The sequence below is a fragment of the Lamprobacter sp. genome, from assembly GCF_034860625.1.
Lineage (GTDB): Bacteria > Pseudomonadota > Gammaproteobacteria > Chromatiales > Chromatiaceae > Lamprobacter.
This window is the reverse complement of the sequence record NZ_JAYESN010000015.1, coordinates 1-57,671: the sequence shown is the minus strand read 5'-3', so window position 1 is coordinate 57,671 and position 57,671 is coordinate 1. Positions and strand designations below refer to the sequence as shown.

Sequence of the window (57,671 nt, the reverse complement as noted above, 5' to 3'; positions counted from 1 at the left end):
CCGGAGCCGACCAGATCAGGCTTGATGGCCTTGGTGAATTCCTCGAACTCGTAGCCAGTGACGTCGTCGTAGAGCAGGGTCGAGTCGCCCATCTCCTTGAGGGTGCGATCGTAGTCGTCGTTATGGGCGAACTCATAACCGGTGCCGACCACTTCCATGCCGAGGTCTTCATAGGCGCCGATGATGTGGCGCGGGCGCAGGCCGCCGACGTAGAGCATGACCTTCTTGCCTTCCAGGCGCGGACGATACTTGGCGATGATGGCGTCGTACTCGGCCTGGTACTTGGCGATGACCTTCTCGGCATTGGCTTGGATGGTCTCGTCGAAGAACTCGGCGATCTTGCGCAGCGATTCGGCGATCTTGGTCGGCCCGAACAGGTTGTATTCCATCCAGGGCACACCGTAACGCTCTTCCATGTGCCGGCTGATGTAGTTCATCGAGCGGTAGCAGTGGATGAGGTTCAGCTTGACCTTTGGGGTCAGCTCCATCTCGCTCAGGGTGCCGTCGCCGGACCATTGCGCGACCACCCGCAGGCCCATCTCTTCGAGCAGGATGCGTGAGGACCAGGCATCGCCGCCGATGTTGTAATCGCCGATGATGGCAACGTCGTAGGGCGTGGTCTCGAAGCTGTCGTCATTGTCGCGGTTATGCACCACATGATCGCGAATCGCGTCGTTGGCGATGTGATGGCCAAGCGATTGGGAGACACCACGGAAGCCTTCGCAGCGGACTGGGATGATCGGCTTGTTGTGCTCCTTGGTTTTCTGCTTCGACACCGATTCGATATCGTCGCCGATGAGGCCGATCGGGCATTCGGACTGCACCGAGACGCCTTTTGACAGCGGGAACAGCTGCTCGATCTCGTCGAGCATCTTCGCGAGCTTTTTATCGCCGCCGAAGACGATGTCCTTCTCCTGGAAGTCGGAGGTGAAGTTCATCGTGCCGAAGGTGTTCACGCCAGTCATGCCGGTGTAGTAATTCCGACGTCCAGCGCGCGAGTACTGACCGCAACCGACCGGGCCGTGGGAGATGTGGATCATGTCCTTGATCGGGCCCCAAACCACGCCCTTAGAGCCAGCATAGGCACAACCGCGAATGGTCATGACGCCAGGTTGGGACTTGCGGTTGGATGTGATGCACTTCTTCGACTGCTCAAGCGACGGGTTGTTGACGGCCAGATGCTTGGCGCGGTCTTTCTTGGCCTTCTCGGGGTAGACCTCGAGCACCTCTTGGATCAGGGCTTGGGTCTCGTCACGGGTCATTGTTGCCATGTCGGCGTTCCTCTCATCGGCGTCGCCGCTCATCTGCGGACCGACGCGCGTTGAAGCATCGATTCAGAGCCCTTCACCCCCGCTCCATACAAGAGCGGTGGGAGGGACCAGGGAGACGGGTAGGGTGCTCGGGCGCGGTTTAGGCCGCGGCGGCCTCTTCAGCCGCTTTCTTGCCGACGATGCTCTCGTCTTCTTCGTCCATCAGACCGAAGTCCATCAGCAGGTCTTCGAGGGCATCCATCGAGATTGGTGTCGGGATCACGAAGTTCTTATTATCGATGATCTTCTGCGCGAGCTGCCGATACTCATCAGCCTGCTTGGCGCTGGGGTCATATTCGATGACGGTCATGCGGCGGATCTCGGCGCGCTGCACAACGTTGTCACGCGGGACGAAGTGGATCATCTGGGTGCCGAGCTGGCGGGCGAGCTCGATGATCAGCTCGTCCTCGCGGGCCGTGTTGCGGCTATTGCAGATCAGGCCGGCGAGGCGCACACCGCCCGAGCTGGCGTATTTGACGATGCCTTTGGAGATGTTATTGGCCGCGTACATGGCCATCATCTCGCCGGAGACGACGATGTAGATCTCTTGCGCCTTGTTCTCGCGGATTGGCATCGCGAAGCCGCCACAGACGACGTCGCCGAGCACATCGTAGAAAACGAAATCCAGCTCTTCGTCGTAGGCGCCTTCTTCTTCAAGGAAGTTGATGGCAGTGATGACGCCGCGGCCCGCGCAGCCAACGCCGGGCTCCGGGCCACCGGACTCGACGCACTTGATGCCGGCATAGCCAGCGCGCAGGACGTCTTCGAGCTCTAGGTCTTCCACCGAGCCGGCTTCGGCGGCAAGGTGCATAATGGTGTCCTGCGCCTTGGCGTGCAGGATCAAACGGGTCGAGTCGGCCTTCGGGTCGCAGCCGACAATCATGACCTTTTTGCCGAGCTCAGCGAGACCGGCGACGAGGTTCTGAGTGGTGGTGGACTTGCCGATTCCGCCTTTGCCGTAGATGGCGCATTGACGCAGTGCCATGAGATTCTCCCGGTTGGATGCCCCTGTGGGGCGATGAACAGAGGGTTCGTTCACCGGGGTAAAAGCATAGTCTGTGCCAGGCTTCGGTAATTTCTTTAAACAATTGTAAAATAAGGAGAAAAAGGCTAAGACTAGGGTTTGAGATCTTGGTAGCATTGTTCACAAGGCCAGGGCCTTTGTGTCTCTACCGACAGCCCGACGTCTTAACCCCGACATGCTCCAGCATCAGCCTCAGGATCTACAGCCGAATCAAGCCAAGGCCGGCCCGAGCCCGCCGCCATCGTTGCCGACCAATGCACGCCTGCCAATTAATCGCTGTAATTTACCGGCGGTCATCCTTGGCGGACTGACGTATCAGTCGCATCCGGTCTCGCTCGAGATCGACGGTATCCGTGCCTTCCATCAAGACCTGTTCCAGCTGTTGGCGCCGATCGATAATGCGCGTGAGCGCGCCGAGCGCTTCGTCGACTATATGGCTGCGCACTTCTGCCTGGATGATCTCGAGGCCGCTGGCCTAGCCGCCGAACGCGTCAAGAAGTACCGGCGTAACGCCAACTACCTAAGGATGGTGCGTGGTTGGTCGTTCGACTCGGACGGTCGCGAGGGTGCTGTGCTCAAGCACTGGGTCGAGACCCGCTTCGGTCTGCTCGCTCGCTATCATGGTGGGCCGCTCGATGGTGCTGATCCCGATGCCTACCATCTCTACCTTGCCCAGGGCGCCAAGGGTCTCTATGCAACCAATGCCCTCGAGGCGCAGCTCGACCTGCTCTACACCTATTGCCAATACGAGCTGGTGCGCCAGCATCCGGAAGAGACCCATCTGACGCTGTACCGAGGCATCAACCGCATTGGCGAGCATGATGTCTTTGACGACCTAGAGCAGCGCGCCCCAGGCAAGTCAGCGGGGTTTAACGGTCAGCCGCGTCGGGTGCTGCTGAACAACCTGAATTCCTTCACCAGCAACCGCGAGCGCGCCTGCGAGTTCGGCGACTATATCCTCGAGACCCAGGTGCCGTTACCGAAGGTGTTCTTCTTCAATGGGTTGTTGCCGGGGATGCTCAAGGGTGAGGATGAGTGGGTGGTGATCGGTGGGGTGTATGAGGTGGGGATTAGCTGTTTGTGATCAGGGTCTCCGTGACGGGATAGGCAAGCGCTGGAGTCGACGCCTATCCGCATGGGTTCGCGGTGTGCTCCAGAGGCACACCGCGTTCAAGGCGCTGGCCAGCAGGTCGGTGCCACAGCCTGCTGCTCGATGTGCTTGCGCTAGCGCAGCATCTGGTCGATGCGGATCTGAACCGGCTCGGTCGTCGCTGTGCTGTTGATCGGCCCGGTCTCGCCTTGCAGATCACCGGGGCGCGGCATGGCTTGACCGGAGGGCGAGACGCGGGCGCCGACGATGATCTGCGGGAAGTTGGAGAGCTGCATGGTTGGCATCATGGCCATGCTGTCATCAAGCCGCACCTGCACCGGAAGGTCGCCGAGGGTCGCCCGTTGAACCGCGAGCGGCATGGGCGGGCCGGCAGCGGCCTTGGCGTAGATGAACACCGGTGTGTTGGGCGGTAGGCGGCCACTGAGCTCGGCGGCCAAGGCGACGCTGACTTGCACGCCGGGCTGCGCCCCGTCATTGGGTGCCTCACGGGTCGCTTCTGCCGCATCAGCTCCGGCAGAAGCGTTGGCTGATGACGCTGCTGCTGTATTCGCTGCCAAGGCCGCAGTTGACTCCGCGTTGCCGGTTTCTCGGGCAGGGGGGCTTTGGACTGCGTGATGACTAGCCTGGATGGCGCTTGCGCTCGCTTGTTCAGTTGGAGTCTGCTCTTGGGCTCCATCTTGCCGTGCTGCTTCGGCTGCTGCTGGGCTCGGTGATGGCGCTGACGCCCTGTCAGCTTGTGCAAGCTGACGAGCCTCGGCGGGGAGGCCAGCACGCTGTTCGGCCTCGCTGATCAGGTTACGCAGCTCGATGGCATCCTCGCTCTCGGGATCGACCTGTTCGAGCAGCTTGCCCCAAGTGGTGGCTGCAGATTGGAACTGCCCGCGTTGGAAGGCGACCATCGCGGCCAGCCAGCGTGCGGTGGCATTGTTGGGCTCTAGCTCAAGCGCCTCTGAAATCAGCTCGGCTGGACGCCCCTCGAGTTGATTGTCGTTGTTGGTCGCAATCGCCTCGGCATAGGCGAGAACGATCAGTGGATCGGTGGGCAGGAGCTTGTAGGCCTGAGCCAGGGCCGATTCTGCCCGTTCGCGATCGCCGGTGGCGAAGTAGGTGCGCCCAAGCATCATCCAGCCCTCGGCGTTGCCCGGTTGTTGTTCTAGGCGCTGCTCGAGACGAGCGATGAGCTCTTCGAGCGGAGGTAGCTCGGCTTGGCCGCCGCCATGACCTCCTCTGCCTGAACCGCCGCTGGCGGCGAGCTGCTCGAGCTGAGGGATGATGGCCTGGTTACCGATGAGGCCATAGAGCGCCCAAGCCGCAAGGGGCACCACGAGCAGCAACCCCAGCGCCGTGAGGCCGGGTCCAGGCAGCCGATAGCGGCGCTGATTGGGGGGGAGACCACGGGCTGCGGTGAGCGGGTCGCGATCGCCGAGGTCGTGCAGAAGCTCACGCTCGAGGTCGCGCCGTGCCGCCTCGTAGAGGGTCTGGTCGAGCTTTCCGCTACTGAGGTCGGCGTCGAGTTCGGCCAACTGCTGTTTGAACAGCTCGAGGTTCAGGAGGGCTTGCTCGGCCTCGGGATCGTTCGAGTCCTGTCCGTCCCGAGGGGGTTGTGCGGGCACAAGCAGGGGCGCAACGGCGAAGAGTACCGCTAGGCCAGCGAGCCCAGCAGCGAGTATCCAGAAGATGGTCATGGGCAAATGCGGTGCGGGCTAGATCGGTCAGGAGCCGGTAGAGGGGTGATGGGTGTCGGTCTTGAGCAAAGCCTGGAGACGTTCACGCTCGGCATCGGAGATGGGCGCATCCTCGGCTCGCTTCTTGTGCAGGATGGTGCGGACAACCACAAAGCCGGCGATGCCGATGAGCACGAAGGGGCCGAACCAGAGTAGGTAGGTCGATGGCTTGAGCGGCGGATCATAGAGCACGAAATCGCCGTAGCGCTCGATCAGGAAGTTCAGGATCTCGTCTTGCGATTGCCCGGCACGCATCATCCGATAGACCTCCTTGCGCAGGTCTTGCGCCAGTTCGGCCTGCGAGCCCGCTAAGGACTCGTTTTGACACACCAGGCAGCGCAGTTTGGCGATGAGCTCGCGAAACTCGGCCTGCTGCTCGGGGCTGTCGAACTGGAATTCTTCCAGCGTGTAAGCACTGAGCGAGCCGCTGCCGAGGAGCAGCAGCGCGCCCAGCACGCATGATTTGATCATGAAAGACATGTTGATCAATGGGTCCATCTTGAGCAGTGAGGGCATCAGGCGCCTTCCGCCTTGAGCTTTGCGACCAGCGGTTGCAGGGTGTCTTCCCAGACCTTGCGATCAATGGGACCGATGTGCTTGTAGCGGATGACGCCGTTCTGATCGACCACGAAGGTCTCAGGGGCGCCATAGACACCCCAGTGCAGCCCCACCTTGTTATCCGGGTCGTAGCCATTCATCGCGTAGGGGTTGCCGGTCATGCGCAGCACGGCGAGCGCATCCTGCGCGTCATCCTTCCAATTAAGGCCGACGATTTGGAAGTCTGTCTCCTTGGAGAGCGCCATCAGAGCCTGGTGCTCCTGGCGGCAGGACCCACACCAAGAGGCCCAGACGTTGACCAGCGAGATCCGTCCCTTGAGATCCTCGTCGCCCACGCTCCGGCTGGGGTCGGTGAGCTCAGGGAGGCTGAACTCGGGTACGGGTTTACCAATCAAGGGCGAGGGCACCTTGCTCGGGTCCTTGCCGAGCCCGATGACCAAGAGGATGACCAGCGCGCCGAAGATGATCAGCGGGAGCAGAAAACGAACCGATGTCGACATCAGCTTGATACTCCTAACTAAGCCTTGGCGTCGGCAGCACCGACCGGCAGGCTGCTGTGCACGCGCGCCGTGCGATAGCGACGGTCAGAGACGGCGATGCCACCACCCAGTGCCATGAGCGCCGCACCAAGCCAGATCCAGCGCACATAAGGCTTGTAGTAGAGCCGCAGCGCCCAATCACCGCCACCAACGGGTTCGCCGAGCGAGACATAGACGTCGCGGAAGAAGCCCGCATCGATCGCCGCTTCGGTCATTGGCATACCGCCAGCGAGATAGGAACGCTTCTCCGGGTACAACTCGGCGATCTGTCGGTTGCCACGATAGACCTTGAAGTGACCCCGATCCGCGCGATAGTTAGGGCCGTTGACCTTCTGCGCACCGAGGAACTCAAAGCGATATCCGGCCATCTCGTGGCTGTCGCCGGGCGACATGCGCAAGTCTTTCTCGATCTCATGGTTCGAGACCATGGTGACACCGACAATGAACATCGCCACACCTAGATGGGCGATGACCATGGCATAAAAGCTACGGCCGTTGCCGCTGAAGTCGGCCGCCATGGCCTGACGCCAGCCGCCTTGCTTGTGCTTGAGGCGTTCGCGGACGATGCTGAGATGCGAGAACAGCAGCCAGGCGGCGAGCGCGATGCCGAGTGGGACCCAGAGATCATCGCCGCTGAGGGTTGACATCGAGGTCAAGGCCAGCACGCCGATACTCAGTGCGAAGGCGAGCCATAGAAGCTTGGTCAGGCGCCAGGGCGAGTCATGCTTCCAACGTGCGGCCGGGCCGATCCCGAGCAGCAGGGCCAAGAACGGCGCCAGGGCCAAGAACATCTTGTTGAACCAGGGAAAGCCAACGGAGATCTTGCCAAGATTGAAGGCCTCGTAGATCAGCGGTGCCAGGGTACCGAACAGCACCAGCACGGTGAAGGCAACGAACAGCAGGTTGTTTAGCAGCAGCGCGCTCTCGCGTGAGAGGAGGTCGAAACGTCCACCCTCGGAAACGGCGTGCGCACGCCAGGCATAGAGCGCAAGCGAGCCGCCGATGACCACACAAAGGAAGATCAGGATGAACAGGCCGCGCTCAGGATCGGTGGCGAAGGCGTGCACCGAGGTCAGCACGCCGGAGCGCACCAGGAAAGTGCCGAGCAGGCTGAGCGAGAAGGCCGAGATCGCCAGCAGTACGGTCCAGCTCTTGAATGCGGCGCGCTTTTCGGTGACCGCCAGCGAATGGATCAATGCGGTGCCGACCAGCCAGGGCATCAGCGAGGCGTTTTCGACCGGGTCCCAGAACCACCAGCCGCCCCAGCCGAGCTCGTAGTAGGCCCACCAAGAGCCGAGCGCGATACCGACGGTGAGGAAGGACCAGGCGACCGTGGTCCAAGGCCGCGACCAGCGCGCCCAGGAGGCATCGAGCTTGCCGCCGATCAGTGCGGCAATGGCAAAGGCGAAGGCGACCGAGAAGCCGACATAGCCCATGTACAGCATCGGCGGATGGATGGCGAGACCGAAATCTTGCAGCAGAGGGTTCAGGTCACGTCCCTCCGGCGGCACGGGGAAGAGCCGCTCGAACGGATTCGAGGTCAGCAGCATGAACAGCAAGAAGCCGATCGCGACCATGCCCATGACGCTGATCACGCGTGCGATCACGGGCAGCGGTAGGTTTCGGCTGAAGGCTGCGACGGCGGCGCCCCAGCCGGCCATCATCAGCGCCCAGAGCAATAATGAGCCTTCGTGACCACCCCAAACGGCGGAGACCTTATAGATGTCAGGCAACAGCCTGTTGGAGTTCGTGGCGACGTAGAGCACCGAGAAGTCACTGAGTAGAAAGGCTTCGACCAAGGCGATAAAGGCGATGGTAACGAAGACGAATTGACCATAGGCTAGTGGCCGCGCCATGGTCATCCAAGGCCGGTTGCCGGTCAATGAGCCGGCCAGTGGCAGGGCAGCCTGCGCAACGGCCAGAATGAGCGCTAGGATGAGCGCTAGGTGTCCAAGCTCGGGAATCACTGCGTCACGCTCCCCGGGGCCTTGCCGCCGCTGGTCTGTTCGATGATGCCATCAACGTGCGCCGTTTGCAGCGTATCTGCAACCTCGGGCGGCATGTAGGATTCATCGTGTTTGGCCAGCACCTCTTCGGCATAGAAGACGCCATCGCTGCCGATGCGACCCTTGGCAACCACGCCTTGGCCCTCGCTGAACAGGTCCGGCAGGATGCCGGTGTAGCTGACGGGGACCATGGCGGCGTTATCGGTGACGGTGAAGTGGACGGTGAGGCCGTCCTCTTGGCGGGCAAGGGTGTCCGGCACGACCAACCCGCCGACCCGGAAGACGGCATCGGTCGGATGCTCATTCGCCATGACCTGAGTCGGGCTGAAGAAATACGAGATATTGCTCTGCAGAGCGCTCAGCGCGAGCGTGGTGGCGCCGGCGACGCCGACCAGCGCCAAACCGACCAAAACTAGGCGTTTTTGTCTTGCTTTCATCAGTCGCATTCCTCGTGGCAATCGATCGGTCGGCTGGGTCTCATCAGGCCGGCCTAGATCTGAATCTGGATATTATTGCATGGTGGATTCGGCCTGCAGCCTGGCCGACGCCGGCTTAACCGCTCGCTTTCGAGGCCTCTTGCCGGGTGCCGGTTTCGGTTCGAGAGGTCTGCGGCGCGCGTAAGCGCAGCAGCCGACCCATGCGGGTGAGCGTGGTCTTATGGCTCGTGCGCAGTTGCAGGATCTCGATCAACAGCAGCCCGAAGGTCATGCCAAAGGCACCCCAGACATAGCCTGCGTAGCCTCCTTGGGAGAGAAAGTCCATCATGCCGTTGTCTCCTTACCGATCACATCGCGAACCCAGGCGCTCTCCGATTCACGCGTTAGGATGATCGTGCGCAGTCGCGCGAAGACCGCTGCAAACGAGTAGGCCCAGAGCCCAAGTGTGAGGGTTAACATGGGGATGAGGATGCTCAAGTGAATGCTGCCCGGATCGGAGCGTTGATGCAGTGCCGCGCACTGGTTCGGGTCAGGGCAGTTGATCGAGAGGAAGATCACCGGGACCATCACCAAGCCGACGATGGCCAGCAAGGCGGCGGCCCGATCCGCACGCCGGCTATCATCGATCGCTGAATGCAGCGCGATGTAGCCGATGTAGAGGAAAAACAGCAGCAGCTCGGAGGTCAGCCTGGGGTCCCAGTCCCAGTAGGTACCCCAGCTCGGGCGACCCCAGAGCGCGCCGGTCCAGAGCGCCAAGAAGGTGAAGATCGCCCCGGTTGGCGCCACCGCTTTCGCCATCATAAAGCTGAGTCGGGTATTGAAGACGAGACCGATCGCAGACCAAACGGCGAGCACCAGATAGAGCCACATCGACATCCAGGCCGAGGGCACGTGGACGAAGATGATCCGGTAATACTCCTTCTGCGGGTTGCTGCCGCCGAGTTGATCGGCGGTCTGAAAGAAGCCCCAGTAGAGGCCGATCAGGACCAGCGCGATGGCGGCATAGCCAAACCGAGGAATCAAGCGGCCAGCGATCGGGTAGAACGCGGCGGGTGAGGCGAATTTGAACCAGTTGATCGTCATGGCATCGGCACGTGGCTGGAGTCTAACAGCGGATGGCTGCCCCGGGCTCGAGCCTGAGCAGGGGATCGTATGGAATAGTCGGTCATGGCTTCGAAAAGTTCGATCTGTTTAACGGCGTGTGCCTGTTGCTCGGCGTTGGGCTATTCCAGCGAGATGCGCAGCGCGGCGGCGGCGGCGAGGGGTGCGAGCAGTGCGGACCCCATTAAAAAGGCACCAAGCAGGTAAAAATAGGGTTGCGTATCGGCGATGTCGATCGCGCTGACCGAGACCGCGCCAGCGCCATAGACCAACACCGGCACATAGAGCGGCAAGATCAGTAACGATAACAGGATACCGCCGCCGCGCAGCCCGAGGGTGAGCGCGGCGCCAATCGACCCAATCAGGCTCAACACAGGCGTGCCGATGGCCAAGGCTGCCATCATCACCCAGACCGCGCTCGCGCTCAGGTGGTATTGCATGGCCACCAGGGGCGCAATCAGCACTAGGGGCAAGCCCGTCAGCAGCCAGTGTGCGACGACCTTGCCCAACACCAAGAGGGCGAGCGGCTGGCCGGTCAGCAGCAGCTGTTCCAGCGTGCCGTCGTCGTAATCGGCCGCGAACAGCCGCTCGAGCGCCAGCATCGAGGCCAGCAGCGCCGCCACCCAGACCACGCCAGGGCCGAGCATCCGTAGCTGCTCGCGCTCACTGCCGACTCCAAGCGGGAACAGGCTGACGACGATGATAAAGAAGAACAGAGTCGTCAGCACATCGGTTCGCCGGCGCAGGGCCAGGGTGATGTCGCGCGAGAGGACGCAATAAAAGACCTTAAACATGGCTAGGCTTGGTTAATGCCGCATCACTTGCTGCTCCGAGCGTCAGCCGTTGAATCGCGCCGCGGGTCAAGGGAACCTCTTGATGGGTGGTCAATATGACACAACCGCCGCGAGCAACCTGCTCGGCGATAAGCTGCTGCAAGAGATCGACCGCATCGACATCAAGCGCCGTGAAAGGCTCGTCTAAGATCCATAGCGGCGCCTTGCTCAAGATCAAGCGCGCGAGCGCGACGCGCTTCTTTTGGCCCTGGGAGAGCATCCGGGTCGGCAGATCCTCAACGCCTTCCAGGCCGATGCGGCTGAGGGCGTCGAAGATCGCGTCCTCGTCGACCGGGTCTTGATCCAGGGTGCTCGCGATGCGCAGGTTTTCGAGTCCGGTCAGATCGGCCTTGATGCCGTTGAGATGGCCGAAATAGAGCAGATCACGATTATAGTCCTCGGCCAGGTCGCGGATGCTTTCGCCACGCCAGCGAATGCTGCCAGTTTCCGGGTGTAACAGGCCGCAGAGGGCGCGCAAGAGTGTCGTCTTGCCGCTGCCATTCAGGCCGCGCACATGCAGCAGGGTCTCGGCGGGCAGTTGAAAACTGAGACCGCTGAAGAGTAGGCGCTCGCCACGACGGCAAGCGAGATCGGCAACATCGAGCATCAGGCGAGGCTAACGGGTTGAGTCGCTGAATCGGCCCCGGCGACGGCTTCGTCCTGATCCTGGGTTGGCGTCGTGCCGCAGGCGGCATGGCCCTCGGCGAGGCCTGGCGTTGCTGAGCTGGGCTCGGCAGCAACCTCGTCGTCCGCCTCAGGACTAGGCTCTAGCACCATGACCACGCCGGCGAGCGGTGGCAAGGCGAGCGGGATCGAGTGCGGGCGCCCCATCCAGCTGCTGCGCTCCGAGTGCACGCCGCCTCGATTGCCGACATTGCTGCCACCATAGAGTTCGGCATCGGAGTTGATCGCCTCACGGTAGAAGCCCTCGACCGGTACGCCAATACGATAGTTTTCGCGTGGCACTGGAGTAAAGTTGAAGGCACAGGCGACGAGCTGCTTGCCATCCTTAGACTTGCGCAGATAGCTCAAGACCGATTGGCTGGAGTCGTGGCAGTCGATCCACTCAAAGCCCGTGCTCTCGAAGTCGACCTGATGCAACGCGGGCTCGGCACGATAGAGCTGATTGAGGTCGGCAACGATCTGCTTCACGCCCTGATGCTGGGGACGCTCCAAGAGCGTCCACTCGGCCTCGGCGTCGAAGTTCCATTCCCGCCCCTGGGCGAACTCGCAGCCCTGGAACAGCAGCTTCTTGCCCGGATAGGTGAACATGAAGGTATAGAGCAGGCGCAGCGAGGCAAACTTCTGCCAGGCATCGCCAGGCATCTTGTCCAGCATCGACTGCTTGCCATGCACCACCTCGTCGTGGCTGAACGGCAGCACGAAGTTCTCGGTAAAGGCGTAGAGCAGGCCAAAAGTCAGCAGATCGTGGTGGTAGTGGCGATAGATCGGGTCCTTCTCCATGTATGACAGGGTGTCGTGCATCCAGCCCATGTTCCATTTCATGCTGAAGCCGAGACCGCCGAGGTAGGTCGGGCGTGAAACCTGTGGCCAGGAGGTGGACTCCTCAGCGATCATCAATGAGCCTGGGTGCTGCTCATGGGTCACGGTGTTGAGCTGACGTAGGAACTCGACCGCGTCCAGGTTCTCGTTGCCGCCGTACTTGTTGGGTATCCACTCACCGTCGTTGCGCGAGTAGTCGAGGTAGAGCATGGAGGCGACGGCGTCAACCCGCAGGCCGTCAAGATGATATTCGTCAAGCCAGAATAGGGCGCTCGAGAGGAGGAAGTTCTTCACCTCATGGCGGCCGTAGTTGAAGATCAGCGTGCCCCAGTCCTTATGCTCGCCTTGGCGCGGGTCGGCGTGCTCGAACAGGGCGGTGCCATCGAAGCGGGCGAGGGCGACGGTGTCGCGTGGAAAGTGGGCCGGCACCCAGTCGAGCAGCACACCGATGCCGTGCTCGTGCAGGTAATTGACGAAATAGCGGAAATCCTCTGGGGTGCCGAAGCGCGCAGTCGGCGCGAAATAGCCCGTCGCCTGATAGCCCCAAGAGGCGTCGAGGGGATGCTCGGTGATCGGCAGCAGCTCCAGATGGGTGAAGCCCATCTCCAGGCAATGCTCGGTCAACTGGACGGCTAGCTCGCGGTAGTTGAGGAAGCTGCCATCCTCGGCGCGACGCCAGGAGCCAAGATGGACCTCGTAGACCGACATCGGCTGCTGTTGCCAGTTGACGTTGGCGCGGGTCTCGAGCCAGTCTTGATCGGTCCAGTCAAAATCGCTGGGGCTGTGCAGGATGCAGGCGTTATCCGGTCGCTCCTGAAAGGCTCGGGCATAGGGGTCGATCTTGACCATCGGCACGCCCTCGGCAGAGCGTAGCTCGAACTTATAGAGCGTTTCCGCCTCCAGGCCGGGGATGAATAGCTCCCAGACGCCAGAGCCGGCGCGCACCCGCATTTGATGCTCGCGACCGTCCCAGTTGTTGAAGGCGCCGACCACGCTGACCCGAGTGGCGCCTGGTGCCCAAACGCCGAACTGAAAGCCGCTGATGCCGTCCACCTCGCGTTGCTGGGCGCCGAGGAAGCGGTACGCATGCCAATGCCGGCCTTCACCGAAGAGATGCAGGTCGAAGTCTGGGATCTGTGGCTCGAAGCTATAGGGGTCGTATTGGAGATGCACCTGTCCCTGTTTGTCGTACCAGCTGATCTGGTAACGCCCTTCGATGGCGCTTGCTGGTCCTTTCCAGACGAACAGATCGGTGCCTTCGATGCGATTCAGCTCGATGTCGCCTTTACCGATTCGCACCCGCTCGGCACGCGGCAGCAGCACACGCAGGATGCTTGTGCCATCAGCTTGATCGTGGCGGCCTAGGGCCTCGAATGGATCGTGGTGTCGGGCCTCGACAATCCGTAATAAGGGCTCTGGAAGGTCGGGGTAGCGGAGCTGACTCTCGGGCATGGCGTCTAGGTATCCTGGGGCTCTTGACACTGGCGATGTTACCATAGGGCATCTTTGCAATCGGCGTTCACGCCTGAAGGTCAGCATGTCAGAAGCCAATCCGCGCTTCGTGAGTCGTCTGACGCGAAACACCTTGGCACTTATCCTCGCCGGGGGTCGCGGCTCCCGATTGCGACAGTTGACGCAATGGCGCTCGAAGCCCGCCGTGCCGTTCGGCGGCAAGTTTCTGATCGTTGACTTTCCGCTCTCCAATTGCATCAACTCAGGGATTCGGCGAATCGGTGTGCTAACGCAGTACAAGGCGCATTCGCTGATCCTGCACATCCAGAAGGGCTGGGGGTTCCTGCGCGGCGAGTTCGGCGAGTTCGTCGAGCTATGGCCGGCGCAGCAACGGGTGACCGAGACCGCCTGGTACGCGGGCACCGCCGATGCAGTGTTTCAGAATCTCGATATCATCCGCAATCACGACCCTGAGTATGTGCTGGTGCTCGCCGGGGATCACATCTACCAGATGGACTATGGGCCGATGATCGCGCAGCACGTCGAATCCGGCGCCGATATGACCATCGGTTGCATCGAGGTCGAGCGCGAGCGCGCCTCCGGCTTCGGCGTGATCACCATCGATGATGAACAGCGCGTGCGTGCCTTCGTCGAGAAGCCAGCCGATCCGCCGGCGGTGCCAGGGCGTGAGGATATCGCCCTGGCCTCGATGGGGATCTATGTCTTCAATCGTGATTTCCTGTTCGAGCAGGTCATCGCCGATGCCGATCGACCCGGGTCGAGTCATGATTTCGGTAAGGATGTGATCCCACGCGCCATCAAGCGCTACCTCGTCATGACCTATCCGTTCCGTGATCCGCACAGCGGCGCCCAGGCCTACTGGCGCGATGTGGGTACAATCGATGCGCTCTGGGAAGCGAATCTGGAGTTGATCGGGGTGACCCCGCCGCTCAGCCTCTATGACGACGAATGGCCAATCTGGACCTACCAGGAGCAACTGCCGCCGGCGAAGTTCGTCTTTGATGATGAGATCCGCCGCGGCATGGCGGTCGATTCGATGGTCTCGGGTGGCTGCATCATCTCCGGCGCGCTCGTGCGTCACTCGCTGCTGTTCTCGAATGTGCGTGTACACTCGTTTGCGCATATCGAGGACAGCGTGATCCTGCCGAATGCCGATATCGGGCGCGGTTGCGTGATCCGCCGCGCCATCATCGATCATTGGTGTCGGCTGCCGGAAGGGATGCGGGTCGGTTGCGATCGCGCTGAGGATGAAGCCGCCGGATTCCACGTCTCCGAAGGTGGTGTCACTCTGGTGACCCCTGAGATGTTGGGCCAAACTGTTAATCGAGTGCGCTGATCCTGTTCAGCTGATCCTGCTCATCTATCAAGCCATGACGTTTAAGCTGTATCTCCATGCAAGAAGCCTCTATGACTGACTGTCTCGACCAGCGCCGTGCTGGCGTGTTGTTGCACCTGACCTCACTGCCTGGTGATGGCCCTTGCGGTGACCTTGGCTGGGAGGCCTTCAATGCTATTAACTTCCTGGCCGATGCCGGGTTCAGCGTCTGGCAGATGCTGCCCGTTGGCCCGCCGCAAGCCGGGGATTCGCCCTATCAAACCAGCTCTGCGCATGCCGGCAGCGCGCGGCTGATTGGACTGGAGCCTTTGGTGGCCTGGGGCTGGCTACCGGATGGCATGGCTGCCGTGGCCGATGACGCCGCCAAGCTTGAACGGCTGCGCCAAGCACATCAGGGCTTCCAAGACGCCGCCTCCGACCAGGAGCGCGCCGAGCTGCAAGCGTTCTGCGATGCTCAGCGGTTCTGGCTCGATGACTATGCACTCTATCGTGCGATCCATGAGGAGCGCGAGACGCCTTGGTGGGAATGGCCGAAAGGGCTGCGTAACCGTGACGGGCGCAGCCTGGGTCAAGCACGGCGACGGCTTGCGAAGGCCATCGAGTACATCCGCTTCGAGCAGTTTGTCTTCTTCCGCCAATGGGATGCGCTACGCGCCCATGCACAGGAACGTGGCCTCCTTCTGTTCGGCGACATGCCCATCTTCGTCGCTCACGACAGCGCAGAGGTCTGGGCCCGACCCGGCGATTTCGATCTCAACGCCGATGGCACCTGTCGCGTCGTTGCCGGGGTGCCGCCGGATTATTTCTCCGCCACCGGTCAGCGCTGGGGCAATCCGCTCTATCGCTGGGATGAGCTGGAAAAAAACGGCTTTCGCTTCTGGCTCGATCGGATGCGCACCCAACTGCGCCTGTTCGACATGATTCGCATCGACCACTTCCGCGGCTTTGAGGCCTATTGGGAGGTATTGGCCGCTGAAGAGACGGCTATGAATGGAACCTGGGTCAAGGCCAAGGGCGATGCGCTGTTCATGCGTTTACGTGACGAATTCGGCAGCTTGCCGCTGATTGCTGAAGACCTCGGCGTGATCACCGACGAGGTCGATGCCCTGCGGCGACGTTACCGGATGCCCGGTATGAAGGTCCTGCAGTTTGCCTTCGAGGGCGGAGCGGGGAACCCTTATCTGCCGTTTCATCACGGACGGGACTCGGTCTGCTACACCGGCACCCATGACAACGACACCACGCTCGGCTGGTATCAGTCGCTCGACGAGGGCCTGCGGCAGCATGTCGATGACTATCTGGGGCACTCGCAGGAGCCCATGCCTTGGCCGATGATCCGCGCGGCCCTTGGCTCGCGCGCTGATCTTGCCGTGGTGCCGATGCAGGATCTGATGGCGCTTGACGGCGCTCATCGGATGAACCGGCCTGGGGTGCCGAGCGGGAACTGGCAGTGGCGTTTTCAGTGGGATCAGATCGATGGGCAATTGGCGCAGCGGATGCAGCATCTGATCGCGCTCTACGGGCGCATTGAACCGGCTGATTAGCAGTTTTTGTCTCTCAGGGCTGTCGCAACCTGTTGCCCTGTTGCCCTGTTGCCCTGTTGCCCTGTTGCCCTGTTGCCCGGCATGTTGCGCCTTGACCTGGTTTAGCGCCTCATCCGATTGGGCTGTCCACAGGCTTTGCTGTCCGCCTGTCATGTTTCCGCAATCGCAAGGTCTTGATCCCGCAACGACATCGTCATGATTGCTTGATAGCCTTGGCAGGCTTAACTGCCACCGAGGCGAATCTGCCATGCTCGTGACGACCAAACCCAGCCTCGCCGATCGTTTCGATCAGAAGGTGTTCGACGCCATCTATTCGCGCGCATTGGTCTACAACACCTGTTGGGAAGACCCAGCCGTCGATCGTTTGGTCCTCAACATCGGTCCTGATGACCGCATCCTGGTCATCACCAGCGCCGGCTGTAATGTGCTCGACTATGCGCTAGTCGGGCCGGCGGCGATCCATGCGGTCGACGCCAACCCGCGCCAGAATGCCTTGTTGGAGCTGAAGCTGGCCGGCATTCGGCGGCTCGAGTTCGATGACTTCTTTGCCGCCTTTGGCCACGGCCACCACCCCGGCTTCGAACGCCTCTATCGGCGCGAGCTGCGCGCCGAGCTGAGCCCGTTCGCGCAGGCGTTCTGGGACAAGCGCGTGCGCTGGTTTGGCCATCCGCGCGGCAGCTTCTATTTCCATGGTCTGTCGGGCATCGTCGCCAAGAGCTTCCATGCCTATCTGCGCGTGCGCCCCAGGCTCGCGGCGAGCATCTCCGAGCTGTTCGAGACGCGCTCGCTGGACGATCAGCGTCATGTCTATGAGACCCGGGTGCAGCCATTGATCTGGTCGCCGACCATTAACTGGACGCTCTCCAGACAGTTGACCATGAGCATGCTCGGCGTGCCGCATCCGCAGCGCAAGGAGGTGCAGGAACAGCACGAACGGGGTGTCGCCGGCTTTGTCCGCGAGTCGATCGACTATGTGTTCCGGCAACTGCCGGTCTGGACCAACTATTTCTGGGCGGTCTACGTGAACGGGCGCTATACACCAGACTGCTGTCCCGAATATCTGAAGCCGGAGAATTTCACCGCGCTCAAGCAAGGCAGGGCCGACTGCATCGAACTGCATACCTCGACGGTCTCGGAGCTTCTCGCCAGCACCCGGCAGCGTTTCTCAAAGTACGTGCTCCTCGACCACATGGACTGGATGAGCAGTTACGCGCCCAAGGCCTTGGCCGAGGAATGGGCCCTGATCCTCGAGCGCGCGCGCACCGATGCGCGGATCATCTTCCGCAGTGCCCATGCCGCCCCGAGCTACTTAGATGCGCTTGAGGTGAGCCCCGAGCGCGGGCGTTTGCGTGATTGTCTGCAGTTTCATCCGGAGCTGGCAGCCCAACTGCAGCCGCTGGATCGGGTGCACACCTATGCCGGCTTCCATATCGCTGACGTCGCGGTCTGAGCATGGCCACGGCTGCCTGGTCTGCCCGATTTGCTACCCGATTTGCTGCCTGGCTTGCGGAGCTGAAGGTGCTGTTGGCGCTATTGCGCGGGCAGCCGAGCGCGGGTTCTCATGCTGAGCGATTGGAGGCCTTCTACGCGCCCCAAGCGGGGCGCTACGATGCCTTCCGTGAGCGCCTGCTGCATGGGCGTGCCGAACTGGTCGCTGAGCTGATCGCGGCGCAAGCGGTTCCGTCCGGCGGTCATCTGGTCGAGCTGGGTGCCGGCACTGGGCGCAATCTGCTGTTCTTCGGTGACCGGCTCGCAGCGCTGGAGCGGGTCGATGCGGTGGATCTCTGCCCATCCTTGGTCAGCGAAGCGCAGCGGCGGACCGCAGCTATGGCGAATGTGCAGATCCATCAGGCCGATGCCTGCCGCTGGCAGCCCGAGGCGCCGGTGGATACGGTCTATCTGGCCTATTCACTGACCATGATTCCGGACTGGCGCGCGGCGATCGACAACGCGATCGCGATGCTCAAGCCCGGCGGTCATCTTGGCGTGGTCGATTTTTATGTCTCAGCGGCTGCACCCGCACCGGGCTTGGTGCGCCACTCAGCGCTGGCGCGGGCGTTTTGGCCGCGCTGGTTCCGGCATGATGGCGTGCATCTGGAGCCCGAGCGGTTGGCCTATCTGCGCCGGGCTCTGCCTAATCATCGCTTGACCGAGGCAATGGCACCGGTGCCTTATCTCCCTGGCTTGCGGGTGCCTTACTATCGCTTCATCGGTCGCAAAGATCGTTGATCCTGGCCGCGCCAACATGGCCTACTCACTTCTCACTTCTCACTTCTCGCTTCTCACTGCCCAAAGGCCTTGCCTGCGGCATCGATCAGCTCGCGGCCTTGTTGCTGCATCGCTTGTGCGATGGCATTGGCGAGTGCTTGTCCGCTGAGGCTATTGCCGTTGATGACAACCTGGCTCGGCGAGGTGGCGTAGGCGCTGAGCGGATCAGCGAGCTGTTGCGCGGTGTCGTCAACGGCGTTGTGGCGATAGGCGCAGGTGGCGTTGCCATCGCCTGCTGCCGCCGACCAACGCAGGTTCACAGTGGCGTCGTTATAGCCAGGTGTTCGGGTGCTGACCTGGGTCCAGGTCAGCTGATTCGTGCCAAGCTGGCCGACGACCAGGTCTTTACAGAGTCGCACGCGAACGTCTTCGCCAGGGTTGGCGCAGCCCAGCAGGATGCTGCTGCCGATGAGCATGCTTGTGAGCAGGGCCGCTGGGCGTCGAATGCTTACTTGTCGCATCTTGTGTGATCTCCCGATTGTCGAGTCAGTTCGATGGATAGAACCGCTGCGTCTGTTCCATCTGTGATGGTCGTTGTTGCATCATCCTAGAAAGAGCAGTTGGACGGTCGTCAGGGTGCGTCCCGCGTGGTGTCCAGCAAGGCACAACGAGGCGGAATAGTCATTCTATTCCAACGAGTTGTAACGAAGCTGGGCGCCGCGCGGGGCGTGCCCTGGCGGCCGTAGCGACCTTCACCTGGCGGGTGGCTCTCCAATGTCTCCAAAACGCCAAAAAACTCAGATGCTTCCATGTGAAGCTAAGCGGTCAACTGCTCTTTCTAGGATCATGAGTCACTGCAGCGGCGACGCTCACAGTGGCAGCAGAATACGCTCGCGCCGCTCTGGATTGGCGCGGAAGTAGCTGGCGGTGTTGCCGATGCGTTGCACCAAATCGGCCTGGGCGCGCTCGGCGATGGCGTCGACGATGGCGTCGCGCTCATCGTGGTCGCCGCCGGGCACCTTGACCTTGATCAGCTCATGATGCTCGAGCGCAAGCTTGACCTCGGCGAGCACGGCGTCGCTGAGGCCCGCGGCGCCGAGCTGGACGACCGGTTTGAGATGGTGCGCCTGTTTCTTGAGCCAGCGGCGTTGATGGTCGGTAATTGGGATGGTTTGAGGCACGATTGGATACTTTCGGCTGGATAGTTTGGCTAGATAGTTTGGCTAGATAGTTTGGCTGGATACTTTGGCTATTAAGGTTCGACCTTAGGAAAATCCATTGAACCGCAGATCCGCGCAGGGACGCGAAGACGCATCAGCCAGTCTCCGCTTGATCGGGTCGGTGAGGCGCCGGGCCTATCCGGGCATCACCAGGATGCGACCATGGGTCTTGCCCGCGAGCATACGCTCGAACACCGCGGGCAATCCATCCAGATCGACCTGGTCGCTGACCAGGGCCTCAAGATCTCCTGGTCGCCAGTCATCCGCGTCCGCGAGGCGGCGCCAGAGGTCGGCGCGCAGCGGGAAGGGGACATCAACCGAGTTGCAGCCGAGCAAGCCGATGCCGCGCAGGATGAAGGGCATCACCGTGGTCTCGAGCGCGGTGCCGCCGGCGAGACCGATGCTGGCAATATTACCGTTGGGGGCCAGGGTGCGCGTGATCTGCGCGAGCATCGCCCCACCGACATTATCGACGGCGCCGCCCCAGACCGCCTTCTCGAGCGGACGGTCACCCCGGGGAAGCTCATCGCGGCCGATGATGCGACTAGCGCCGAGTTGCTCAAGCCAGTCGTGCAGTGCCTGCTTGTTGGAGACGGCAACGACCTCGAAGCCAAGCTTGGCGAGGATATTGATGGCGATGCAGCCAACGCCACCGCTGGCGCCGGTGACCAGGATCGGGCCGAGTCCAGGATGCTGGCCGTTGACCAATAAGCGATGCACGGCCAATGCCGCAGTGAAACCAGCGGTGCCGAGGATCATCGCCTGGCGCGGGTCGAGCCCCTGTGGCATCGGCGCAAGCCAGTCACCAGGGACGCAGAGGGTCTCGGCATAGCCGCCGTCCTGGTCGAAGGCCATGCCGAAGCCGGTGGCGATGACCGCATCGCCTGGTTTCCAGCAGGGATGTTCGGACTGCTCGACGATACCGGCGGCATCGATGCCGCCGGTGATTGGGAAGCGCTTGATCAACTTGCCTTTTCCAGTACCGGCGAGGGCGTCCTTATAGTTGACGCCAGAGGCGCTCACCCGCACCAGGACCTCACCCTGCGTCGGTTGCCTGATCGCGATCGCTTCAACGCCGGCGCGATGCCCGTTGTCGTCCTGATGAATCCGGAAGGCCTGTTGCTGTGTCAACGTGAGCTCCTATCGTTTGGCTGCTGCTGGATCATGCGGCCTCGACGACAAAACGATGTCGACGGGTCGGCGCGGGGAGATTGAGCTTCTGCAGGCTTTCGAGATGGAGATCGAGCGCCTCGCAGGCGTGACCAAACGCGCTTCCGAGCGTATCGGCGCTCGTGATGATCTCGGGAATATCCGGGAAATCGACAACATAGGCTGGATCAGTTGCCTGATAGCGGATAAAAAAAACGTAATCGCGGTAACTGTGGCTCGTTGTCAACATAGCTTGAGAAGCTGAGTCAGTTTTTTGATGTCTTCAGGATGACAGGTCTTATGGTTGCCGTGCGGCCGGACCAGCGTGAGCAGCATGCCGTCAGCGCGGTGATAGGTGCAATGGCTGCCGCGCTGATTGAATAACACGAATCCTTCTTGCTGCAGCAAGCGCTGAACTTCAGAGAACCGGATGTCCTGCGGTGATTCGCAGAGCCTCTTGCGGAGCTTCTCCTGTCTCGTCATTCTGCTTCTTTAGGGCTCTTCTCACTCAACCTTGATCGGGATCTCGGCGATCCGCGAGCGCCATTGCTGTGGGCCGGTCTCATGCACCGAAACACCGCGGCTGTCGACGGCGACGGTGACCGGCATGTCTTCGACCTCGAATTCGCGGATCGCCTCCATGCCAAGGTCTTCGAAGGCGATCAGCCGTGCCGACTTGATCGCCTTTGAGACGAGGTAGGCGGCGCCACCGATGGCGATCAGATAGACCGCGCGATGGCGGCGGATGGCGTCGATCGCCTCGGGACCGCGCTCGGCTTTGCCGATCATGCCGATCAGGCCAGTCTGCTCAAGGAGTGGGTCGGTGAAGCGATCCATGCGGGTGGCGGTGGTCGGCCCAGCGGGACCAACCACCTCGTCACGGACTGGATCGACAGGGCCGACATAGTAGAGGAAGCGGTTGCTCAGGTCGACGCCCTCGGGCAGCGGCTCGCCCCGGTTGAGCAGGTCGACGATGCGCTTGTGCGCGGCATCGCGGCCGGTCAGCAGCTTGCCGGAGAGCAGCAGACGCTCACCGGGCTGCCAGTTGGCGATCTGCTCGCGTGTGATGCTGTTGAGGTCAACCCGGCGCGCGCCCTCGGCGGCGTCCCAGGCGATCTCGGGCCAGCTGTCGAGGGCGGGCGGCTCGAGCTGGGCGGGGCCGGAGCCATCCAGGGTGAAGTGGCAATGGCGGGTCGCGGCGCAGTTCGGGATCAGCGCGACCGGCAAGGAGGCGGCGTGGGTCGGAAAGGTCTTGATCTGCACATCGAGCACGGTGGTCAGGCCGCCGAGACCCTGGGCGCCGATGCCGAGGGCATTGACCCTCTCAAAGAGCTCAAGGCGCATCTCCTCGAGGGCGTTCGCCGGCCCGCGCGCCTTCAGCTCATGGATGTTGATCGGCTCGCTGAGCGCGGCCTTGGCCATCAGCATCGCCTTCTCGGCGGAGCCGCCGATGCCGAGTCCGAGGATGCCGGGCGGGCACCAACCGGCGCCCATACTCGGCAGCTGCTCGAGCACCCAATCGACGACGCTGGCGCTCGGATTCAGGATCGCAAAGCGTGCCTTGTTCTCGGAGCCGCCGCCCTTGGCCGCCAGTCGCACCTCGAGCTTGTCGCCTGGGACCAGCTCGGTGTGGACGATGGCCGGGGTATTGTCGCCGGTGTTTCGACGCGCGCCGATGGGCGGGTCGACGATCGAGGCGCGCAGGATGTTATCCGGATGCCTGTAGGCGCGTCGCACGCCCTCATCGACCAGCTCCTGCAGGCTGCGGTTGGTCTCCCAGCGCAGCGCCATGCCGACCTTGAAGAAGGCGATGACGATGCCGGTATCCTGACAGATCGGTCGGTGACCTTCGGCGCAGAGCCTGGAGTTGATCAGGATCTGCGCCATCGCCGACCTCGCCGCCGGCGATTCCTCGGCCTCATAGGCGGCGCTCAGCGCGCGGATATAGTCCGGCGGATGGTAGTAGGAGATGTATTGCAACGCGTCGGCGATGCTGGTGATGAGGTCGTCTTCGCGGATGTGGCTCATGCAATCGTTCTCACCTAATCGTTCTCATCTCAATGCGTTCGCGGTAGCAGGTCTCGCTTGTCGAGCCTTGACGGGAGATCAAGGGCATTAACGCCGGCGGCGTAGCGGCCATCAATGCCATTTGCTGTCAGTGGTTTGCAGATGCGCAGGCGTGGCTTGTCGAAACGTAGCGGCCATCAATCTCCGTCGCTGTCAGTGCAGAGTCCGTCACTGTCGATGCAGACCCGATTACGGCCAGCGTGCTTGGCGGCATACAGAGCTCGGTCCGCACGATTGACGATCTCGTCTTGGGTGTTCTTGTCTTGATGGTGCTTGTCTTGACCGGGCTTGTCTTGACTCTGTTTGTCTTGACCCTCGGCGTCGAAGCGGCAGCGAGCGATGCCGGCGCTGGTGGTGATGCGCACGGACTGTTGCTCGATGCAAAAGTCGGTTGTCTCGACTTGAAGACGCAGCCGTTCGACAAAGCCGACCGCCTGTTCGAGATCGGTATCCGGCATCAGCACCAAGAACTCTTCGCCGCCCCAACGCGCAATCCAGTCGGACTCACGGGTGTTGTCACGGAACAAGTGGGCCACCTCTCGGAGCAGACCATCGCCCACCAGATGGCCGTACTGATCGTTGATGCGTTTGAACCAATCCAGGTCGAAGATGGCGACGCAGTAGGGCCGTCTTGCGCGCAAGCCCTGTGCATGGATGCGCCTGATGGCGCGCCACATGCCGCGCCGGTTGAGGAGATCCGTCAGTGGATCGTGTTCGGCGCGATAAGCGAGCTTCAGCTCGGCCTCTTTGCGCTGGGTAACGTCGATGCGTAGGCCAGTGGCGGCAAGTGCGACGCCTTGTGGATTGCGGTCATAGACGCGTGCATGGTCTTGCAGCCAGATCCAGTGTCCGTCGTGGTGATGAAAACGGTATTCGGCCTTGAAGTCGTCCAGCTCGCCATGCAGTACTTGCTGGCTTTGCTCGCCGAAGGCGGCTAGATCTTGCGGATGCACCTGCGTTTTCCACCAGTCATAGGTGACCGCGATCGCGCCCGGTTCGTAGCCGAGTTGGGCCATGTAGCGCTCGTCAACGTAGACCTCACCGGTCGTGAAATCGGCGGTGTAGGTGGCGATGTTGCCGGATTCGAGGGCGAGCTCAAGCATGCGTTGCGTGCGCAAGAGCTCTAGCTCAGCAAGCTTGCGCACATGGATGTCGCGGCCGGAGCCGATGATAGCGATGACCTGATCCTTGCTATCGAGCACCGCCGAATCCGACCAGCCGAACCAACGCCAACCCTGATTCGTCATGGCCCGCTGCTCCAGATAGCAGCGATAAGGCGGTTGATAGAGTGCCGCCATCGCGGCCTCGGTGGAGACGCGGTCATCCGGATGCACCAGCGGCAGGAAGCGTTGCCCGATCAGCTCCTCTTGGCGCTTGCCAAAGGTTCGACAATAGCCTGGACTGACGAACAGGAACCGGCCTTCAGCATCGACCTTGACGATCAGGTCGTTCTGCTGCTCGACCAAGAGCCGATAATCGGCCTCGCGCTTACACAGGGCCGCCTCCAGGGTCAGCTTCTGGGTCACATCCCGAACAAGGCCGACCAGCTTAGAGATTGACCCATCAGGCTCAGTGAGCGCCGTGCCGTAGACCTGGGCGTAACCATCAATGCCGTCGTCGAAGCGAATATGCAGGGTCAATTCGAAGGATTTGCCGTAGGTGGCACAGTCTGTGACGGCGCCTTGCAGTCTTGACCAGTCTTCCGGGTACAGATAGTGCTCGTGCTCGGGGAATGATGGCTCTCCGAGCGAAGGCTCACGGCGGAAGATACGGAAGACCTGAGGCGACCATTGCACCCGTTGAGTCTCGAGATCCAGGTACCAATGGCCAAGCTGGGCAATCCGCTCAGCCGCAGCGAGTATCTGCTGAAACTGCTCAAGGCTGGACGTTTGTCGTTGCCTTAGGGATCCGTGCTCATCCATTTCGGCTTCCTTCTTGGTCGGCGGCATTGCCGGTGGCCTGATCGAATCGACTGCAAGGCTTTGAGCGCGTTATCGCCGCTCCCGTTATCGCCGTTCGTTATCCCCGCTCCAAGGATAATTGGTGCAGTTCATCGGGCTTCATCGGGCGACCAAACAGATAGCCCTGCGCCTCATTGCAGCCCTCGTGCTCCAGAAACGCGGCTTGCGCTGAGGTCTCGACGCCCTCGGCGATGACATCTAGGCCAAGCGCCTTGCCCAGTGCGATGATGGCACGCGCAATCGCGTCGTCGTTGTCGTCAACGGTGACGCCGTCGACGAAGGTCTTGTCGATCTTCAGACGGCTGATCGGGAGCGTTTTGAGATAGCCCAGCGACGAGAAGCCCGAGCCAAAATCATCGACGGCGATGGTGATGCCGAGGTCGCGCAGGGCGCTGAGATTCGCGATCACCCGATCGACGTTGCGCATCAGCATGGATTCGGTCACCTCGAGCTCGAACCGCTCGGGTGCGACCCCGGTGCGCTGAAAGATCTCACGGATCTCATCGACGAGATCGATACGCTCAACCTGCTGCACCGAGATGTTCACGGCCAGCCGGTGGACCTGAAAGCCTTCCGCATCCCAGGCAATCAGCTGCTTGCAGGCCTGCTCAAGCACCCACTTTCCGAGCTCACTGATGAGCCCGATCTCCTCGGCGATCGGGATAAAGTCAAGCGGTGATACGGCACCGAGCTCGGGATGCGTCCAGCGCAGCAAGGCCTCGGCGCCATGGATCTGAGCATTGTTCAACTGGACTTGAGGTTGGTAGAGCAGACTGAGCTCACCACGGGTCAGTGCGCCGCGCAGTGCCGTCTCGTGGCGCAGGCGTTGCATTGCGCGCTCGGTCATCTCGGCCTCGAAGAACCGATAGGTGTTGCGGCCGTGATCTTTCGCCCGGTACATGGCCATGTCGGCATTACTGAGCAGGCTATCCATGCTCTGGCCATCACTGGGGAACAGACTGACACCGATGCTGGCGGTGACTTGCAGCTCGCGTTCGCCGACCTGGAGGGGTTGTGAGATCTTTTCACAGAGGCGTTGGGCCAATTGCGCGACGCTAGCGGGGTCCTCGATCGCCTCCATCAGGATCACGAACTCGTCGCCACCGAGGCGGGCTAAGGTATCGGACTCTCGGACCTCGGATTGGATGGCCATGGCCACGTCCTGGAGCAGCTCGTCGCCAACCGAATGACCAAGGCTGTCGTTCACGTTCTTGAAGAGATCCAAGTCAATGAACAACAGTGCGAGCATCTGCTTCTCGCGCTTGGCATGTTGGAGTGATTGCTCCATGCGTGCGCGCAGTAGGGTGCGGTTTGGTAGGCCGGTCAAGGCATCGCTGTGGGCAAGGCGATAGAGTTCTTCCTCGGAGCGCTTGGCGTCGCTGATATCGTTGAAGATGCCGATATAGTTAGTGACCTGTCCGTGATCGTCCCGGACGCTGCTGATGGTCATCCGCGCCGGATAGATCTCGCCGTCTTTACGTCGGTTCCAGATCTCGCCGCGCCACGAGCCCCTGTGCTCGATCGCAAGCCAGATGCTCTTGCAGAGCGCGGCGTCATCTTGACCCGAGCTGAGCAGGTCGGGTCGACGACCAACGACCTCGGATTCCTGATAGCCAGAGATGTCGCTGAAGGCGCGATTGACCGCGACCAGACGCTGCTCGGCGTCGGTGACCATGATGGCTTCGCTCGAGTTCTCGAACACGGTCGAGGCCTGACGCTCGCGATGGCGGGCCTTGGCCTCTTCAGTGCGGTCGTGCCAGTGCACGAAGTAGGCGGAATCCTCATCCAGGTTAACCGGTACCAGGGTCACTTCGACCGGCAGCGGCGAGCCATCTGCCTGTTGGTGCATCCACTCAAAGCGAACGCTGTTGCCCTGCGCCTCGGCCAAGAGCTGTTTGGACTTGGTGGCCGTGTCTTTGCCGTCCGGCTGCAGCGCCGGTGAGATGTGTTCGGGAGACTTACCGAGCACGGCCGCAGCATCCTGATAGCCGAGCATGCGCAAGGCGGCCTGATTGATCTCTGTGAAGCGGCCCGCCTGCATGACGAGCATGCCTTCGGCTGCCGATTCGAAGAGGGCGCGAAAGCGTTTCTCGCTCTCCTCAAGTTGGTACTTTGCTTCGATCTCAGCGGTAATGTCAGCACTGGTGCCGCGGATGGCTTCGAGCGTTCCGGCCGCATTCTTGATCGGCTCGGCTTGGGTGCGCACCCAACGGATGCCACCATCATCACCGCGCTGAATGCGATGCTCGAGCTGATAGCCACTGCCTTGCGTGAGCGCCTGCTCAAACAACTGATTGATCTGCTCACGGTCCTCGGGATGGACGAATTCGCGACTCAACTCGGTCCAGGAATAAGCGGACTCGCTGGCGCCGTGGATGCGTTGCCAGCCTGGTGAGACTTGGATCAGGTCATCACCGAGCCTCCAAGACCAGGCCCCGGCCTTGGCGATGCGCTCGGCGTCGACGAGCATATTGCGTAGTTCGCGAACCGACTCCTCTATGTTGCGACGCTCGGTCACGTCGCGATTCACACCGCGCCGACCAAGATAGCGGCCATCATCGGCCAGCACCGCCCGGCATTCGTGCTCGATCCAGCGTAAACCGCCATCACGATGCTGGATGCGCAGTAGCAGAACCTCGTGATCGTCTGATCCCTTTGATTGGATCTCCGCGAGATGCTGCTGCCATTGTGCCCGATCCTCCGGGTGGATCAGCTGGGCGACGAGGCTCGGATCATCAAGGAAGGCGCTGGCGCTGTAGCCAGTGATCTGCCGGCAGCCCGGGGAGACATGCACAAAATCCCCTTCCGGGTTGATCCAGTAGTCCCAATCCGGGCTGTATTCGGCGAGGACGTGGTAGGCCTCTTGGCTGCTTGCCAAGCGGTCGTAGGCATGGCGTAGCTCGTGTTGCTGGCGAACGATTGCGGTTCGGTCGACGACCACACAGAGCAGCCGTGGCTCACCTTCGCGTGTTGGCGGGAGCTGAGCGCCATGCAGCTCGCCGAAGAACTCTCGGCCTTCGGTCGTCGCGAAGCGCATTTCCGGCTGCTCAACCTCCTGCTCATCACCCTGAGTGAGCTGGCGCATGGTTGCTAGGAAGCTGTTGCGGTCGCGCTCACTGACCAGGCGCAAGAGAAAGTGGTGATGGACGCGTAGATCACGTAGACCGAAGAGCCGAGTAGCGGCCGGGTTTGCCGATATGACCAGTCCATGGCGGTCGATCACGAGCGCAGCCACTGGGGCGCTATGGAACAAGGCCGTAAAGCGCTCCAAGGCCTCATGCGTGCTTTCTTGGCTGCGAACGAGCTCTTCGTTCTGGATCTCGAGTTCGGCCTGATAGATGCGGACGTTCTCGATCAGCGTATTCAGATTGACGTCACCGCTGGCAATGAGATCCTCGGCGAGATCGAAACGGCCCTGGCGCAGTGCATCAAGCGCGCGCTCGCGAAAATCCGCGAGCGCGAGGTCGGCGGGCTGGTCGGCGCGCTGGTCTTTGGAACGAGGCGCGTCTGTCGGGTCAAATGGGGGGTCTTGGGACGTGTTCATAGTCTTCAATCGCTGTCTGCGCCTTGACTGCTTGCTGCAGCCGAGGCTGTAGCAGACATCGAGCCTAGCGTTCCTTATACCGAAGGATCGCGCTGATGCTTCCAAGCGCTGATATCGATATGACTGACCACGACTCCCCCGGACGGATGCTGAATGGGTGCTGCATGCATTAAGAACCAACGCTCAGTCTCTGGGGAGTGGCAAGGGTACTCGAGCGATAGCTCCGAGCGCTCGCCGTTGAGCAACGCTCGAATGCCATCTGCCGCCGCCTTGGCATAATCGGCATCGGTGGCCGCCGCCCCGTATTGACAGGCATCGATATAGCTGCTGCCGGGGCCGCTGTTGCTGAGCTCCGGGTCACCATTGTTGCGCGCGAAATTGCGCCATGCATGGTTGATCATGGTGATGCGCCCGCTGGTGTCGAGCACGGCGACATGCTCCGGCAGTGAGTCCAGCACCGATTGCATCCGCTCGATATCGCGCAGTGTTGTCACATCAATGAAGGTGGCAACGGCGCCGCGTGCGGTGCCAGGGCGGACTGCGTAAGGAAGCATGCGCGCGAGATAGACGCGGTCATTCGCGGCAGGAACCTCGCGTTGCAGCATCTCGCCATCGAAGATGGTTTTCTTGAGCTCGGCAAAAAAGTCGGGGTAGTCGAGCAAGTTCGTGAAGTCATCGATTCGGCGCCCGATGTCGGCCTCGCGGATCTTGAACAGCTTGGTCGCCTCGGGCGTGAAGCGGGTCAGCTTGAGGTCGTGATCAACAAAGACAGTTGCGATGGCAGCCGCCTGCGCCATCGAGTCGAGATCGGCGTTGAGTCGATTGAGGATCTCGATCTTCTCCTGGTTCTCGGAGTTGACCGTATAGAGCTCCTCGTTGACCGATTGCAGCTCTTCGTTGGAGCTTTGTAGCTCTTCATTGGAGGCCATCAACTCCTCGTTGGTGGCCTGCAGCTCTTCATTGGCCGTCTCGAGCTCTTCGATCGTGGCCTGCAGGCTCTCGCGCGTGACGGCAAGCTCGCGCTCGAGGGTCTCGAGTCGGTCCGCCGATTCGGCGCTCATGTCCATGGTCTGAACGGACTCCTCGCCGACCGCCGTGCTTTGCAGCATCGGCTCGGGCTCGAACGAGAGCATCAGACAGGCATCGCCGCCGTCCTGCGGGACATGGCGAACCACCAAGCGCAGCCGCTCGGTCTGCTGGCTGGCGAGCTTGACGCGCAAGATGTCTGAGCGCATGGCCTCTTTGCTGACCGCGACCTTATGCAGTAGCGCCTGAGCAACCGGTGCGACCGAGGGCGGTAGTAGCTTGCTGATGTCGAGGGTGGCACTGCCCTCGCCAATGCTCAGATAGCGCGAGACATCGCCAAACACATGCATCAGCTCTTGCTGTGCATTGAGCAGCAAGCTGACTGGGGCATAGCCACGCAGGAGGACCGCTTGGCCGGCATCAATGGCAGCGGCATCACTCTGCGGGCGCAGCCGCTTTGAGCCACTTCGGCTGCCAGAGGTTCTCAGGGCCACAATTGGCGAATGCGGCTCGAGGGGCGGCGCGCCATGACGCAGGATGCGATAGAGCTTGTGCTTGGAGCTGACAGCGCTGAAATCCTGCTGCACGCTGGAGATGGTCTCGCTCGAGCCCAGGAAAAGGTAGCCACCAGGCGCGAGGGCGTATTGGAGCCGCCGCATGACCCGCTCTTGGGCATCGTTGCGGAAATAGATCAAGAGATTACGGCAGGAGACCAGGTCCATGCGCGTAAAGGGCGGGTCTTCGAGCAGGTTGTGCTTGGCGAAGACGATGTTGTGGCGGATGTCGTTCTTGACCACAAAGTGGTTGCCGCGCCGATAGAAGAAGCGCTCGAGGCGTTCGGGTGAGACCTCGGCGGCGATCGACTCCGAGAACATTCCAGCACTGCCGGTATCGACGTTATGCTGCTCGACGTCGGTCGCAAAGAGCTTGAAATCCGGCCAGCGGCGCAACTTGTCGAAGGCCTCGGAGAATAGGATCGCGATCGAGTAGGCCTCTTCGCCGGTCGAGACACCCGGCACCCAGGCGCGGATGGGCTGGTTCTCACTGTGATCCTTGACGATGGGTAAGATGACCTTTTCGGCCAGGGTTTCGAACGACTCGGCGTCACGGAAGAAATTGGTCACTGGGATCAGCAGCTCTCGGCGCAGGGTATAGAGCTCGCTGGTGTCGCCGTCGAGCAGCCGGACGTAGTTCTCTAGGTCGGGCACATGCCGGACCTGCATGCGCCGCTCGATGCGCCGCATAACGGTGGCGGGCTTGTAGTCGCGGAAGTTGATGCCGCCCTGATGATGCAGCAGGTGCAAGGCCTCTTCGAGGGCGCTCTCGCGATCGTAGCTAGCCGCCGCGCTGCGGCGCGGACTGCGGTCGTGGGGGGTGTGGCTGATGTGATCGAGAATGCGCGGCCCGAGCTCCTCGGGTGGCAGGATGGCATCGACCAGGCCGGTTGCGATGACACTGCGCGGCATGCCATCGAATTTGGCCGATTCCGGATCTTGGGAGAGCAGCAAGCCACCGGCATCGTTGATGGCCACGGCGCCACGGGTGCCATCCGAGCCGGTTCCGGACAGCACCACGCCGATGGCGCGGTTGCCATGAGAACGCGCGAGCGAGCTGAAGAAGAAGTCGATGGGCAGGGCGAGACCGCGAGGACTCTTCGGGCGCAGATGCAGCTCGTTGCCAGCGACGCTCATCATACTGGCCGGAGGGATGAGGTAGATTCGGTTCGGTTCGATCAGCATCCCATCCTCGACCGTCAGCACCGGCATCGAGGTGTAACGTCCAAGCAGATTGCCCATCATGCTCTTGTGATCCGGCGACAGATGCTGGATCACGACGAAGGCAGCGCCGGTCTGTACCGGCAGTGACTGAAAGAATCGCTCGAGCGCATCGAGACCGCCGGCGGAGGCGCCGACGGCGATCACATAGGGGAGTTGTGTGCCCTCGTTAGAGATGGCTGCGGGCGGGTCAGTGGCGGTCTGTTCTTGATCGAGCATGGTGGGCTCTTTTTTAATCGAAACCGAACGTGATCAGGCGAATGGTATCTGACTTCTTGAGGAATGCCATCGAATCCTCGGCATGGGTCTGATGTAAGTCATCTGCGCCTCTGTTTCAGATTGACCTGGCGGTTGCATCGCCCTAGTGTCTCGGCGCTGTGCAGTAGGTGCCTCGCGACTGTCGAAGCGCGTGAGGTTAAACGGGAAGTCGGTCAGGCGGATACTGAATGTTTCCGCAAAGCCGACGCTGCCCCCGCAACGGTAGGCGAGTCTGAGAGGCGACTGGATGCCACTGTGGTCCCCCAATGGGCCATGGGAAGGCGTCGTCTCTCGGCGTCGAAGCGATCGACGCCCGCTCGTGAGCCCGGAGACCGGCCTTCTGCCATACGCGGGTGCCGCGGAGGGCGGGGCGCGGTGAAGGGGTTGTTGCCGCGCAGCGCTTTGCCGTTTCTGTCCTCGAGCGGGCCTTTCGCTCAACGCGTCTCACGGGTGGTGAGACCCACAAGGACAGACAATGACTTGCTCGACTTCCAATCCGGCGTGGCAGCCACTGCTGCCTTGCGCCATGGCCCTGTTATGGACGGCCCCGTTGTCCGCTCAGGTTGAAGATGCCGCCAGCCTAGCCCCGATTGTGGTGACGGCGACCCGCACCGCTCAGACCGCTGACGAAACCCTGGCCTCGGTCACCGTCATCGACCGCGCCGAGATCGACCGCCGTCAGTCCAAGACCATGGTCGATATCCTGCGTGGCGTTCCGGGGGTGGCGATCTCCAGCAGCGGTGGGCCTGGTCAGCCAAGCTCGGTCTTCCTGCGTGGCACCGAGTCCGATCATACGCTGGTGCTGATCGATGGCATCAAGATTGGCTCAGCGACCATCGGCTCGACGCCTTGGCAGAATATCCCAACCGACCAGATCGAGCGCATCGAAGTGGTACGTGGACCCCGCTCGAGCCTCTATGGCTCGGAGGCGATTGGTGGCGTGATTCAGATCTTTACCCGGCGCGGTCGGGCTATGCCTTTGACGCCACGACTGAGCTTGGGCGCTGGCTCTCACAATACCATCCGCACCAGTGGCGGTCTCTCGGCCGGCAACGAGCGCGGCTGGTTTGATGCCAATCTTGGCTTCGAGCAGAGTGCTGGCTTCAACGCCTGCAATGGCGAGCCGTTCGTTGGCGGTTGCTTTGTCGATGAGCCAGACGCTGACGGCTACAGCAACAAAAACGCGGCGCTCAGCGGCGGCTGGCGTTTTTCCGATCGTTTCTCGCTCGAGGCGGATGTTCTGCGCTCGGAAGGCGATGTTGACTTCGATGGCAGTGCCTTTGCGGGCAATCGTAACAAAACCATCCTCCAGGTCGCGCGGTTGCAGGCGAAGGCGCAGCCGCTCGATGTCTGGAGCAGCAAGGTTGAGGTCGGCCGCAGCTGGGACAAATCACGGATCTTTTACAACGACCTGTTCTTGAATCGTTTCGATACGCGGCGTGATCGTCTCGGCTGGCAGAACGACATCCAGCTCGGGGCCGCCCAGCAGTTGACGCTAGGCATCGATTATCAGCGCGATGAGGTGACGACCAAACCGACCTTTGCCGAAGATTCGCGCGACAATACCGGCGTCTTCGGTCAGTATCTGGGGCGCTTTGGTTCGGCTGACCTCCAGCTGAGCCTGCGTCAGGACGATGATTCGCAGTTCGGTGGTCATGGCACCGGTAATGCCGCCCTCGGCTACACGCTGGCCAATGGGCTGCGGCTCACCGCGAGCTACGGAACGGCGTTCAAGGCGCCGACCTTCAACGAACTCTACTATCCCGGCTTTGGCAACCCGGATCTCGAGCCCGAGCAATCTTGGAGCGCCGAGCTTGGCCTCTCAGGCCCGCATCCTTGGGGCCGTTGGTCTGCCAATCTGTACCAGACCGACATCGATGATCTGATCTCGACCACGCTGGTGGCGCCGAACTTGTACCTGCCCGAGAACGTCGATCGTTCGCGTATCCGCGGCCTTGAGCTCTGGACCACCGCTGAGCTGGGGGGCTGGATCATGGATGCCAACCTGACCCTGCTCGATCCGCGCAATGAATCCAGCGGTCCCAACCAGGGCCATCTGCTGCCGCGCCGCCCGGAGCAGGCCTTTCGGCTTGATGCCGATCGCCAGTTTGGTCGCATCGGTGTTGGCGGTTCGCTGTTCGTCTCCGGGCGCCGCTTCGATGACGCCGCCAATCGCACCCGGCTCGATGGCTTCAGTCTGATCGATCTGCGCGCCGATTACGCGTTCAGCGACGCGCTGCGGCTGCAGGCGCGGGTCGAGAACCTGTTCGATGAAGAGTACGAGACCGTTGCCTACTACAATCAGCCGGGACGAACCCTGCTGCTGACGCTACTGTATCAGCCCTAACGCTCATGGCGCGGCGCCCCCCGACAATGAATCGCGTGAGATTCAGGTGAATGACCGTCCCAAGATCAGCTCCAAGATTCAGCCCTGATGGTACCTGAGACCAACGATCGATTCGAACCACCGCGCTGCACCCTGATCCTGGGCGGGGTGCGCTCGGGCAAAAGCCGTCTGGCCGAGCGCTTGGCGCGGGACTCGGGCCTGCCAGTAACCTACCTGGCCACGGCCACCGCGAGCGATGACGAGATGCACGCACGCATTCTCGCGCATCGCCAGCGCCGGCCTGCGGACTGGGCGCTGATCGAAGAGCCCCTGGCGCTGCCGGCGGTATTGCAGGCCGCCTGCACCAAGGACCAGTGCGTGCTGGTCGAATGCCTCACGCTCTGGCTTGCGAATCTACTCTGGACCGAGGAGACGGGACGTCTGGAGCGGGAGCTGGACGCGCTCGACAGCCTGTTGCCACGGCTGCCAGGGCAGGTCATCTTCGTCGGTAATGAGGTCAACATGGGCCTGATTCCGGTCAATGATCTGGCGCGCCGTTATGGTGATCTTGCCGGCAGCCTGCATCAGCGCATCGCCGCCCAGGCCGGGCGCGTCGTGCTGACTGTCGCGGGGTTGCCATGGGTACTCAAAGGGCCACCGCTCACCTCGGTCTGAGCAGGCGCTGCAGCCATTGCCGGTGTCGAGGAGATCAAGTCTTCAATCGCGCTGGCTGGATATCCCCATGGCTGAGGCCACTGTCTGCAGTCATCCGCCCATGACCGTGCGAGGCCCCTGATGTCCGAGACTGACCAAAGCGCTGCTGCCCAGCCGAGCAGTGGCGAGCACAATCGACTCTCCGAGACCACCAGCCCCTACCTGCAGCAGCATGCCGAGAATCCGGTCGCCTGGTGGCCCTGGTGCGAGGAAGCACTGGCGCGGGCGCGCGCCGAAGACAAGCCAATCCTGCTCTCGATCGGCTACTCGGCCTGCCATTGGTGTCATGTGATGGCGCACGAGTCCTTCGAGGATGAGATCACGGCAAAGTTGATGAACAGGCTCTTCGTCAACATCAAGGTCGACCGCGAGGAGCGGCCAGATTTGGACAAGATCTATCAGACTGCACACCAGCTGCTGGCTCAGCGCACTGGCGGCTGGCCACTGACCGTCTTCCTGACGCCCTCTGACCTGGCGCCCTTCTTTGCCGGCACCTACTTCCCCAAGGAGCGGCGGCATGGCCTACCGTCCTTTCAAGAGCTACTGATCGGTGCCGAGCGCGCCTATCGCGAGCAGGCCGATGCGATTCGCGAGCAGACCGCCTCGCTCCGCGATGCCCTATCCCAGCTGGATGGGCCGGCTGGCGAGCCGCTGCGCGATCTGGCGCCGCTCGACCAAGCGCGTCGCCAGCTTGGCAGCAGCTTCGACCGGGTTAATGGCGGCTTTGGACGCGCGCCTAAGTTTCCGCATCCCTCCAACCTGGAGCTGTTACTGCGCCATCATGCGGCGACTGCGGCAGCAGGCAGCCCGGATCACCAAGCGCGCGAGATGGCCCTGTTCACGCTGGAACGGATGGTGCGCGGTGGCATGAATGACCAGCTTGGCGGCGGGTTCTGCCGCTATTCGGTCGATGATCGGTGGATGATCCCGCACTTTGAGAAGATGCTCTACGACAATGGGCCGCTGCTTGCGCTCTGTTGCGATGCCTGGCAGCTCAGCGGCGATGCGCTCTTTCGCGATGCGGCGATCGGGACCGCGGAATGGGTGATTGCCGAGATGCAGTCGGAGGAGGGCGGCTATTACTCGGCGCTGGATGCCGACAGCGAGGGTGAGGAGGGGCGATTCTACGTTTGGGAGCCTGAGGAAGTTGCCGCACACCTGAGCGCTGATGAGCGGGCATTGATCACCCCGCTATTCGGTCTGGAGCGGGCGCCTAATTTTGAGGGCCGCTGGCATCTACACGGCTATCGCACCTTGGCCGAGGTTGCCGCCGAGCTGGGCCGCGACCCGGAGGCCGCTGCAGCGCTCTTGGCCAGTGCCAAGGCCAAGCTGCTCGCGGCACGCGCGCAGCGGGTGCGCCCAGGTCGGGACGAGAAGGTGCTAACGGCCTGGAACGCGTTGATGATCAAGGGCATGCTACGCGCCGGGCGGCTGCTGGGGCGGGATGATCACCTGGCCTCGGCCGATCGCGCGCTCGCCTTCATCCGTGACCGCCTCTGGCGTGATGGCCGCCTGCTCGCGACCTACAAGGATGGCAAGGCGCATCTGAATGCCTATCTGGATGATTACGCCTTCTTGCTCGATGCACTGCTCGAGCGTTTGCAGACGCGCTTCGACCCTGCGGATCTGGACTGGGCCCAGGCGCTGGCCGAGGTGCTGCTGAGCCAGTTCCAGGATGAGGACAATGGCGGCTTCTACTTCACCAGCGCCGACCATGAGGCGCTGCTGCAGCGACCCAGGCCCATGGCTGATGAGTCGACACCCTCGGGCAACGGCATCGCCGCGCTCAGCTTGCAGCGCTTGGGCCATCTGCTCGGCGAGACGCGCTATCTTGAGGCTGCCGCACGCACGCTCGGTGCCGCGGCGGAGGCGATCCGACGCTTGCCCTATGCGCACGCGACCCTACTGATGGCGCTTGATGAGCAGCTGAGCCCACCGGAGATCATGGTGATTCGCGGCGGCACGAGCGCTGAAGCGACCGATCTCGAACAGTGGCAGGCCGTCGCGCAGCAAGACCATGCACCGCGGCGGCTGACACTGGTGATCCCCGCCGAGGTCAAGGCGCTTCCTGCGGTTTTGGCGGCGATGCAGCCCGGCGAGCGAGTGCGTGCTTATCGCTGTCGGGGGACCCGCTGCGAGGCGCCGATCGAGCGCATTGAGTCGTTCAGGGAGGCGCTCGCGCGCGCTTGAGGGTGGGACTCGCCGCCAAAAGGGTTTGGCCTGCAGCTCCAATGGCTTGTCCAACCTCAGCGAGGCTGCTAAGTTGCGCTCGGATCGGCCTAGCAGCGCGGCGCTGCTGGTGCCTCATCGTCTTGAATTCCTGGCACGAGGATTGCCGAAATCGCTACCAGTCTGCTCGCCCTGCTCGACGACGTCGCTACCGTTCTGGACGATGTCTCTATCCTGGCCAAGGTTGCTGCGCGCAAAACCGCTGGCGTGCTGGGTGATGATCTCGCGTTGAACGCTCAGCAAGTCACCGGCGTGCGTGCTGAACGCGAACTGCCGGTGGTCTGGGCGGTGTTCAAAGGTTCACTGGTCAACAAGCTGATCCTGGTGCCGGCTGCCCTGCTGATCAGCGCGATCGTCCCCTGGTTGATTACACCGCTGCTGATGGTCGGCGGTCTCTACCTCTGTTACGAAGGCTTCGAGAAGCTTGCGCATCAGTATTCGAAGGATGCTGAGTCCGAGCAAGCGCATCACGCGCAGATCACAGCGGCCCTGTCTAACCCCCAGGCCGATCTCAAGACACTGGAACAGGACAAGATCAAGGGCGCGATCCGCACGGATTTCATCCTTTCTGCCGAGATCGTGGCGATCACCCTCGGCACCGTCGCAGGTGCGCCACTGCTCACGCGGATCTTGGTGCTCTCGGGGGTCGCACTGCTGATGACGGTTGGCGTCTATGGCTTGGTGGGCGCGATCGTTAGACTCGATGATGCCGGCATCGCGCTGATCCAGACTGAGGGTGATGCGCTGCTGGATCGCGCCAGGCGCGCACTGGGCAATGCCATCCTCTTCATCACGCCCTATTTGATGAAGACACTGTCGGTGCTCGGCATGATCGCGATGTTCCTGGTTGGTGGTGGCATCCTGGTACATGGCTTTCCGGCGCTGCATCATGGGCTCGAGCATCTTGCTGAAGGATTCGGTGGCATGCTGGGTGCCCTCACGCCGATGCTCGTCAATGGTTTGGTTGGTGTTGTGGCCGGCGCCCTGGCGGTTGCTCTGGTGTCAGGGTTTCGGCGTTGGCGCTCAAGTCGGAGCTGAGCGTTCGGCTCAGGCATGAGAGCGGCTGCCGAGTGATCGTTCGCCGAATGAGCATTTGCTGAGTGGCCATTTGTGGAGGGATCGGGTGGTGATGGGATGGCGTCATTAAGGGATCTTCAAGCCCCCTGTCTGGTCGCGATGCGCTTTTTGACCCGATTGCCGTTGCCTAGGGCCATGGGTGTCAGCCCAATGGATGCGAGCCAGATCGTGCTCGGGCGATCCGCGCTCTGCTATCCGCTGGTCGGTCTGTTGCTTGGCCTGGTGCTGCTACTGCTCTGGCTCGGCCTCACCTGGCTTCCGCGGGATGCGCCGCCGCTGGCGACGGCCGCCTTGCTATTGGCGTTCTGGGTCTGGAGTACCGGCGGTCTGCATCTGGACGGGCTGGGTGACTGCGCCGATGCCTGGGTCGGTGGGCTCGGCAGCCGAGAGCGGACGCTGAAGATCCTCAAAGATCCCTTGACTGGTTCGATGGGCGTGGTCGCACTGGGGCTGATCCTGGTGATCAAGTTCGCAGCCCTGGCGTCCTTGCCGGCGAGTCCAGTTGGCGCCCTGATGCTGTTGCTGACGCCAGCGCTGGCGCGCGCGCAGTTGCTGGCATTGCCGCTGAGCACCCCCCCAGCGCGTCCGGATGGGTTGGGTGCCGCACTCTTCAATCAGCTTCCGCGACGGGGTGCTGGCTGGGTATTAGCGCTGAGCGGGGCACTGGCGCTCCTGCTCTTTGCGCTTGTTGGCCGTTGGTGGCTTGGTGTGGTGCTGATGGTGACAGCCGCTATGCTGCTGTTCGTCTGGCGGCGCAGCATGCTCGAGCGGCTCGGAGGCTTTACCGGCGATACGGCTGGCGCCTTGGTCGAGCTGACCGAGGCTGCGCTGCTGCTAGCCGCGGTGCTGCTGGTTGGGCAATGATGCGAGCGAACACCCATGTCTGATGCCCCTCTTAGCCTCTGCAAGGGGTGCGATCTGCTGCAGCGCAGCCCGCCCTTGCCAGCACGCGGCTCGTCACGCTGCGCGCGCTGTGGGCATCGGCTGCTCGGACCCTGGCGTTCGCGCTCACTGGGCTGATTCTGTTCATTGTCGCCAATAGCTTTCCGTTCCTGTCGTTCGAGATGCAGGGACAGCGGACGGAGACGACGCTGTTCAGTGGTGTCGCCGATCTCACCGCCCAGGGCAAGGCTGAGGTCGCGGCGGTGGTCTTCTTCACCGCGATCCTGGCCCCTGGCCTGCAGTTGCTGCTCCTGCTCATCGTGCTTGCCCCCTTGAAGCTGGGGCGCAGGCGGCCTTGGACCCGGATATCGTCTGGGAGCGGGTGCCACTGCCGCAGCGGGTGTGGCGGCCACCGCGACGGGGTGAAGGGGTCATCGGCTGCGATGTGTGCGAGCTGGTGCTACCGGAGCAGGAGGCCATTCGCGATCAAGGTCCGGTCGTTTGTCTCGAAGCCCAGCTGAACCATGTTCGCGGCTATGGCCTTCGACCCGCGTCTGATCTGGGATGCCGCGGGCGAGCCGGGCCAGAGCCGCCGGGGCGGGGGCCTTCCCCATGGCCACTGAATCAACACACCCCGGGGGGCCGTCGGGCCATGCGGCAGAAGACGCGGAAGCCGTCGCCCTGCTGCCCGAGGCGCGCCTGGTCAAGGCCTGGATGTCCACCAAGACGCGCCGGCGGCCGTGCTGCGCGAGCAGGATGGCTACCAGGTCTTGCCGACGATTCCAGCGCCGATCGAGGAGGTCACGACCAAATTAAGAAGGCTCCTGGCCAAGGTGGAGGAGATACCGCTTGCGCAGATGGGCGATGATCTGAGCCGGATACTCGATGGCACGCGCGATCTGGTCGAGTCTAACGCGACCAGGCAGACACTGAGCGCACTTGAGCAGACCATCACCAACCTGAGTTCGCTCGCGGATCAGCTTGACAGCCGCATGGCCCCGGAACTGGCGGCGATCCTGGTGCAGAGCCGGCAACTGGTCGCCAACATGAATGGACTGATTGGGGCCGACGCCCCCCTGAGCGTTGAAAGCCTGCGTACAATACGCGACATCGGCGCCGCGGCGCGCGCTATCCGAACCTTTGCGGACTACTTGGACCGACATCCAGAAGCCCTGATTCGGGGCAAGGGGGGCATGCAACGATGAGGGACGTATTGAACGAGCGGCTGTTGATCCGCCAGGTGCTCGGGCTGTTGTTGCTCGGGCTGCTGAGCGCCTGCGCCACCTCGCCGTCGTCGCGCTTCTATGTGCTGACGCCGCTGCCGGAGGTGGACAGCCGCACGAGTGACATCCGTGGTGGTGCGCTGTCGATCGGCATCGGTCCTGTCGTCTTCCCGCAGTTTCTTGATCGTCCGCAATTGGTGATGCGCGATGGCTCCAACCGGCTGGATCTCTGGGAGTTCAATCGTTGGGGTGGTACGCTGCAGGATGATTTCCTCCGTGTTTGGGGCGAGAATCTGGCCTATTTGCTCGATACCAGCCGCATCCTGATCTTCCCATCCGAAGCGCGGTCGCCGCTCGATTTCCGGATCACCGCCGAGGTGGTCAATTTCGAAGGGCGCCAGGGCGGGGATGCCATCCTCAAGGTGCGCTGGGCTGTGATGGACTCGCGTCTGGAGCAGATCTTTGCCTCGCGTGATGATCTCTACCGCTGTCCGACCCAAACCAGCCTCGACAGTCAGGATTCGGAGTCCGTAGTAGCGGCGATGAGCCACTGTCTCGGGCGCTTCAGCCGTGATGTGGCAAAGGTGCTGCAGGCGCTTCCGAAGCCATCGCCACCGCCGCCTTTGGGTCTCGGGCTCTAGGCGTCTACCCTTGTCCAGATCGTTTTCTGGGCCAGATCGCTACAGTTTCTCTGGTTAGGAGTCAGCATTGATGAGTCGGATGCAATCGCAGCCTGGTGCTCGCGCAAGGGTCGAGGCGACCAAGTCAGCAGTGATCAAGCCGCCAGACGGTGCGGCCTTTGGGCGCCGAGGGTCTGTCTGGGGGCTGCTGCTCGGTGGCTTGCTGCTGGTTGCGGCCGCAGGCGCTGTGGCGACCGATGCGCCGTCAGGCAAGGACGACAAAGAGCCTGCCGCGCAGGGGCCAGCCCCTTCGGTCGTGGTGGCCGCTGTGCAGATGCAGGATGTGACGGCAGAGCACCGCTACATTGGCACCATCAAGCCGATCCAATCGGTTGATCTGCGGGCGCGCGTTGAGGGCTTCCTCAACGAGGTCGCCTTCAACCAAGGGCATACGGTCGAGGCCGGACAGTTGCTCTACCAGATCGAGCAGGACCAGTATCAGGCTGCCTTGGCCAGCGCAGAAGGTCAGCTCGCCGCTGCTGAGGCTTCATTGTCCAGCGCCAAGGCGACCTTGGAAGACAAACAGGCCGATTTCGAGCGCTTTGAGGTATTGGTGAAGAAGGGCGATACCTCGCAGACCAATTTCGACCGCGCCAGGGCGCAGCGCGATGAGGCGCAGGCTGGTGTCGAGAGTGCCAATGCCAGCATCAAACAGGCACAGGCGGCGATCGAGCAAGCCAAGATCAACCTCGGCTATACCCGCATCTCGAGTCCGATTGCGGGTCGCATTGGCGCAACCCAATACACCCAGGGCAACCTGGTCGGCCCGAGCAGTGGGACGCTAGCGACAGTCGTGCAGCTCGATCCTATCCGCGCCGTGTTCTCGATCCCGAGCGCGGATTTCGTGCGCATCCAAGAACGCGTTGCCGATGATGGCGCCGACCATGCGCGCGATCTCTTCGTTCCGGAGCTGATCCTGCCAACAGGTAAGACCTATGATCAAAAGGGGAAGGTCGCCTTCGCCGACAATCAGGTGAATCCGTCCACTGGCACGATCCCGATCTATGCCGACTTCCCGAATCCGGATCGGCTGTTGCTGCCCGGCCAGTTCGTGACGGCGGTGGTGCGCCAGGCCGAGCCACAACAAGCACCCGTGGTTCCCGCCTCGGCGATCCTACGCACCCGCGATGGCGAGCAGGTCTACCTGGTGGGCAAGGACAACCGTGTTGAGCAGCGCACCATCAAGCTCGGGGCGCAGATCGGTACCGGCTATGCCGTTAGCTCGGGCCTGCAGAGTGGTGAGATCGTCATCGTCTCTGGGGTGCAGAAGGTCAAGCCGGGGATGGAGGTAACACCGGTAAAAGAGAGCGCGGCAGCGGCTACGACCACGACCACGACCAGCAACGGCACGAGCGACTCCAAATGATCGCAAAGACCTTCGTCGAGCGGCCGCGGCTGGCAGCCGTGGTCTCCATCGTGCTGGTGGTCGCTGGTCTGCTGGCGATCTTTGCCATGCCGGTGGCCCAGTATCCCAACATCACGCCGCCGGTGGTGCAGGTCACGGCCAGCTATCCGGGCGCCGATGCGCAGACCATTGCCGATACCGTCGGCAGCCCGATCGAGCAGCAGGTCAACGGCGTCGAAGACATGCTCTACATGTCCTCGGTGGCCTCAAGCGCCGGTTCCTATACCCTCACCGTCAGTTTCGAGGTTGGCACGGACTCCGATATTGCCCAGGTCAACACCCAGAATCGGGTGTCACAGGCCTTGGCCCTGCTGCCGCAGGAGGTGCAGGCGTTGGGCGTCACGGTGCAGGCCGAGTCGACCAATCTGTTGTTGGTCGTCTCTGTCTATTCGCCGGATGAGAGCAAAGACGCGCTCTTCCTATCGAACTTCGCGACCATCAACATCCAGGATGAGCTGGCCCGCGTCACCGGCGTGGGCGAGGCGAATCAGTTCGGTCCGCTCGACTACTCAATGCGGATTTGGCTGCAGCCGGCGCGCATGGCCGCGCTTGGGATCTCGCCACAGGATGTGAAGCAGGCCATTCAGGAACAGAACATCCAGGCTGCGCTCGGCTCCGTCGGCGCTCCGCCGATCGGCGATGATCAGGTCTCACAGTTCACGATCGTCACCCAGGGCCAGCTCATCACGCCTGAAGAGTTCGGCCAGATCGTGGTCCGCACCGCCGCGGATGGCGGTATCGTGCGCATCGCCGATATCGCCGAGGTCGAGCTCGGCTCTCAGTCCTATAGCGCGGTGACCACATTCAACGGCAAGCCCTCTGCGGGCATCGCGATCTATCAGGCGCCGGGTGCCAATGCGCTCGGCGTCGCCAAGGGCGTGCGTGCCGAGCTGGAAAGGCTGAAGGCGCGCTTCCCTGACGGCGTGGCGGCCGAGATCATGTATGACTCGACCCTGTTCGTCACCGAATCGATCCACGAGATCGTCGTCACTTTGGCGATCACCGCGGTCATCGTGCTGCTTGTGGTGTACCTCTTTTTGCAGGATTGGCGTGCGACCATCGTGCCGGCGGTGACCATTCCGGTGTCGCTGATCGGTGTCTTCATCGTGCTGCTCGCGGCTGGGTTCTCAGCCAATACCATTAGTCTCTTCGCCGTGGTGTTGGCGATCGGGTTGGTGGTCGACGATGCCATTGTCGTGGTCGAGAACGTGCAGCGCATTATGCTTGAGGAGGGGCTCGACCGGCGCGCCGCAACCCTGAAAGCCATGCAACAGGTCACCGGGCCAATCATCTCGACCACTCTGGTCTTGTTCGCCATCTTCGCGCCAGTGGCTTTCATTCCCGGCATCTCAGGCGAATTGTTCCGGCAGTTTGCGGTGACCATCTCGGCGGCGGTGGCGATCTCGGCGCTGAATGCGCTGACACTCTCGCCGGTACTGACCTCGCTCTTCCTGGGTACCCCGAAGGAGTCGCGCACGGGCCCATTCAAATGGTTCAATGCCGGGCTCGACAAGACTCGCAATGGTTATGTGAAGATCGTCTCGTTGATCGCGCGGCGCTCAGCGATCGCTGGCATCATCATTCTGGTCGCGGGGGGCGCGGCGGCCTTCACCCTCGATCGGTTACCGACCGGCTTCCTGCCGAACGAGGATCAGGGCGTGCTCTTCCTCGATGTCAGCTTGCCCAGTGGTGCGGCCCTACCGCGCACCAGCGAGGTGTTGTCGCAGGTGCGCGAGATCGCCGAAAAGACGCCAGGGGTGGCCAATGTGCTGACGGTCGCTGGCTTCAGTCTGCTGACCAGCTCACCCTCATCGGATGCGGGTCTGGCCGTCATCGTGCTCGATCCCTGGGACGAGCGCACCACGCCCGAGACCCAGATCCGCGGGCTAATGCAGACTATGGGCGTCCAATTCAACGCCATACCCGCGGCGAATATCCTGCTCTTTCCGCCGCCGCCGATCCCCGGTCTGGGTAATGCCGGCGGCTTCACGCTGCAGCTGCAGGCGCTGGGCGGGCAGTCACCGCAAGCGCTGACGCAGGTCTTAAAGGGCTATCTGGCCAGCGCCAACCAGAGCCCGAATGTGGAGAACGCCTACTCGACCTTCAGCGCCGATACGCCACGGCTCTATCTGGACCTGGATCGCACTCAGGCGCAGTACCTTGATGTGCCGGTCTCGGCGGTGTTCAGCACCATGCAATCGGTGTTTGGTAGCAGCTTCGTCAATAACTTTACCTATCTGGGCCGGACCTTCCAGGTCAACCTACAGGCTGAGCAGGATGCGCGCTCCGCGGCAGGGAACATTGGTGCGACCTATGTGCGCTCAAATCGCGGCGAGATGGTGCCGATCGAGGTGATTGCCAACATCCGCAACGAGTTGGGCGCCGACCTGGTGTTCCGCTACAACCAGTTCCTTACCGCGGCCATCAACGGCAGTGCACCCGCTGGCAAGTCGACCGGCGAGGCGATGGCGGCGATGGAGGCGACGGCCAAGCAGTCGTTACCTGATGGTTATTCTTTCGAGTGGACGGGGATGTCTTATCAGGAAGCGCAGCAGAGTGCGGGTAGCGAGGCGGCCATCTTCGGGCTTGCGCTGCTGTTCGGCTATCTGTTCTTGGTCGCGCTTTACGAGAGCTGGGCAATCCCGTTTGCGGTGCTGTCCTCGGTGACTATCGCCCTGCTCGGCTCCTTGTTGACGCTCTGGATGGTTGGCTTGGATAACGATCTCTACACGCAAATCGGCCTGATCCTGCTGATTGGCCTGGCGGCCAAGAACGCGATCCTGATCGTCGAGTTTGCCAAGGAGCAGCGGGAGGATGGAAAGAGCCGCTTCGAGGCGGCCCTAGCCGGTGCCCGGATGCGTTTTAGGGCGGTGCTGATGACCGCGCTTGCCTTCATCATCGGTCTGCTGCCGCTGGTGATGGCGACCGGTGCCGGTGCGAACTCACGGATTCACCTCGGCTTCACCGTGCTGGGTGGGATGTTGGCCGCGACCATCTTCGGCATCCTGGTGATTCCGGGTCTTTACGTCATGTTCCAGTGGATTGGCGACAAGATCGGCGCGCTCATTGAGCCGCACCGACAGTCGTAGGTCAGCGGTCTGTATCAAGCCCGCGGGCTATCCAAGGCGTAGGCCGACGGCGGCAAGATCGGCTCGCGCTCGAGCAGCAGGTCGGCGATGAGTCGTGCCGAGGCCGGGCCGGTCACCAAGCCATTGCGGAAGTGGCCGGCGTTGACGAAGAGACCTTCGACCTCAGGATAGGGGCCGATGTAAGGGATGCCACTCGGCGAGCCGGGACGCAGTCCGGCCCAGTGGTCTTCGATCGGTGTGCGTTTGAGCAAGGGGAACATCTCGGTGGCGACCCGGTAAAGTTCCTCCTTCGCCTCGGCGGTGGTGCGCTTCTCGAACCCGGCCTCTTCGAGGGTGCTGCCGATCAGCACTCGGCCGTCCTTGCGCGGGATCACATAGCGCTCGCGATAGAGCGACAGGTGCCGGATCTGGCCGGGCTTGGCATAGAACAGGATCATCTGTCCGCGCACTGGCCGGATATCGGGCTTGCGGCCGAGCTTCTCGAGCAGCTGTGCGGTCCAGGCGCCCGTGCAGACGATGATCTGCTCGGCATCGATCGCGCCGGCGGTGGTGGTGACGCCGCGCACCCGGCCGTCTTCAACACGCAGATCCAGGACCTCTTGGCGCTCGCGCATCTCAACGCGCTTGCTGATGCTCGCGTGCAGCGCCTTGGTCAGACGCGGGTTGCGGATCTGTGCGACCTCGGGCATCCAGAGTGCGCCATCGGTGTCGACGCCCAGGCCGGGTTCTTTCTCGGCGATCGCTGCGCGATCCAGCACCGCCATCGGCGCCTGCTCAGTCGCGGCCCAGTTCAGCGCCAGATCGGGCGCATCCGGGTCGAGGATCAACAACCCGGAGCGGTTGTATTCTGGGTTGACGCCGGTCTCTTCGAACAGCGCTTCACAGAACTCGGGATAGACGCGCTGACTCCAGCTCGCCAAGGCGGTGACGGCGCCGCGATAGCGCCAGGGATAGAGTGGCGAGAGGATGCCGCCGCCGGCCCAGGAGGATTCCTTACCGGTGCTGCCCATCTCGATCAGCGTCACCTCGGCGCCGGCCTCGGCCAGCTCACGCGCCGTCATCAGGCCGATAACGCCGCCACCAATGATCAGTATCTTCTTCATAATCAAGCGTTAGTCTGGCCGGCGCCAGCCTCAGGATGAGGCTCGACACCGGTTGGCTGTAGTTCTTTGGGAAGCGCGAACACTACCTGCTCGCGGATGCCGGATTGCGCTTGCACCTCGCCAGCACCCCAGTCCTGAAGCCTGCTGATCACCTGCTCGATCAGCAGTTCAGGCGCTGAGGCGCCAGCAGTCAGCGCAACCCTGCTGCCAGGGCTGAGCCAGTCACGCTGGATATCCTCAGCGCCATCGATCAGATAGGCCGGGATGCCTTGCTTCTCGGCCAGCTCACGCAGTCGGTTCGAGTTGGAGCTGTTGGTCGAGCCGACCACCAGCATCAGGTCGGCCTTGGCCGAGAGGTCACGCACCGCATCCTGGCGGTTCTGGGTCGCATAGCAGATATCGCTTTTCTTTGGGCCGACGAGCTTGGGAAAGCGCGAGCGCAGGGCCTCGATGACGCTCGCGGTATCGTCGACCGAGAGCGTGGTCTGGGTGACATAGGCGACGCGCTCAGGGTCGGCAACCTCAAGCCCCGCGACCTCCTCTGCGGTCTCGATCAGGTGCATGCGACCGCCATCGGCCTGGCACTGGCCGAGTGTCCCTTCCACCTCGGGATGGCCACGGTGACCGATCAAGACCACATCGAAGCCATCTCGACAGTGGCGTGCGACCTCAAGATGGACCTTGGTGACCAGTGGGCAGGTGGCATCGAAGATGCGCAATCCGCGCTCGGCGGCCTGCTCGCGCACCTGCTGCGAGACGCCGTGGGCGCTAAAGATGCAGGTGGCGCCGTTTGGAATGGCGGCAATGTCATCGACGAAGATCGCGCCGCGGTTGCGCAGATCCTCGACCACATAGCGGTTGTGCACCACCTCGTGGCGCACATAGATCGGTGCGCCATAAAGTTCGAGCACGCGCTCGACGATCTCGATAGCGCGATCGACACCGGCACAGAAGCCGCGGGGATTGGCGAGGAGTATGTCCATCAGAAGGGCTGGGGCCTTGCGGCCGGGCTAGGCAAACAGGGCACCATTCTAGCAGCCGTGTCTCAGTAGGACAGTCGGGTTATCCCGAGGCTGTCGGCGATCGCCACCTTCTTCGAGCCCAACAGTTCGGTAGATAAAGGGTAGAGGCAACTCCCTAGATCAGCCCCGCAACAGTAGCTTGAGCGAGATCGCAAGCGAAGCGACGACCAACACTGGTCTCACCAATCCGGCCCCGTGCCGAAGTACCAAGTGGGCACCTAGCCAGCCTCCAGTCAGCTGCCCACCAGCCATGATCAGCGCCAGCGACCAGACTACATGCCCGCCGAGCAGGAAGAACAAGAGGGCCGCGAGGTTGCTGGTGAAGTTGAGGAGCTTCGCGTGAGCGGTGGCCCGGCGCATGCCAAAGCCGAGCAGGGCGACAAAGCCCATCGCGAAGAAGGTGCCCGTGCCAGGCCCAAAGAAGCCATCATAGAAACCAACGCCGAAACCGATGGTCAGCGCAAACGCAGGTAGGCCGATGCGCTGCTGCGAATCCAAGTCCGAGACCCGTGGCGAGAACAGGAAGTAGAGCGCGAAGGCGATCAACAATAGTGGCACCAATCGCGCCAGCAGCTCAGACCCGAGATATTGCACTAACAGGGCACCCAGGGCCGAGCCGATGAAGGTGCAGATCACGAGCAAGGTTGAGCAGCGCAGATCGATAGTGCCTTGGCGAACAAAATGCGCGGTCGCCGCAAACGAGCCCCAGACCGCCTGCGCCTTGTTGGTCGCCAGTGCTGCAACCGGCGGCAGCCCCGCCCAAAGCAGCGCCGGCACGGTAATTAGGCCACCCCCGCCGGCGATGGCATCGATCAACCCCGCGATGAGTGCGAGCACAAACATCAGCGGGGCAATCTCGAGAAATTCCATATTCAGGTTGGTCTTCAGAGTGGTCTTCAGGTTAGCGCTCACTCCGCCCTGACCACAAATAACAGCGCAGCGACATCCTCGAAGCGGCTGACAAAGTGCACCTTCAGACCTTTCTTGACATGCTCGGGGACCTCGTCGAACTCACCCCGATTATCCTCTGGTAGCAAGATCTCCTTAATGCCTGCGCGGCGGGCCGCAATCAACTTCTCGCGCACACCGCCAATTGGGAACACCTCGCCGGTCAGGGTCAGCTCGCCGGTCATCGCGATGCGACGCACCGGCTTGTTCCGTGCTAGGGAGAGCAGCGCTGAAGCAATGGTGATGCCGGCCGATGGGCCGTCTTTTGGTGTTGCACCAGCAGGCACATGCAGATGGATGAAGGCCTTCTCAAAAAAACCCGGATCGATGCCAAATTCAGCTGCATGACTGAGGATGAAGCCATAGGCGATATCGGCAGACTCCTTCATCACATCGCCGAGTTGACCCGTGAGCTTGAATCCGCGCGCGAACTCATGCGTGCGTAGGGCCTCAATCGAGAGCGTAGCACCACCCATGGCCGTCCATGCCAATCCTGTGACCACGCCGGGACCTGTGAGCTTCCGCTCATCACGAAACACCGGGCTACCGAGATAATCCTTGAGCATCGTCGAGTCGATCTCAATCGGCGTCTCAGCACCCTCGAGCATCTTCACCGCCACCTTGCGGACGATCTTGCCAAGTTGTTTTTCCAGTCGCCGCACGCCGGCATCCCGAGCGTAGCCGTCGATCAGCGTGCGCAGCGCCTTGGTCTTGAGCCTGACCGTGGTCTTCGGCAAGCCGGCGCGATCAATCTGCCGAGGTAGCAGATATTTCTTGGCGATCGCCAGCTTTTCCTCGGCGATGTAGCCGGAGAGCTGAATCACTTCCATGCGGTCGAGCAGGGGACCGGGGATGCTGTCGGTCTGATTGGCGGTGCAAACGAAGAGCACTTTCGACAGATCGAAGCGCAGGTCGAGGTAATGATCGAGAAAGTCGACGTTCTGCTCCGGGTCGAGCACCTCGAGCAGCGCCGAGGCTGGGTCGCCGTGATAACTGGCGCCGATCTTGTCGATCTCATCGAGCATGATGACTGGGTTGGCCGTACCTGCATCCTTGACCGCTTGCAGGAACTTGCCGGGCATGGCGCCGATGTACGTGCGTCGATGGCCCTTGATCTCGGCCTCGTCGCGGATACCACCGACCGAGAAGCGGTAGAAGCGGCGTCCCAGCGCATCAGCGATCGAACGCCCGATCGAGGTCTTGCCGACGCCTGGCGGGCCCACGAGCAGGATGATCGAACCGGCAATCTCACTTTTATGGATGCCGACAGCAAGGAACTCGAGGATGCGATGCTTAACGTCCTCAAGGCCATAGTGATCGCGATCCAGCACCCGTCGCGCCCGCTTCAGATCGAGCTTATCCTTAGAATGGACCCCCCAGGGCAGGAGCGTAATCCAGTCTAGATAGTTGCGCGTGACCGAATACTCGGGTGAGCCGGTCTCGAGCATCGCCAGCTTGTCCATCTCCTCATCGACGCGCTTCTGGGCCTCGCCAGTCAGGGTCAGCTTCTTTAGTCGGTCCTTGAACTTGTCCATCTCCGCGGTGCGATCGTCCTTGGCGATGCCGAGCTCTTTCTGGATCGCCTTGAGCTGCTCCTTGAGGAAGAACTCGCGCTGCTGCTTCTGCATGCGCTCCTCGACCGACTGGCGGATCGAGTGTTGCGCCTTGGCCAACTCCAGCTCGTTATTGAGCAGCACCAGTACCTTTTCCATGCGCTTCATCAGCGGCACCGCCTCGAGCACCTCTTGTAGCTGCTCTTTGGTCGAGGTGGTGAGGCTGGCGGCGAAGTCGGCCAGATGCGACGGATCATCCGGCCCGAAGCGGTCGAGGAACATCCGCAGCTCCTCAACGTAGAGCGGATTCAGCGGCAGCAACTCCTTGATCGTGTTGATCACCGCCATCGCGTAGGCCTTGATCTGATCCTCCGGCTCTGGAGAGGGTTCGGGCATATAGCCAACGCGCGCCGAGAAGGGGCGTTTCCGACTCGCGAAGTCTTCGATCCGGAAGCGCTGCAGGCATTCGACCAGCACCTGCAATTTGCCTTCCTCCGAATGCACCCGATGCACGCGACAGGCGGTACCCACCGGCTTGAAATCAGCGGTGCGGGCCTCCTCGGAAGTATCGCTGCCGACCAATACCACGCCTAGGATCTTGTGCTCAGTCTCGCCGACTGCTTTCATGGTCGGCAGCCAATACTCCGCATCCATCAGCAGTGGCACCGCCTGCCCAGGGAAGAACGGACGCGAGGCCACCGGTAGCAGATGGATCAGCGACGGCAGTACGTCACGCGCCCGAGCAAGCTCGCCGCCCTCCTGATCCATGCCCTCATGATCCTGGTGCTCGGTGTCGGAAACCTCATCGCTCATCGGCTACCCCTCTCCAGTCTTTTCATCAACCAATCACAAAATGCCTTCCAATCTCAGGGAATTTGCGCATCAATGCAAGCGCTGGAGGCATTCGCGAGCGCAGCGAAGTGGGCGACAGAGAGGGTTTCTGCGCGCGCACCCGGGTCAATCTCCAGCGCGATCATCTGCTGCGGAGTGATCAGCCCAGAGAGACTATTGCGCAAGGTCTTGCGACGCTGCGCGAAGGCCGCTGCAACGATGCGGGCATGCCAGGTTGAGTCAGCGAGCGGGTAGGGCAGTGGGCGGTGTGGGTGTAAGCGGACTACCGCCGAGCTGACCTTGGGAGCGGGTCGAAAGGCGCCAGCGGAGACCAGGAACAGGCGCCGGGCCGAGCAGAAGGTTTGCACCATCACCGAGAGCCGGCCATAGACCTTGGTGCCAGGCTCCGCCGTCATCCGGTCGACCACCTCCTTTTGCAGCATGAGATGCATATCCTCAATGCAATCGGACTGGTCAAGGAAGCGGAATAGCAGGGGCGTTGAGATGTTATAGGGCAGATTGCCGATGAGGCGCAGCCGGTGCTCCGCAGGCGGATCGCGCTCGCTATCGGTGGCGGGCTGAGACAAAGCCGCTGGAGCAGGCGATCGCAGATCCTGAGCACTTCGCGGCAGCAGTGCGCAGAGATCGAAGCTCAAGGCATCGGCATTGTGGATGCGCAGGCGAGAGGGCTTCTGGCGATCGACCTGAACCGCTGAATGGCTCGAGTGTTGCGACCGATGCATCACTTGGCCACCGAAGCGATCTGCCAAGGGCGCGATCAGATCGCGATCCAGCTCGATCAGATCCATCACGCCGGCGGTCTCCAGCAGCCCCTCTGTGATCGCCCCTTGACCGGGACCGATCTCAACCAAATGTTGGCCAGGCCGCGCCGCCACCGCTGCGAGGATACCTCGGATCACCCCTGGATCATGGAGAAAGTTCTGTCCAAAACGCTTGCGGGCTTGGTGCTGCATGGTTGCTAAAGTCAAGGTTGATAGCCTTAACTATAGCGCGGATGATCTTTGCTCTGAACATAGCTCAACATTTCGTCGAGCTCGGCATCAATAGGCTCAACCTGCCGATTCTTTCTTTTATCTCCACGCGCGGTATCACGAATCCAGTTAGCATAGCCCGAGCTGGCAGCAGCCGAGGCTGTTGGTCTTTACAGCAGATGTGACACATGCGACTTTACATAATATACATTATGCGCATACCCAGGGCCGATCCGACGCTAGGTTACACCCCTCGGCAACAGTCTGGTCGTCGAGGGAATTAGGCGTTTACCCGCGCTGCGTTCGGCGATCCGCAGACTGGGCGCCAACAGCGTGGTCAAGCACTGTTAAACTATGGCCGATGCGGGTCCAACTTTGATCGAGAGTCAGGTTTCGCCATGGACTACACTGAGTACAGCATCCACATCGCCTGGGATGCCGAGGTTAACCTTTGGTATGTCGCCGAGAGCAATGTGCCCGGCTTGGTCGGCGAAGCACCCACCTGGGAATCGATGATGGCGTTGCTCCGCGACCGCGTCCCCGAAATGCTTGCCGAAAATCACTGCCCCGCTGATGCGGGGATACCGCTGCAGGTACTGACGACCAGTCATCTCGGGCAGTTGCGCCAAGTGTATCGAGAAGATCCTCTTGCGTCCTGAACAGGTAGCGCGGCATCTGCGGTGTGTTGTGTTAGAGCGAGGCAATGGCTTGGGCGAGCGCCTCCTCCTCACTCGCAACTTCAATCATCAACCTGTTCATGGATCTCTCTCCAGCGTTGGATATCGCGATCGAAATCGATCAGGAGCTGCGGCATCGAGGTAAAGGCCAGTGCGGATTCCTGATCGCCGAGATGTCTGTGATCGCCTTTCCCGCGCTCGTTGTCGTAGCGCCGATCAAACCAGCAACCCTGCGCTACTGCTCTTCGATCTGGCCTCAGCGGACCGCTGCACACTGGTGACATCGGTGTTTGCCTGGGACGAGCGGGGCGGTGATCATGCCGCCGACCATGGGCGCTGCAATACGACGCATGACATCGGAGCCGATGCCGCCGATCAGCATAATCGGTAGCAGTCCCGCGAAGATGGTCGCCGCCGTCATCGCCTTGGGCCGGATGCGCAGCACCGCGCCCTCCTCGATCGCGCCTTTGAGCTCATCAACGCTCGTCAGCCGGCCCTCCTTGCGCCATTGCTTCGCGCATTGTCGAGATACACCAGCATCACCACGCCGAACTCGGCGGCGACCCCGGCCAAGGCGATGAAACCGACCGCGACTGCCACCGAGAGGTTGTAGTCGAGCAGATAAATCAGCCGACCAACGCGAACGGCAACGACAGCATCACCAGCAGCGCCTCGCCGCCACTGCGGAAGGCCAGATAGCGCTCCAGGCCCTCGACCGTCTGCGTCAGATTGACCCCTCCGATGGCCACCGCGACAACGCGGTTGATGTCGCTCACGTTGAGCCCGACCCGCGCCGCCGCCAGCCGATCCGTCTTGGTGAAGGCCAGCGGCGCGAACAGCCGCCTTCAGAAACCAGTTCTGAAGAGTGGGCAGCTCGGCCAGGTCATGCTGCCCGGTGCGATCTACGGCGCCTCGGCAATCCGGTCGAAGTGATTGAGCAGTCGATCAGGCCTCATCTGGCACCAGTGCAGGACGGAAGCGAACACGGTTCTCTTCAAGCACGACCAGGTGCCCGGGGATCTGGGGGATCAGCTCGGCTACGGCGAGGAACCGCGCCAGCAGGTCGGAGATGTCGGTCGCCGTTCGGTTATCGGGAACCCGCAGCACGACTCGCCCCGCAGACGACTCAGGCGGATAGGCACGGGTATCGGCAAAGTCTAGGTCTCGGGTCACCAGAATGGCGTCGGACGCCTGGGCGTGTTGGTCGATGGCGTTGTCGGTGGCTGTTCCCATGCCGAGATCGCGGACATGGCTCGCGGAGTTGCCCTGCGGACATTAGGACGCGCAAGGCCGAGCGCGGCATGTTGGCATCAAGCAGGAAGCGCATCAAGCGACGCGCGGCAGGTTGTGGAAGGACTCCTGGACGATCAGGTCGTTGGCGAAGTTGAGCGCCGCCTGAATGTCCTCAGCGGTCACCCCGTACTCGGCCTTGATCTCCGCCAAATCCATCCCGGCGGCCAGGCTGCCAATGATCACAGAGATCGGGACCCGGGTATCGCGGATGACAGGCTTGCCGTGACAGATCCCGGGATCGATCTGGATACGGTCATTCAGGTCCATATTGAAGGTCATCGGTGCCTCTCCGGTTGGATGGGCTGCAGGGCTCATCGTAGCAGTGCCTCAGCCAGGATCTCCTGGATGGAGTTGATGGTGGTGAGCACGGACAGTCGATGGAAACCTCAGCGGGATGGACGACTATTATAGGAGACATTTGCGCAGTCTCTAACCCCCCTGAATTGAATGAGCCTGCAAGCCAGGTCAGATTTCGTTTACCCCAGCGGCGAACGAACGAACAATCAATGACTTGCGCGTGACGCTTGGGCGAGGACGGAAAAAATCACCCCAGCCGCCCCGCAGGGGGGTGAAAAAGGGCGGCCACCAAGGGATCATTGTCGCTGTCGAGACGACACCCCTGAATAGGAGAGACCCTAACGCAGCCCCCGCTGTCGCCACAGCAGATAGATTGCCGGGATCACGAACAGGCTTAGCAGCGGCGCGGTGATCATGCCACCGACCATCGGCGCGGCGATGCGGCGCATGACCTCGGAGCCGATGCCGCCAAGCAGCATGATCGGCAACAGGCCCGCAAAGATCGTCGCCACCGTCATCTCCTTAGGCCGGATGCGCAGCACCGCGCCCTCCTCGATCGCGCCCTCCCTTGAGGTCTTCGACCGATCTCAGCCGGCCTTCCTTGCGCCAAGACTCCAGCGCGTTATCCAGACAGACCAACATCACCACGCCGAACTCGGCAGCGACCCCGGCCAGCGCAAACCGCAGCGAGAGCATCACCAGCATTGCCTCGCCGCCGCTGCAGAAGCTCGGACTCGGGCTTGAGCTGGATCAGGATCTCGATCATGGTTAGTGGCGCCGGATCGATCGCCGGAATCCGGCGAACCGGAATTTGGCGTAAGCTACAAGACAACGATGAGGCATGCGAGGTATTGAGCGTGGAACTGGTGAAACTGGGGAAAAAAGGCCAAGTGACCATTCCGCAAGCAATTTTACGGTCGGTTGGCCTAACGGGGGATGCTCCGCTGCTCGTGGAAACGACCGCCGAGGGAGCGATCTTGTTGAAGCCGGCGGTGGTCTATCCGGTTGAAATCTATTCTGCACCGCGTGTTGAAGAGTTCGAGCGCGAGAACGCAATCCCTGACGCGCTTCAGGCGCGAGTTTTGGCGGCACTCGGCAGGGATGCTTGAGGTGCGCTTGTTTCTGGACGCAAACATCCTGTTTAGTGCGGCTTATCGGGACGGTAACCCTGCGCTACTGCTCTTCGATCTGGCCTCAGCGGACCGTTGCACACTGGTGACATCGGCGTTTGCCTGGGACGAGGTTCACCGCAACATCGCGCTCAAATGCCCGCAGCGCGCGCCAATACTGAACGCCTTAAAAGAACAGCTTGAAGACACACCAACACCAGGTGCATCAGCCATTGCAGAAGCGGCAAAGCACGGCTTGCCGGACAAGGATGCGCCAATCTTAGCCGCAGCCATGGTTGCGGAAGTGGACATCCTCGTCACCGGCGACCGCACTCATTTCGGACACCTCTACGGCAAAGGCATCGCTGGCCTGCGAGTGCTCAGTTTACGAGAGGCCTTGGCAAGCGTACTCGAAGACCAGTAGACAAATAATGCCGCTGCACAAGCTAGGATTCGCCATCCACGCCGAGGCTACTACAGCGCGCCCACGGTTTTCTGGAATACTCGCTGTCGCCACAGCAGATAGATCGCCGGGATCACGAACAGGCTCAGCAGCGGCGCGGTGATCATACCGCCGACCATGGGCGCGGCGATGCGGCGCATGACCTCGGAGCCGATGCCGCCGAACAGCATGATCGGTAACAGCCCGGCGAAGATGGTCGCCACCGTCATCGCCTTCGGCCGGATGCGCAGCACAGCGCCCTCCTCGATCGCGCCCTTGAGGTCTTCGACCGATCTCAGCCGACCTTCCTTGCGCCATTGCGCCAGCGCATTGTCCAGATACACCAGCATCACCACGCCGAACTCAGCAGCAACGCCGGCCAGCGCGATGAAGCCCACCGCGACCGCCACCGAGAGGTTGTAGCCCAGAAGGTAGATCAGCCAGAAGCCGCCGACTAACGCGAACGGCAACGACAACATCACCAATAATGCTTCGCCACCGCTGCGGAAGGCGAGATAGAGCAGCAGGAAGATAACCGCCAGGGTCACTGGCACGACCTGGGTCAGCCGCTCCCTGGCACGCTCCATGTACTCGTACTGACCCGACCAGGCCAACGAATAGCCGGGCGGTAACTCGACTTCCTCGCTCACCACCTGCTTGGCCTCATCGATCCAACTGCCGAGATCGCGCCCGCGGATATCGACGAAGGTCCAGCCGTTCAGCCGCGCGTTCTCGCTCTTGAGCATCGGTGCGCCGTCGGCGATCACCACCTCGGCGACCTGCGCCAGCGGGATCTGCGCGCCGGTCGGCGTGACGATCGGCAGCTCGCGCAGCTCCTGCACACTGTCGCGCTGCTCCCTTGGGAAGCGCAGATTGACCGGATAGCGCTCCAAACCCTCGACGGTCCGGGTCAGGTTGATTCCGCCGATGGCGACCGCGACGAGGCGATTGATGTCGCTGACGTTGAGCCCGACCCGTGCCGCCGCCAACCGATCAGGCCGGATCTCGACATAGCGACCACCGGCAACACGCTCCGAGAACGCCGACGTGGTGCCCTCGACCTGCAGCACCGCGCGCTCCACCGCCTGCCCGATGCGCTCGATCTCGGCCAGATCCGGCCCGGCGATCTTGACCCCAACCGGCGTCTTGATGCCGGTCGCGAGCATGTCGATGCGGGTCTTGATCGGCATCACCCAGGCGTTGGTCAGACCCGGCAGATCGACGGTCGCATCCAGCTCCTCGATCAGCTTGTCGACCGTCATCCCCTCGCGCCACTCGGACTCCGGTTTGAGCTGGATCAGGGTCTCGATCATGGTCAGCGGCGCCGGGTCGGTCGCGGTGTCGGCGCGGCCGATCTTGCCGAACACCCGCTCGACCTCGGGCAGGGTTGCGATCAGCCGATCGGTCTGCTGCAACAGCTCCTGCGCCTTGCCGATCGACAGCCCCGGCAGCGTCGTCGGCATGTACATCAGATCGCCCTCGTAGAGATCGGGCATGAACTCGGAGCCCAGCCGCCGCCGCCATCGCATAGGTCTTGGTGAAGGCCAGCGGTGCGAACAGCAGGCCCTCCTGCGCCTGCAGCGTAAACACCGGCAGAAAGCTCAGTGTGATGATCAGCAGCGAGAAGAACAGCGCCGGGCTGAAGCAATCAAAAACTACTTCCGGCCTGATGGGAGCCCCGAAGGTGTCGAAAAATTTACAGTAGCAAAACACCGCGAGAAGAAACCAAAAAGCGGTTAGATAAATCAGTAACTTGCCGATTTTTAGACATTTAGTTTATCTTGCGAGCGTAACCATATCGTCACATAACACATTCAGTGCGAATTTTTCTGCATTTTGCCCCATTTTACCGGCCTTCAGGTGTCAGGATTTTTTACAACTCAAACCAAGGTGCTTGGACACCACGAAGATCGACTAAAAGCACCCTAAGTCATTGAATCAAATAACCAAAAAATTGACTAAAATCGTAGACATTAGCCCGCAGTAAGTCACGGAAGCGAATTTACGCCAAGAAAATAGTCGAAAAATTTTTACACTTTCAACCTGCCGTGCGATGGCACTATTTCTATAAG

The 57,671-nt window shown here is 61.8% G+C and carries 45 protein-coding genes, 5 pseudogenes and 1 riboswitch (1 of these 51 running past the window's edge); of the genes and pseudogenes, 18 read left to right on the top strand and 32 right to left on the bottom strand.

What is annotated here, in order from left to right:
* Both nifD and nifH read right to left on the bottom strand, forming a co-directional pair.
* Nucleotides 1-1,271, bottom strand: the 5' portion of a protein-coding gene (gene nifD, locus VBE63_RS06125; protein ID WP_323682116.1) for a nitrogenase molybdenum-iron protein alpha chain. It extends 217 nt beyond the left edge of the window; the window shows 1,271 of its 1,488 coding nt (coding positions 1-1,271); its start codon is at nt 1,269-1,271; its stop codon lies beyond the left edge, outside the window.
* A gap of 139 nt (nt 1,272-1,410) precedes the next feature.
* A complete protein-coding gene (gene nifH, locus VBE63_RS06120) occupies nt 1,411-2,295 on the bottom strand; it encodes a nitrogenase iron protein (protein ID WP_323682115.1) in 885 nt (294 codons plus the stop codon).
* A gap of 214 nt (nt 2,296-2,509) precedes the next feature.
* On the opposite strand from nifH, the gene VBE63_RS06115 reads away from it, so the two are divergent.
* Nucleotides 2,510-3,418, top strand: coding sequence for an NAD(+)--dinitrogen-reductase ADP-D-ribosyltransferase (locus VBE63_RS06115; RefSeq protein WP_323682114.1), 909 nt, complete (start codon nt 2,510-2,512; stop codon nt 3,416-3,418).
* Nucleotides 3,419-3,558: 140 nt separating this feature from the next.
* On the opposite strand, the gene ccmI is transcribed toward VBE63_RS06115, so the two are convergent.
* The 10 genes from ccmI to glgB all read right to left on the bottom strand — a co-directional run bounded on the left by ccmI (nt 3,559) and on the right by glgB (nt 13,598).
* Nucleotides 3,559-5,130, bottom strand: a complete 1,572-nt coding sequence (gene ccmI / locus VBE63_RS06110) for a c-type cytochrome biogenesis protein CcmI (RefSeq protein WP_323682113.1) — start codon at nt 5,128-5,130, stop codon at nt 3,559-3,561.
* 27 nt (nt 5,131-5,157) lie between these two features.
* Nucleotides 5,158-5,640 (bottom strand): cytochrome c-type biogenesis protein, encoded by a 483-nt coding sequence (locus tag VBE63_RS06105; protein WP_323682128.1) that lies wholly within the window; start codon nt 5,638-5,640, stop codon nt 5,158-5,160.
* A gap of 44 nt (nt 5,641-5,684) precedes the next feature.
* On the bottom strand, nt 5,685-6,227 hold the full coding sequence (locus VBE63_RS06100; protein ID WP_323682112.1) for a DsbE family thiol:disulfide interchange protein: 543 nt from the start codon (nt 6,225-6,227) through the stop codon (nt 5,685-5,687).
* A gap of 17 nt (nt 6,228-6,244) precedes the next feature.
* Complete coding sequence (locus tag VBE63_RS06095; RefSeq protein ID WP_323682111.1) at nt 6,245-8,233, bottom strand: heme lyase CcmF/NrfE family subunit; 1,989 nt, start codon at nt 8,231-8,233, stop codon at nt 6,245-6,247.
* Complete coding sequence (gene ccmE, locus VBE63_RS06090) at nt 8,230-8,709, bottom strand: cytochrome c maturation protein CcmE (RefSeq protein ID WP_323682110.1); 480 nt, start codon at nt 8,707-8,709, stop codon at nt 8,230-8,232. The genes VBE63_RS06095 and ccmE overlap by 4 nt, the downstream gene beginning before the upstream one ends.
* Before the next feature lie 115 nt (nt 8,710-8,824).
* Nucleotides 8,825-9,037, bottom strand: a complete 213-nt coding sequence (gene ccmD, locus VBE63_RS06085; RefSeq protein ID WP_323682109.1) for a heme exporter protein CcmD — start codon at nt 9,035-9,037, stop codon at nt 8,825-8,827.
* The gene (gene ccsA / locus VBE63_RS06080) at nt 9,034-9,792 is read right to left on the bottom strand and encodes a cytochrome c biogenesis protein CcsA (RefSeq protein ID WP_323682108.1); all 759 of its coding nucleotides are present in this window, start codon (nt 9,790-9,792) and stop codon (nt 9,034-9,036) included. Before ccsA ends, ccmD begins: the two co-directional genes overlap by 4 nt.
* Nucleotides 9,793-9,932: 140 nt before the next feature.
* Entirely contained in the window at nt 9,933-10,604 is a 672-nt protein-coding gene (ccmB, locus tag VBE63_RS06075; RefSeq protein WP_323682107.1) for a heme exporter protein CcmB, read from the bottom strand.
* Nucleotides 10,597-11,250: a cytochrome c biogenesis heme-transporting ATPase CcmA gene (gene ccmA, locus VBE63_RS06070; RefSeq protein ID WP_323682106.1), complete on the bottom strand. Its 654-nt coding sequence runs from the start codon at nt 11,248-11,250 to the stop codon at nt 10,597-10,599. The genes ccmB and ccmA overlap by 8 nt, the downstream gene beginning before the upstream one ends.
* On the bottom strand, nt 11,250-13,598 hold the full coding sequence (gene glgB / locus VBE63_RS06065; RefSeq protein WP_323682105.1) for a 1,4-alpha-glucan branching protein GlgB: 2,349 nt from the start codon (nt 13,596-13,598) through the stop codon (nt 11,250-11,252). The genes ccmA and glgB overlap by 1 nt, the downstream gene beginning before the upstream one ends.
* Before the next feature lie 85 nt (nt 13,599-13,683).
* Here glgB and glgC point away from each other — a divergent pair, with 85 nt between their 5' ends.
* The 4 genes from glgC (at nt 13,684) to VBE63_RS06045 (ending at nt 18,728) form a co-directional block, all read left to right on the top strand.
* Nucleotides 13,684-14,955 (top strand): glucose-1-phosphate adenylyltransferase, encoded by a 1,272-nt coding sequence (glgC, locus tag VBE63_RS06060; protein WP_323682104.1) that lies wholly within the window; start codon nt 13,684-13,686, stop codon nt 14,953-14,955.
* Nucleotides 14,956-15,026: 71 nt separating this feature from the next.
* Nucleotides 15,027-16,499 (top strand): 4-alpha-glucanotransferase, encoded by a 1,473-nt coding sequence (gene malQ, locus VBE63_RS06055; protein ID WP_323682103.1) that lies wholly within the window; start codon nt 15,027-15,029, stop codon nt 16,497-16,499.
* 247 nt (nt 16,500-16,746) lie between these two features.
* Entirely contained in the window at nt 16,747-17,949 is a 1,203-nt protein-coding gene (locus tag VBE63_RS06050) for a BtaA family protein (RefSeq protein WP_323682102.1), read from the top strand.
* 2 nt (nt 17,950-17,951) lie between these two features.
* Nucleotides 17,952-18,728 (top strand): class I SAM-dependent methyltransferase, encoded by a 777-nt coding sequence (locus VBE63_RS06045; RefSeq protein ID WP_323682101.1) that lies wholly within the window; start codon nt 17,952-17,954, stop codon nt 18,726-18,728.
* A gap of 53 nt (nt 18,729-18,781) precedes the next feature.
* Here the strand turns inward: VBE63_RS06045 and VBE63_RS06040 are convergent, their stop codons facing one another.
* The 9 genes from VBE63_RS06040 to VBE63_RS06000 all read right to left on the bottom strand — a co-directional run bounded on the left by VBE63_RS06040 (nt 18,782) and on the right by VBE63_RS06000 (nt 31,668).
* Entirely contained in the window at nt 18,782-19,228 is a 447-nt protein-coding gene (locus VBE63_RS06040; RefSeq protein ID WP_323682100.1) for a hypothetical protein, read from the bottom strand.
* 348 nt (nt 19,229-19,576) lie between these two features.
* The gene (yhbY, locus tag VBE63_RS06035; protein WP_416274510.1) at nt 19,577-19,888 is read right to left on the bottom strand and encodes a ribosome assembly RNA-binding protein YhbY; all 312 of its coding nucleotides are present in this window, start codon (nt 19,886-19,888) and stop codon (nt 19,577-19,579) included.
* Nucleotides 19,889-20,062: 174 nt separating this feature from the next.
* Nucleotides 20,063-21,058 (bottom strand): acryloyl-CoA reductase, encoded by a 996-nt coding sequence (locus tag VBE63_RS06030; RefSeq protein WP_323682099.1) that lies wholly within the window; start codon nt 21,056-21,058, stop codon nt 20,063-20,065.
* 31 nt (nt 21,059-21,089) lie between these two features.
* Nucleotides 21,090-21,326 (bottom strand): type II toxin-antitoxin system HicB family antitoxin, encoded by a 237-nt coding sequence (locus VBE63_RS06025; protein WP_323682098.1) that lies wholly within the window; start codon nt 21,324-21,326, stop codon nt 21,090-21,092.
* Nucleotides 21,320-21,559 (bottom strand): type II toxin-antitoxin system HicA family toxin, encoded by a 240-nt coding sequence (locus tag VBE63_RS06020; protein WP_323682097.1) that lies wholly within the window; start codon nt 21,557-21,559, stop codon nt 21,320-21,322. Before VBE63_RS06020 ends, VBE63_RS06025 begins: the two co-directional genes overlap by 7 nt.
* A gap of 21 nt (nt 21,560-21,580) precedes the next feature.
* Nucleotides 21,581-23,104 (bottom strand): fumarate hydratase, encoded by a 1,524-nt coding sequence (locus tag VBE63_RS06015; protein WP_323682096.1) that lies wholly within the window; start codon nt 23,102-23,104, stop codon nt 21,581-21,583.
* Between the two features lie 176 nt (nt 23,105-23,280).
* On the bottom strand, nt 23,281-25,065 hold the full coding sequence (locus VBE63_RS06010) for a diguanylate cyclase (protein WP_323682095.1): 1,785 nt from the start codon (nt 25,063-25,065) through the stop codon (nt 23,281-23,283).
* A gap of 97 nt (nt 25,066-25,162) precedes the next feature.
* The gene (locus VBE63_RS06005) at nt 25,163-28,648 is read right to left on the bottom strand and encodes a PAS domain S-box protein (protein WP_323682094.1); all 3,486 of its coding nucleotides are present in this window, start codon (nt 28,646-28,648) and stop codon (nt 25,163-25,165) included.
* Nucleotides 28,649-28,722: 74 nt separating this feature from the next.
* On the bottom strand, nt 28,723-31,668 hold the full coding sequence (locus tag VBE63_RS06000; RefSeq protein ID WP_323682093.1) for a chemotaxis protein CheB: 2,946 nt from the start codon (nt 31,666-31,668) through the stop codon (nt 28,723-28,725).
* Nucleotides 31,669-31,816: 148 nt separating this feature from the next.
* Nucleotides 31,817-32,063, top strand: a riboswitch (cobalamin riboswitch).
* A gap of 119 nt (nt 32,064-32,182) precedes the next feature.
* Between VBE63_RS06000 and btuB the strand changes: the two genes are divergently transcribed.
* The 10 genes from btuB to VBE63_RS05950 all read left to right on the top strand — a co-directional run bounded on the left by btuB (nt 32,183) and on the right by VBE63_RS05950 (nt 45,332).
* Entirely contained in the window at nt 32,183-34,054 is a 1,872-nt protein-coding gene (btuB, locus tag VBE63_RS05995) for a TonB-dependent vitamin B12 receptor (protein ID WP_323682092.1), read from the top strand.
* A gap of 87 nt (nt 34,055-34,141) precedes the next feature.
* Nucleotides 34,142-34,708: a bifunctional adenosylcobinamide kinase/adenosylcobinamide-phosphate guanylyltransferase gene (gene cobU, locus VBE63_RS05990; RefSeq protein ID WP_323682091.1), complete on the top strand. Its 567-nt coding sequence runs from the start codon at nt 34,142-34,144 to the stop codon at nt 34,706-34,708.
* Nucleotides 34,709-34,828: 120 nt separating this feature from the next.
* Entirely contained in the window at nt 34,829-36,937 is a 2,109-nt protein-coding gene (locus VBE63_RS05985) for a thioredoxin domain-containing protein (protein WP_323682090.1), read from the top strand.
* Nucleotides 36,938-37,087: 150 nt separating this feature from the next.
* Entirely contained in the window at nt 37,088-38,014 is a 927-nt protein-coding gene (locus tag VBE63_RS05980) for a DUF808 domain-containing protein (RefSeq protein ID WP_416274511.1), read from the top strand.
* Nucleotides 38,015-38,110: 96 nt separating this feature from the next.
* A complete protein-coding gene (gene cobS, locus VBE63_RS05975; protein ID WP_323682089.1) occupies nt 38,111-38,917 on the top strand; it encodes an adenosylcobinamide-GDP ribazoletransferase in 807 nt (268 codons plus the stop codon).
* Nucleotides 38,918-38,964: 47 nt separating this feature from the next.
* A complete protein-coding gene (locus VBE63_RS05970; RefSeq protein ID WP_323682088.1) occupies nt 38,965-39,456 on the top strand; it encodes a paraquat-inducible protein A in 492 nt (163 codons plus the stop codon).
* 219 nt (nt 39,457-39,675) lie between these two features.
* The gene (locus VBE63_RS05965; protein WP_323682087.1) at nt 39,676-40,140 is read left to right on the top strand and encodes a hypothetical protein; all 465 of its coding nucleotides are present in this window, start codon (nt 39,676-39,678) and stop codon (nt 40,138-40,140) included.
* An 8-nt stretch (nt 40,141-40,148) separates the two neighbouring features.
* Nucleotides 40,149-40,799: a PqiC family protein gene (locus VBE63_RS05960; RefSeq protein ID WP_323682086.1), complete on the top strand. Its 651-nt coding sequence runs from the start codon at nt 40,149-40,151 to the stop codon at nt 40,797-40,799.
* Nucleotides 40,800-40,869: 70 nt separating this feature from the next.
* Complete coding sequence (locus VBE63_RS05955; RefSeq protein WP_323682085.1) at nt 40,870-42,204, top strand: efflux RND transporter periplasmic adaptor subunit; 1,335 nt, start codon at nt 40,870-40,872, stop codon at nt 42,202-42,204.
* Complete coding sequence (locus VBE63_RS05950) at nt 42,201-45,332, top strand: multidrug efflux RND transporter permease subunit (protein WP_323682084.1); 3,132 nt, start codon at nt 42,201-42,203, stop codon at nt 45,330-45,332. Before VBE63_RS05955 ends, VBE63_RS05950 begins: the two co-directional genes overlap by 4 nt.
* 14 nt (nt 45,333-45,346) lie before the next feature.
* Here VBE63_RS05950 and thiO read toward each other — a convergent pair whose 3' ends face one another.
* From thiO to VBE63_RS31320, 6 genes and pseudogenes are all read right to left on the bottom strand, one after another.
* Nucleotides 45,347-46,435, bottom strand: a complete 1,089-nt coding sequence (gene thiO / locus VBE63_RS05945) for a glycine oxidase ThiO (protein WP_323682083.1) — start codon at nt 46,433-46,435, stop codon at nt 45,347-45,349.
* A 2-nt stretch (nt 46,436-46,437) separates the two neighbouring features.
* Entirely contained in the window at nt 46,438-47,418 is a 981-nt protein-coding gene (gene ispH / locus VBE63_RS05940; protein WP_323682082.1) for a 4-hydroxy-3-methylbut-2-enyl diphosphate reductase, read from the bottom strand.
* Between the two features lie 159 nt (nt 47,419-47,577).
* On the bottom strand, nt 47,578-48,369 hold the full coding sequence (locus VBE63_RS05935) for a TSUP family transporter (protein ID WP_323682081.1): 792 nt from the start codon (nt 48,367-48,369) through the stop codon (nt 47,578-47,580).
* Complete coding sequence (gene lon / locus VBE63_RS05930) at nt 48,366-50,771, bottom strand: endopeptidase La (RefSeq protein ID WP_416274509.1); 2,406 nt, start codon at nt 50,769-50,771, stop codon at nt 48,366-48,368. The genes VBE63_RS05935 and lon overlap by 4 nt, the downstream gene beginning before the upstream one ends.
* A 53-nt stretch (nt 50,772-50,824) precedes the next feature.
* The gene (gene rsmA, locus VBE63_RS05925; protein ID WP_323682124.1) at nt 50,825-51,763 is read right to left on the bottom strand and encodes a 16S rRNA (adenine(1518)-N(6)/adenine(1519)-N(6))-dimethyltransferase RsmA; all 939 of its coding nucleotides are present in this window, start codon (nt 51,761-51,763) and stop codon (nt 50,825-50,827) included.
* A 32-nt stretch (nt 51,764-51,795) separates the two neighbouring features.
* Nucleotides 51,796-51,876, bottom strand: a pseudogene (locus VBE63_RS31320) (IS1 family transposase); the annotation flags it as partial.
* Nucleotides 51,877-52,179: 303 nt separating this feature from the next.
* On the opposite strand from VBE63_RS31320, the gene VBE63_RS05920 reads away from it, so the two are divergent.
* The gene (locus VBE63_RS05920) at nt 52,180-52,440 is read left to right on the top strand and encodes a DUF1902 domain-containing protein (protein ID WP_323682080.1); all 261 of its coding nucleotides are present in this window, start codon (nt 52,180-52,182) and stop codon (nt 52,438-52,440) included.
* A gap of 274 nt (nt 52,441-52,714) precedes the next feature.
* Here VBE63_RS05920 and VBE63_RS05915 read toward each other — a convergent pair.
* The 4 genes and pseudogenes from VBE63_RS05915 to VBE63_RS31315 all read right to left on the bottom strand — a co-directional run.
* Nucleotides 52,715-53,156: pseudogene (locus tag VBE63_RS05915) on the bottom strand (efflux RND transporter permease subunit); the annotation flags it as partial.
* A 247-nt stretch (nt 53,157-53,403) separates the two neighbouring features.
* Nucleotides 53,404-53,712, bottom strand: a pseudogene (locus VBE63_RS05910) (DUF5615 family PIN-like protein); the annotation flags it as partial.
* Between the two features lie 72 nt (nt 53,713-53,784).
* The gene (locus VBE63_RS05905; RefSeq protein ID WP_323682079.1) at nt 53,785-54,030 is read right to left on the bottom strand and encodes a DUF433 domain-containing protein; all 246 of its coding nucleotides are present in this window, start codon (nt 54,028-54,030) and stop codon (nt 53,785-53,787) included.
* Between the two features lie 356 nt (nt 54,031-54,386).
* Nucleotides 54,387-54,726 (bottom strand): annotated as a pseudogene (locus VBE63_RS31315) (efflux RND transporter permease subunit); the annotation flags it as partial.
* Nucleotides 54,727-54,812: 86 nt separating this feature from the next.
* Between VBE63_RS31315 and VBE63_RS05890 the strand changes: the two are divergent.
* Both VBE63_RS05890 and VBE63_RS05885 read left to right on the top strand, forming a co-directional pair.
* Nucleotides 54,813-55,157, top strand: a complete 345-nt coding sequence (locus tag VBE63_RS05890) for an AbrB/MazE/SpoVT family DNA-binding domain-containing protein (RefSeq protein WP_323682077.1) — start codon at nt 54,813-54,815, stop codon at nt 55,155-55,157.
* A 7-nt stretch (nt 55,158-55,164) separates the two neighbouring features.
* Nucleotides 55,165-55,581 carry a PIN domain-containing protein gene (locus tag VBE63_RS05885; protein ID WP_323682076.1) on the top strand — a complete coding sequence of 139 codons (417 nt, stop codon included), beginning with the start codon at nt 55,165-55,167 and terminating at the stop codon, nt 55,579-55,581.
* Between the two features lie 50 nt (nt 55,582-55,631).
* Here VBE63_RS05885 and VBE63_RS05880 read toward each other — a convergent pair.
* A pseudogene (locus tag VBE63_RS05880) lies at nt 55,632-57,237 on the bottom strand (efflux RND transporter permease subunit); the annotation flags it as partial.
* Nucleotides 57,238-57,671 lie beyond the last annotated feature (434 nt).

Coding starts and splice junctions, on each gene's coding strand:
- VBE63_RS06050 (WP_323682102.1), top strand. CDS start 16,747: ATGCTCGTGACGACCAAACCCAGCCTCGCCGATCGTTTCGATCAGAAG.
- ccmD (WP_323682109.1), bottom strand. CDS start 9,037: ATGATGGACTTTCTCTCCCAAGGAGGCTACGCAGGCTATGTCTGGGGT.
- VBE63_RS06000 (WP_323682093.1), bottom strand. CDS start 31,668: ATGCTCGATCAAGAACAGACCGCCACTGACCCGCCCGCAGCCATCTCT.
- VBE63_RS05905 (WP_323682079.1), bottom strand. CDS start 54,030: ATGACCTTCAATATGGACCTGAATGACCGTATCCAGATCGATCCCGGG.
- lon (WP_416274509.1), bottom strand. CDS start 50,771: ATGAGCGATGAGGTTTCCGACACCGAGCACCAGGATCATGAGGGCATG.
- ccsA (WP_323682108.1), bottom strand. CDS start 9,792: ATGACGATCAACTGGTTCAAATTCGCCTCACCCGCCGCGTTCTACCCG.
- rsmA (WP_323682124.1), bottom strand. CDS start 51,763: ATGCAGCACCAAGCCCGCAAGCGTTTTGGACAGAACTTTCTCCATGAT.
- glgB (WP_323682105.1), bottom strand. CDS start 13,598: ATGCCCGAGAGTCAGCTCCGCTACCCCGACCTTCCAGAGCCCTTATTA.
- VBE63_RS06020 (WP_323682097.1), bottom strand. CDS start 21,559: ATGACGAGACAGGAGAAGCTCCGCAAGAGGCTCTGCGAATCACCGCAG.
- ccmI (WP_323682113.1), bottom strand. CDS start 5,130: ATGACCATCTTCTGGATACTCGCTGCTGGGCTCGCTGGCCTAGCGGTA.
- VBE63_RS06105 (WP_323682128.1), bottom strand. CDS start 5,640: ATGATCAAATCATGCGTGCTGGGCGCGCTGCTGCTCCTCGGCAGCGGC.
- thiO (WP_323682083.1), bottom strand. CDS start 46,435: ATGAAGAAGATACTGATCATTGGTGGCGGCGTTATCGGCCTGATGACG.
- VBE63_RS06045 (WP_323682101.1), top strand. CDS start 17,952: ATGGCCACGGCTGCCTGGTCTGCCCGATTTGCTACCCGATTTGCTGCC.
- malQ (WP_323682103.1), top strand. CDS start 15,027: ATGACTGACTGTCTCGACCAGCGCCGTGCTGGCGTGTTGTTGCACCTG.
- btuB (WP_323682092.1), top strand. CDS start 32,183: ATGACTTGCTCGACTTCCAATCCGGCGTGGCAGCCACTGCTGCCTTGC.
- VBE63_RS05920 (WP_323682080.1), top strand. CDS start 52,180: ATGGACTACACTGAGTACAGCATCCACATCGCCTGGGATGCCGAGGTT.
- cobU (WP_323682091.1), top strand. CDS start 34,142: ATGGTACCTGAGACCAACGATCGATTCGAACCACCGCGCTGCACCCTG.
- VBE63_RS06025 (WP_323682098.1), bottom strand. CDS start 21,326: ATGTTGACAACGAGCCACAGTTACCGCGATTACGTTTTTTTTATCCGC.
- cobS (WP_323682089.1), top strand. CDS start 38,111: ATGGCGTCATTAAGGGATCTTCAAGCCCCCTGTCTGGTCGCGATGCGC.
- VBE63_RS05890 (WP_323682077.1), top strand. CDS start 54,813: ATGGTTAGTGGCGCCGGATCGATCGCCGGAATCCGGCGAACCGGAATT.
- ispH (WP_323682082.1), bottom strand. CDS start 47,418: ATGGACATACTCCTCGCCAATCCCCGCGGCTTCTGTGCCGGTGTCGAT.
- VBE63_RS05955 (WP_323682085.1), top strand. CDS start 40,870: ATGAGTCGGATGCAATCGCAGCCTGGTGCTCGCGCAAGGGTCGAGGCG.
- ccmE (WP_323682110.1), bottom strand. CDS start 8,709: ATGAAAGCAAGACAAAAACGCCTAGTTTTGGTCGGTTTGGCGCTGGTC.
- nifH (WP_323682115.1), bottom strand. CDS start 2,295: ATGGCACTGCGTCAATGCGCCATCTACGGCAAAGGCGGAATCGGCAAG.
- VBE63_RS06100 (WP_323682112.1), bottom strand. CDS start 6,227: ATGTCGACATCGGTTCGTTTTCTGCTCCCGCTGATCATCTTCGGCGCG.
- VBE63_RS06010 (WP_323682095.1), bottom strand. CDS start 25,065: ATGGATGAGCACGGATCCCTAAGGCAACGACAAACGTCCAGCCTTGAG.
- VBE63_RS06015 (WP_323682096.1), bottom strand. CDS start 23,104: ATGAGCCACATCCGCGAAGACGACCTCATCACCAGCATCGCCGACGCG.
- VBE63_RS06005 (WP_323682094.1), bottom strand. CDS start 28,648: ATGAACACGTCCCAAGACCCCCCATTTGACCCGACAGACGCGCCTCGT.
- ccmA (WP_323682106.1), bottom strand. CDS start 11,250: ATGCTCGATGTTGCCGATCTCGCTTGCCGTCGTGGCGAGCGCCTACTC.
- VBE63_RS05950 (WP_323682084.1), top strand. CDS start 42,201: ATGATCGCAAAGACCTTCGTCGAGCGGCCGCGGCTGGCAGCCGTGGTC.
- ccmB (WP_323682107.1), bottom strand. CDS start 10,604: ATGTTTAAGGTCTTTTATTGCGTCCTCTCGCGCGACATCACCCTGGCC.
- glgC (WP_323682104.1), top strand. CDS start 13,684: ATGTCAGAAGCCAATCCGCGCTTCGTGAGTCGTCTGACGCGAAACACC.
- VBE63_RS06115 (WP_323682114.1), top strand. CDS start 2,510: ATGCTCCAGCATCAGCCTCAGGATCTACAGCCGAATCAAGCCAAGGCC.
- VBE63_RS06040 (WP_323682100.1), bottom strand. CDS start 19,228: ATGCGACAAGTAAGCATTCGACGCCCAGCGGCCCTGCTCACAAGCATG.
- VBE63_RS05985 (WP_323682090.1), top strand. CDS start 34,829: ATGTCCGAGACTGACCAAAGCGCTGCTGCCCAGCCGAGCAGTGGCGAG.